General features: G+C 53.3%; 50 protein-coding genes and 1 tRNA gene (2 of these 51 only partly in view). 29 read left to right on the forward strand and 22 right to left on the reverse strand.

Annotated elements, in window-relative coordinates; translation table 11 throughout:
- The 14 genes from CSC3H3_RS09310 to CSC3H3_RS09375 all read left to right on the forward strand — a co-directional run.
- A protein-coding gene (locus tag CSC3H3_RS09310) for a carbohydrate ABC transporter permease (protein ID WP_101265765.1) crosses the window boundary here: on the forward strand, positions 1-937 show its 3' portion. It extends 2 nt beyond the left edge of the window; only the last 937 of its 939 coding nucleotides appear in the window; the start codon is cut by the window's left edge — 1 of its three bases falls inside, at position 1; the stop codon is at positions 935-937.
- 13 nt (positions 938-950) lie between these two features.
- Positions 951-1,796, forward strand: a complete 846-nt coding sequence (locus CSC3H3_RS09315) for a carbohydrate ABC transporter permease (protein WP_101265763.1) — start codon at positions 951-953, stop codon at positions 1,794-1,796.
- A 25-nt stretch (positions 1,797-1,821) separates the two neighbouring features.
- Entirely contained in the window at positions 1,822-2,940 is a 1,119-nt protein-coding gene (locus CSC3H3_RS09320; protein WP_101284659.1) for an ABC transporter ATP-binding protein, read from the forward strand.
- A 302-nt stretch (positions 2,941-3,242) separates the two neighbouring features.
- Positions 3,243-4,328: an extracellular solute-binding protein gene (locus tag CSC3H3_RS09325; RefSeq protein ID WP_172963410.1), complete on the forward strand. Its 1,086-nt coding sequence runs from the start codon at positions 3,243-3,245 to the stop codon at positions 4,326-4,328.
- A gap of 121 nt (positions 4,329-4,449) precedes the next feature.
- On the forward strand, positions 4,450-5,616 hold the full coding sequence (locus CSC3H3_RS09330; protein ID WP_101265759.1) for an ABC transporter ATP-binding protein: 1,167 nt from the start codon (positions 4,450-4,452) through the stop codon (positions 5,614-5,616).
- Positions 5,613-6,494 carry an ABC transporter permease gene (locus CSC3H3_RS09335; protein ID WP_101284660.1) on the forward strand — a complete coding sequence of 294 codons (882 nt, stop codon included), beginning with the start codon at positions 5,613-5,615 and terminating at the stop codon, positions 6,492-6,494. The genes CSC3H3_RS09330 and CSC3H3_RS09335 overlap by 4 nt, the downstream gene beginning before the upstream one ends.
- A 9-nt stretch (positions 6,495-6,503) precedes the next feature.
- A complete protein-coding gene (locus tag CSC3H3_RS09340) occupies positions 6,504-7,367 on the forward strand; it encodes an ABC transporter permease (RefSeq protein WP_101265755.1) in 864 nt (287 codons plus the stop codon).
- Between the two features lie 443 nt (positions 7,368-7,810).
- Positions 7,811-9,112: a sn-glycerol-3-phosphate ABC transporter substrate-binding protein UgpB gene (ugpB, locus tag CSC3H3_RS09345; protein ID WP_101265753.1), complete on the forward strand. Its 1,302-nt coding sequence runs from the start codon at positions 7,811-7,813 to the stop codon at positions 9,110-9,112.
- Between the two features lie 79 nt (positions 9,113-9,191).
- Positions 9,192-10,070, forward strand: a complete 879-nt coding sequence (locus tag CSC3H3_RS09350; protein WP_101265751.1) for an ABC transporter permease subunit — start codon at positions 9,192-9,194, stop codon at positions 10,068-10,070.
- 14 nt (positions 10,071-10,084) lie between these two features.
- Positions 10,085-10,939, forward strand: coding sequence for a sn-glycerol-3-phosphate ABC transporter permease UgpE (ugpE, locus tag CSC3H3_RS09355; protein ID WP_101265749.1), 855 nt, complete (start codon positions 10,085-10,087; stop codon positions 10,937-10,939).
- 68 nt (positions 10,940-11,007) lie between these two features.
- Positions 11,008-12,078, forward strand: a complete 1,071-nt coding sequence (locus tag CSC3H3_RS09360; RefSeq protein WP_101284661.1) for a sn-glycerol-3-phosphate import ATP-binding protein UgpC — start codon at positions 11,008-11,010, stop codon at positions 12,076-12,078.
- 169 nt (positions 12,079-12,247) lie between these two features.
- Positions 12,248-12,721 carry a GAF domain-containing protein gene (locus CSC3H3_RS09365; protein WP_215907572.1) on the forward strand — a complete coding sequence of 158 codons (474 nt, stop codon included), beginning with the start codon at positions 12,248-12,250 and terminating at the stop codon, positions 12,719-12,721.
- Positions 12,722-12,789: 68 nt separating this feature from the next.
- Positions 12,790-13,323 carry a single-stranded DNA-binding protein gene (ssb, locus tag CSC3H3_RS09370; RefSeq protein ID WP_101284662.1) on the forward strand — a complete coding sequence of 178 codons (534 nt, stop codon included), beginning with the start codon at positions 12,790-12,792 and terminating at the stop codon, positions 13,321-13,323.
- Positions 13,324-13,527: 204 nt separating this feature from the next.
- Positions 13,528-13,974 carry an NUDIX domain-containing protein gene (locus CSC3H3_RS09375; RefSeq protein WP_101284663.1) on the forward strand — a complete coding sequence of 149 codons (447 nt, stop codon included), beginning with the start codon at positions 13,528-13,530 and terminating at the stop codon, positions 13,972-13,974.
- Positions 13,975-14,003: 29 nt separating this feature from the next.
- On the opposite strand, the gene CSC3H3_RS09380 is transcribed toward CSC3H3_RS09375, so the two are convergent.
- Positions 14,004-14,999, reverse strand: a complete 996-nt coding sequence (locus CSC3H3_RS09380) for a histidine phosphatase family protein (RefSeq protein ID WP_172963411.1) — start codon at positions 14,997-14,999, stop codon at positions 14,004-14,006.
- Positions 15,000-15,358: 359 nt separating this feature from the next.
- Positions 15,359-15,781 (reverse strand): YchJ family protein, encoded by a 423-nt coding sequence (locus CSC3H3_RS09385; RefSeq protein ID WP_101284665.1) that lies wholly within the window; start codon positions 15,779-15,781, stop codon positions 15,359-15,361.
- 571 nt (positions 15,782-16,352) lie between these two features.
- On the opposite strand from CSC3H3_RS09385, the gene rpoH reads away from it, so the two are divergent.
- Positions 16,353-17,222, forward strand: a complete 870-nt coding sequence (gene rpoH / locus CSC3H3_RS09390; protein WP_101265736.1) for an RNA polymerase sigma factor RpoH — start codon at positions 16,353-16,355, stop codon at positions 17,220-17,222.
- 109 nt (positions 17,223-17,331) lie between these two features.
- Here the strand turns inward: rpoH and CSC3H3_RS09395 are convergent, their stop codons facing one another.
- On the reverse strand, positions 17,332-17,784 hold the full coding sequence (locus CSC3H3_RS09395) for an NUDIX hydrolase (protein ID WP_101284666.1): 453 nt from the start codon (positions 17,782-17,784) through the stop codon (positions 17,332-17,334).
- A complete protein-coding gene (locus CSC3H3_RS09400) occupies positions 17,785-18,048 on the reverse strand; it encodes a hypothetical protein (protein ID WP_101265732.1) in 264 nt (87 codons plus the stop codon).
- 196 nt (positions 18,049-18,244) lie between these two features.
- On the opposite strand from CSC3H3_RS09400, the gene CSC3H3_RS09405 reads away from it, so the two are divergent.
- On the forward strand, positions 18,245-19,087 hold the full coding sequence (locus tag CSC3H3_RS09405) for a DUF502 domain-containing protein (RefSeq protein ID WP_101284667.1): 843 nt from the start codon (positions 18,245-18,247) through the stop codon (positions 19,085-19,087).
- 100 nt (positions 19,088-19,187) lie between these two features.
- Here CSC3H3_RS09405 and recG read toward each other — a convergent pair whose 3' ends face one another.
- Positions 19,188-21,275 carry an ATP-dependent DNA helicase RecG gene (recG, locus tag CSC3H3_RS09410; protein WP_101265728.1) on the reverse strand — a complete coding sequence of 696 codons (2,088 nt, stop codon included), beginning with the start codon at positions 21,273-21,275 and terminating at the stop codon, positions 19,188-19,190.
- Between the two features lie 234 nt (positions 21,276-21,509).
- On the opposite strand from recG, the gene CSC3H3_RS09415 reads away from it, so the two are divergent.
- A complete protein-coding gene (locus CSC3H3_RS09415; RefSeq protein ID WP_101265726.1) occupies positions 21,510-21,782 on the forward strand; it encodes an FAD assembly factor SdhE in 273 nt (90 codons plus the stop codon).
- A 7-nt stretch (positions 21,783-21,789) separates the two neighbouring features.
- Complete coding sequence (gene mfd, locus CSC3H3_RS09420) at positions 21,790-25,287, forward strand: transcription-repair coupling factor (RefSeq protein WP_101284668.1); 3,498 nt, start codon at positions 21,790-21,792, stop codon at positions 25,285-25,287.
- Between the two features lie 157 nt (positions 25,288-25,444).
- Here mfd and CSC3H3_RS09425 read toward each other — a convergent pair whose 3' ends face one another.
- From CSC3H3_RS09425 to CSC3H3_RS09470, 10 genes are all read right to left on the reverse strand, one after another.
- A complete protein-coding gene (locus CSC3H3_RS09425) occupies positions 25,445-26,110 on the reverse strand; it encodes a DsbA family oxidoreductase (protein WP_101284669.1) in 666 nt (221 codons plus the stop codon).
- 40 nt (positions 26,111-26,150) lie between these two features.
- On the reverse strand, positions 26,151-27,500 hold the full coding sequence (locus tag CSC3H3_RS09430; protein WP_245881354.1) for a phosphopentomutase: 1,350 nt from the start codon (positions 27,498-27,500) through the stop codon (positions 26,151-26,153).
- Positions 27,460-28,293 carry a deoxyribose-phosphate aldolase gene (deoC, locus tag CSC3H3_RS09435; protein ID WP_101284671.1) on the reverse strand — a complete coding sequence of 278 codons (834 nt, stop codon included), beginning with the start codon at positions 28,291-28,293 and terminating at the stop codon, positions 27,460-27,462. Before deoC ends, CSC3H3_RS09430 begins: the two co-directional genes overlap by 41 nt.
- Positions 28,294-28,568: 275 nt before the next feature.
- A complete protein-coding gene (locus tag CSC3H3_RS09440) occupies positions 28,569-29,708 on the reverse strand; it encodes a succinylglutamate desuccinylase/aspartoacylase family protein (RefSeq protein ID WP_101284672.1) in 1,140 nt (379 codons plus the stop codon).
- 68 nt (positions 29,709-29,776) lie between these two features.
- Positions 29,777-31,969 carry a methyl-accepting chemotaxis protein gene (locus CSC3H3_RS09445; RefSeq protein WP_101284673.1) on the reverse strand — a complete coding sequence of 731 codons (2,193 nt, stop codon included), beginning with the start codon at positions 31,967-31,969 and terminating at the stop codon, positions 29,777-29,779.
- A 72-nt stretch (positions 31,970-32,041) separates the two neighbouring features.
- A complete protein-coding gene (locus CSC3H3_RS09450; RefSeq protein WP_101284674.1) occupies positions 32,042-32,788 on the reverse strand; it encodes an ABC transporter permease in 747 nt (248 codons plus the stop codon).
- Between the two features lie 2 nt (positions 32,789-32,790).
- Positions 32,791-33,483 (reverse strand): ABC transporter permease, encoded by a 693-nt coding sequence (locus tag CSC3H3_RS09455; protein ID WP_101265712.1) that lies wholly within the window; start codon positions 33,481-33,483, stop codon positions 32,791-32,793.
- A 90-nt stretch (positions 33,484-33,573) separates the two neighbouring features.
- The gene (locus CSC3H3_RS09460; protein WP_101265711.1) at positions 33,574-34,371 is read right to left on the reverse strand and encodes a transporter substrate-binding domain-containing protein; all 798 of its coding nucleotides are present in this window, start codon (positions 34,369-34,371) and stop codon (positions 33,574-33,576) included.
- 85 nt (positions 34,372-34,456) lie between these two features.
- Positions 34,457-35,230: an ABC transporter ATP-binding protein gene (locus CSC3H3_RS09465; protein WP_101265709.1), complete on the reverse strand. Its 774-nt coding sequence runs from the start codon at positions 35,228-35,230 to the stop codon at positions 34,457-34,459.
- Between the two features lie 695 nt (positions 35,231-35,925).
- Positions 35,926-36,015, reverse strand: a tRNA-Ser gene (locus CSC3H3_RS09470).
- Positions 36,016-36,187: 172 nt separating this feature from the next.
- Here CSC3H3_RS09470 and CSC3H3_RS09475 point away from each other — a divergent pair.
- From CSC3H3_RS09475 to CSC3H3_RS09515, 9 genes are all read left to right on the forward strand, one after another.
- Positions 36,188-37,000 (forward strand): YdcF family protein, encoded by an 813-nt coding sequence (locus CSC3H3_RS09475; protein ID WP_101284675.1) that lies wholly within the window; start codon positions 36,188-36,190, stop codon positions 36,998-37,000.
- Between the two features lie 55 nt (positions 37,001-37,055).
- Complete coding sequence (locus tag CSC3H3_RS09480; protein WP_101284676.1) at positions 37,056-38,063, forward strand: lytic murein transglycosylase; 1,008 nt, start codon at positions 37,056-37,058, stop codon at positions 38,061-38,063.
- A 115-nt stretch (positions 38,064-38,178) separates the two neighbouring features.
- Positions 38,179-39,165 (forward strand): septal ring lytic transglycosylase RlpA family protein, encoded by a 987-nt coding sequence (locus CSC3H3_RS09485; RefSeq protein ID WP_245881355.1) that lies wholly within the window; start codon positions 38,179-38,181, stop codon positions 39,163-39,165.
- A 125-nt stretch (positions 39,166-39,290) separates the two neighbouring features.
- Positions 39,291-40,466, forward strand: coding sequence for a D-alanyl-D-alanine carboxypeptidase family protein (locus tag CSC3H3_RS09490; RefSeq protein ID WP_101284677.1), 1,176 nt, complete (start codon positions 39,291-39,293; stop codon positions 40,464-40,466).
- Positions 40,463-41,119, forward strand: a complete 657-nt coding sequence (gene tmk, locus CSC3H3_RS09495) for a dTMP kinase (protein ID WP_101269832.1) — start codon at positions 40,463-40,465, stop codon at positions 41,117-41,119. Before CSC3H3_RS09490 ends, tmk begins: the two co-directional genes overlap by 4 nt.
- Positions 41,116-42,219, forward strand: coding sequence for a DNA polymerase III subunit delta' (locus CSC3H3_RS09500; RefSeq protein ID WP_101284678.1), 1,104 nt, complete (start codon positions 41,116-41,118; stop codon positions 42,217-42,219). The genes tmk and CSC3H3_RS09500 overlap by 4 nt, the downstream gene beginning before the upstream one ends.
- Before the next feature lie 85 nt (positions 42,220-42,304).
- Positions 42,305-43,870: a methionine--tRNA ligase gene (gene metG, locus CSC3H3_RS09505; protein ID WP_101284679.1), complete on the forward strand. Its 1,566-nt coding sequence runs from the start codon at positions 42,305-42,307 to the stop codon at positions 43,868-43,870.
- Complete coding sequence (locus tag CSC3H3_RS09510) at positions 43,867-44,685, forward strand: TatD family hydrolase (protein WP_101284680.1); 819 nt, start codon at positions 43,867-43,869, stop codon at positions 44,683-44,685. The genes metG and CSC3H3_RS09510 overlap by 4 nt, the downstream gene beginning before the upstream one ends.
- Positions 44,682-45,452 (forward strand): MBL fold metallo-hydrolase, encoded by a 771-nt coding sequence (locus tag CSC3H3_RS09515; RefSeq protein WP_101284681.1) that lies wholly within the window; start codon positions 44,682-44,684, stop codon positions 45,450-45,452. Before CSC3H3_RS09510 ends, CSC3H3_RS09515 begins: the two co-directional genes overlap by 4 nt.
- A gap of 31 nt (positions 45,453-45,483) precedes the next feature.
- On the opposite strand, the gene CSC3H3_RS09520 is transcribed toward CSC3H3_RS09515, so the two are convergent.
- The 4 genes from CSC3H3_RS09520 to CSC3H3_RS09535 all read right to left on the reverse strand — a co-directional run bounded on the left by CSC3H3_RS09520 (position 45,484) and on the right by CSC3H3_RS09535 (position 52,448).
- Positions 45,484-46,452: an ABC transporter ATP-binding protein gene (locus CSC3H3_RS09520; protein ID WP_101269924.1), complete on the reverse strand. Its 969-nt coding sequence runs from the start codon at positions 46,450-46,452 to the stop codon at positions 45,484-45,486.
- Positions 46,453-46,575: 123 nt separating this feature from the next.
- The gene (locus CSC3H3_RS09525; RefSeq protein WP_101269823.1) at positions 46,576-49,770 is read right to left on the reverse strand and encodes an efflux RND transporter permease subunit; all 3,195 of its coding nucleotides are present in this window, start codon (positions 49,768-49,770) and stop codon (positions 46,576-46,578) included.
- 24 nt (positions 49,771-49,794) lie between these two features.
- Positions 49,795-51,024: an efflux RND transporter periplasmic adaptor subunit gene (locus tag CSC3H3_RS09530; protein ID WP_101284682.1), complete on the reverse strand. Its 1,230-nt coding sequence runs from the start codon at positions 51,022-51,024 to the stop codon at positions 49,795-49,797.
- Between the two features lie 554 nt (positions 51,025-51,578).
- On the reverse strand, positions 51,579-52,448 hold the full coding sequence (locus tag CSC3H3_RS09535) for an SDR family oxidoreductase (RefSeq protein WP_101284683.1): 870 nt from the start codon (positions 52,446-52,448) through the stop codon (positions 51,579-51,581).
- 104 nt (positions 52,449-52,552) lie between these two features.
- Here CSC3H3_RS09535 and CSC3H3_RS09540 point away from each other — a divergent pair, with 104 nt between their 5' ends.
- Positions 52,553-53,470 carry a LysR family transcriptional regulator gene (locus CSC3H3_RS09540; protein WP_101284684.1) on the forward strand — a complete coding sequence of 306 codons (918 nt, stop codon included), beginning with the start codon at positions 52,553-52,555 and terminating at the stop codon, positions 53,468-53,470.
- Positions 53,471-53,649: 179 nt separating this feature from the next.
- On the opposite strand, the gene CSC3H3_RS09545 is transcribed toward CSC3H3_RS09540, so the two are convergent.
- Positions 53,650-54,585: a GlxA family transcriptional regulator gene (locus CSC3H3_RS09545; RefSeq protein ID WP_157831874.1), complete on the reverse strand. Its 936-nt coding sequence runs from the start codon at positions 54,583-54,585 to the stop codon at positions 53,650-53,652.
- 55 nt (positions 54,586-54,640) lie between these two features.
- Here CSC3H3_RS09545 and CSC3H3_RS09550 point away from each other — a divergent pair, with 55 nt between their 5' ends.
- The gene (locus CSC3H3_RS09550; protein WP_245881356.1) at positions 54,641-55,690 is read left to right on the forward strand and encodes an alpha/beta hydrolase; all 1,050 of its coding nucleotides are present in this window, start codon (positions 54,641-54,643) and stop codon (positions 55,688-55,690) included.
- Positions 55,691-55,817: 127 nt separating this feature from the next.
- Here the strand turns inward: CSC3H3_RS09550 and CSC3H3_RS09555 are convergent, their stop codons facing one another.
- Positions 55,818-56,456, reverse strand: coding sequence for a hypothetical protein (locus tag CSC3H3_RS09555; RefSeq protein ID WP_101284686.1), 639 nt, complete (start codon positions 56,454-56,456; stop codon positions 55,818-55,820).
- Positions 56,457-56,582: 126 nt separating this feature from the next.
- A protein-coding gene (locus CSC3H3_RS09560; protein WP_101284687.1) for a methyl-accepting chemotaxis protein crosses the window boundary here: on the reverse strand, positions 56,583-57,671 show its 3' portion. The gene runs 981 nt beyond the window's last position; 1,089 of the gene's 2,070 nt are visible here — the last part of the coding sequence; the start codon falls outside the window, past its right edge — the gene reads right to left on this strand; its stop codon occupies positions 56,583-56,585.

Consider the following 57,671-nt stretch of genomic DNA (forward strand, 5'->3'; position numbering starts at 1 on the left):
GGCGCATTCAGGGCCCATGACCGATTGGCGCAAGGCAAAGCTGCCTGTGTTTGCCTTTCTGGCACCCGCAACAATCCTTTATACGCTGTTTATGATTTACCCGTTGATTGATTCAATCCGGTTAAGTTTCTTCAGCGCAACCAATGGCGGCGATCTGGCCTTTGTCGGGCTGGATAATTATCGCACGGTGTTAAGTGACCCCGACTGGTCGCACACATTCTGGAACAGCTTCTGGAACAATATGAAGTTCTTTGCTGTTCACATGCTGGTGCAAAACCCGATCGGTATTGCCCTTGCAGCGGTGCTAAGCCTGCCGCGCCTTAAATTGCGCAATACCTATCGCACGCTGATCTTTATGCCGACCATGCTTTCTGTCGTGATTGTCGGTTTCATCTGGCAATTGATCCTGAGCCCCGTCTGGGGTGTTGGCGCCGATATTCTTGATATTGTCGGGCTGAAATCGCTGTTTGGGCCCTGGCTGGGCAAGGAAGGCAGTGCGCTGATCACTATGGCGTTTATTTCCGTCTGGCAGTGGGTTGGCATTCCGATGATGCTGATTTACGCAGCCTTGCTGGCGATCCCCGAAGATCTGGTTGATGCCGCCATTGTTGATGGCGCCACCCATTTCGAGGTGTTCTGGCACATTAAACTGCCGCTGGTTTTACCAACAGTTGCAATGGTTTCGATCCTGACCTTCGTTGGTAACTTCAATGCGTTCGATTTGATTTACGCTGTTAAGGGTGCGCTCGCCGGGCCGAACTTTTCGACCGATATTATGGGGACGCTGTTTTACCGAACCTTCTTTGGTTACCAGTTGCAGCTTGGCAGCCCGACGCTGGGCGCTACCGTCGCATCGCTGATGTTCCTGATTATCCTTGCCGGTGTGCTGTTCTATCTCTTTGTCGTGCAGCGCCGCCTGTCGCGCTATCAACTCTGAAGGGGGCTGCATCATGGCTTTAAATATCCGCAAGGATCACGCATCCCGCGCCGTAATCGTGCATGCCGTTTTGCTTAGCTACACATTGATCGCGCTTTATCCGGTGTTTCTGATCCTGATAAACGCCTTCAAATCGCGCAAAGGCATTTTCCGCGAACCCATGGCACTGCCTGACAGCAAAACCTTCAGCCTTGATGGGTTCAGCAAGGTTTTGGCCAAGGCCGATTTTGGCACCTACTTTTTCAACAGCATTTCGGTAACGGTGGTTACCATCGCTGTTGTGCTGCTGCTTGCGGCTATGGCTGCATGGGCGCTGTCGGAATATAAATTCCCCGGCAATACCGCGCTTGCCATCTATCTTGCGATTGGCATCATGGTGCCAATTCGCCTGGGTACGGTGTCGATCCTCAGCCTGGTTGTTGATCTGGGGCTGGTCAATACCCTGAGCGCACTGGTGCTGGTTTATGTGGCGCAGGGGCTGCCGCTGGCGATTTTCATTCTGACGGAATTCATGCATCAAATTCCCAAGGACCTGAAAGAAGCCGCACGCTGTGACGGGGTAGGTGAATTCAAGATCTTTTTTGCCATCATCCTGCCGCTGGTGCGCCCGGCTGTGGCAACGGTTGCCGTCTTCACCATGATCCCGATCTGGAATGATCTCTGGTTCCCGCTGATCCTCGCACCGGGCGATGGCAAGCAGACCATCACCCTTGGTGTGCAGCAATTCATCGGGCAATACGTGACTGACTGGAACGCTGTTCTGGCATCACTCAGCCTCGCAATCATTCCCATCCTGATCCTTTATCTGATTTTCTCCCGCCAACTGATCCGCGGCCTGACATCTGGCGCAGTGAAGTGATTTACGGGTTACAGGAGCAATTTAAATGGCCGATTTGAAACTGGACCAGATCCGTAAAAGCTATGGCGCGGTTGATGTGCTGCATGGCATTGATCTGGATGTAAAAGACGGGGAGTTTGTGGTTTTCGTAGGCCCGTCGGGCTGCGGTAAATCCACCCTGTTGCGAATTATTGCCGGGCTGGAGGATATCTCTGGCGGTGACCTTATGATCGGTGGTGATGTTGTAAACAACAAAACCCCCAAGGATCGCGGTATCGCCATGGTGTTTCAGTCCTATGCGCTTTATCCGCATATGACGGTTTATAAAAACATGGCTTTTGGCCTGAAACTGGCAAAAACCGACAAAGCCGCCCTTGATGAACGGGTGCGCGCCGCCGCATCGATCCTGCAGCTTGATAAACTTCTGGATCGTCGCCCGTCCGAACTTTCTGGCGGGCAGCGTCAGCGTGTTGCGATTGGCCGGGCGATTGTACGCCAGCCCAAGGTCTTTTTGTTTGACGAACCGCTTTCAAACCTTGATGCCGCGTTGCGCGTTCAAACACGTATCGAAATTGCCAAGCTGCATCAAAAACTGAAATCTACCATCATCTACGTCACCCACGACCAGATCGAAGCCATGACGCTGGCGGATAAGATCGTGGTGATGAATGCCGGGCAGGTAGAGCAGGTGGGTTCACCGATGACACTTTATCATCATCCGAAAACCCGCTTTGTTGCCGGGTTCATTGGTTCGCCATCAATGAACTTTACCCGTGTCAAAATCACCGCATCAGCCGGCGAAACCGTTACCGTGGCAATGCCTGGCGGTGCAACGGCAACGCTGCCATTTTCCGTGCCAGTAGGGGATGTTGGCAAGGAAGTCGAACTGGGCATTCGCCCCGAACATCTGGAACTGGACCGCGCGGGTGACCTTCCGGTTAATGGCGAGGTTGAAGTTGTCGAGAAACTGGGCGACTCCACCTATCTTTATGTGCGCCTTGAAAACGGTGACCGCGTAACGTTACGCGCACCGGGCCATAGTCGTGTGAAGATTGGCGAAGTTGTATCGGCCGCGGCCGATGGTGGTGCAGCCCACCTGTTTGATGAAAACGGCAAGGCCTATCACAAGGTGAATTGCCCGGCGGAATACAGCGCCGAAGAATAGGCACTTTACGACACAGAGCAAACGCAAAAGGGTGGTTTAACAGGCCACCCTTTTTTCGTTTGCGTACCCAATCGGCCCATTCGCGCGAGCAAGAGTTTTGTTGCAGAACTTTAACTTGCGATTTGACCTGAAACGTGGCGAAACTTGTAACGAAAAGTTCAATAGAAAACGAAATTGGTCTTTTTGGTTTCGTTTCAACATAAAATTTGCTGATAATATCATTCAGCGGTGCCTTGCGGGCGGGTCGCAGGGGCCATGACTGGTGGCAGATTTTGAATTCGTCAACATAGGGGTTCGACACAATGTCTAAAAATACCGGTTCGCTGCGCGCAACCATGCTTGGTGTTTCTGCGCTTGCAGGTGTTGTCATGCTGGCTGGCGGTGCCCAGGCCGAAGAACTGCGTTTGCTGACCTGGGGTGGTTATGCACCGGACGAAGTTGTTCAGATGTTTGAAAAGGAAACCGGCATTGATGTCGAAGTTACCCTGTCAAACAACGAAGACATGATTTCGAAACTGCGCGCCACGGGCGGCGGCGGTTTTGATCTGGCCCAGCCGTCGCAGGACCGTATTGCTGGCGCCCAGATGGAATATGGCATCTATAAACCGATGGACCTGTCCAAGGTTGATGCAGCAAAATTCATTCCGTCAATGCTTGCAGCCACCAAATCGAACACCACGGTGGATGGCGAAGTTTACGGCCTGCCGCATGTTTGGGGCACCAGCGGCCTTGTCGTGAACACCAAAGCGGCACCGGACGTCAAAGATTATACCGATCTTTGCAATGCTTCTGTTTCGGGCAAGGTTTCCTACCGTCTGAAACGTCCGACCCTGATCGGTTTTGCCTTTGCAATGGGCATGGATCCGTTTGCGGCTTATGGCGACGAAGCCAAATATCAGGAAATCCTTGATAAAGTTCAGGAAAAGCTGATCGAATGCAAACCGAACGTCAAAACCTACTGGGAAGGCGGCGATGCGCTGTTGAACCTGGTGCGTTCGGGCGAAGTTGTCGCAGCCATGGCATGGGATACCGGCGGCTGGAAGCTTAATAACGATAATGCCGACATTACCTTTGTTGCGCCCAAATCTGGTGCCCTTGGCTGGGTTGATACCTTTGCCCTGCCGCGCAAATCGGCCAACGAAGATGCCGCATACAAATGGATCAACTTTGTCATGCAGCCTGAAATTGCCGCCAAAATCACCGCAAGTGCTGGCAACTTCACCGCATCCAAGGGTGCAGACGAATTTGCCGAAGGCAAGCTGAAAGCCCAGTTCCAGAACAGCTTCCCGCAGGAAGCCCTTGATAACATCAAATGGTATCCGCCGGTTCCTGCCGGTCTGGAAACCCTTGAAGGCAAGGTTCTGGACCGCGTTAAAGCTGCCCAGTAATAAAGCCTGAAATGGCATCCCCGGACAACGCGCCGGGGATGCCATATTTATTTATGCCAATCGCTTATGGGCGATTTTTCACATTAAAAATTAAAATAATTCAGGTTAGTTCGGGGTAATCATGGCCGACCAGTTTGATTTGGAATGCCGCGACGTTATCAAAACTTTTGGCCAGTTCACGGCTGTTGATCAGGTATCATTGGCGATCCCGAAAGGATCGTTTTTTTCCATTCTGGGGCCAAGTGGCTGCGGCAAAACAACCCTGTTGCGCATGCTTGCCGGCTTCATTGAACCAACGGCTGGCGATATCCTGATCAAGGGAAAATCGGTTCTGGGTGTTGCGCCCAACCGCCGCCCGGTGAATATGGTGTTTCAGCACCTGGCATTATTCCCAATGATGAATGTGGCCGAAAACGTTGCCTATGGTTTGCGCCGCCGCGGCGTGGACCGTGCAACCTGCGACCGCAAAGTCAGCGAAACACTGGCTCGTGTTGGCTTGCCTGATGCCGGGCCAAAGCAGGTCAGCCAGCTTTCTGGCGGGCAAAAGCAGCGTATCGCCATTGCGCGCTGCCTGGTGCTTGAACCAGCAGTGCTGCTGCTTGACGAACCTTTGGGCGCGCTTGACCTTAAATTGCGCGAACATATGAAGGTCGAACTCAAGCAACTGCAGCATGAAATCGGCACAACCTTCGTTTACATCACCCATGACCAGTCCGAAGCTCTGGTAATGTCTGATCAGGTTGCCGTTATGAATGCCGGCCGGTTTGAACAGGTTGGCACGCCACAGGAACTTTATTATCAGCCGCAAACGCCATTTGTTGCTGGCTTTGTCGGCGAAAGCAACCGATGGCAGGGTTCAATTGAAACCATTGTCGATGGACAGGCGGTGATCCGCCTTCAAAGCGGCGGTGTTATTTATGCTGTCATTGACGCAGCAGGCGCATCCGCATTGCCAACCGGCAAGCTGGTTGATGTATTTGTCCGTCCCGAAGCCATCAGCATTGAACGCGAGGGGCAGGGACAGATGCAGGGAAGTACGCAGGAGCCGGGCACCAATACCATGCAGGGCCGGGTTGAAAACCTGCTGTTTAACGGTGCCGCCAGCAGCGTGCAGCTTAAGGAAGTAACCACGGGTCATGAAATGAATGTGGCACTACCGCAAACCGGCGCCTTTGCCGATTTGCGGCCCGGTGACATTCTTGAACTTGGCTGGAAAGCCAGCCAGACCAAATGTTTCCCGGCTGCAGGCAATGCGCAACCGGCCAAATCGGGCGAGGCCGCCGCATGAGCAACCCGTCAGGCTCCCTTACCGGAAATGGCCTGAAGCTTGGTGTATTGCTGATGGCAACACCCTTGCTGCTATGGCTGATCCTTCTTGTGTTGCTGCCGCATCTTGACCTGTTGATGGTCTCGCTGCGCGAACGCATTTCCTATGGCAAATATGAATTCAGCTTTGCCAATTACATCGAATTTTTTACCGAACCCCTTTACTGGAACACCTATGTTCGAACCGCCACAATGTCGATTTTGGCAACGGCGCTGACATTGGTGATCGGCTTTCCTGTGTCCTATTACATCGCCAAGGTGATGCGGGGCAGGGCAAAGAATGTGCTGTTCTTGCTGTGTCTTATTCCGTTTTGGGTCAGCGAGCTGGTGCGCACCTTTGGTTGGATGATCCTGCTGCGGGAAAGCGGCGTCATCAGCCATTTCCTGCAATGGTCGGGGCTGGTCGATGGGCCGGTCGAACTGCTTTATAACGATGTCACCATTATGGTCGGGCTGGTTTATACGTCCATGCTGTTCATGGTGGTGCCACTGGTTTCCGTACTGGACAGCCTTGATGACAGCCTTATCGAGGCCGGATACGACCTTGGCGGCAATGCCTTTACCGTCACACGCGATATTGTCATTCCCCATGCGATGCCGGGCATTGCATCGGGCTGTATCGTTGTTTTCATGCTGACCCTAGGAAACTATCTGACGCCAACTCTTTTGGGCGGCAAAAGCAGCCTGTGGTTCACCGAACAGATCTATACCCAGTTCATTACCCGCTTTAACTGGGAATCAGGTTCGGCTTTCGGGTTCCTGTTGCTGGTGTTGTCCTCGTTGATTGTCTGGCTGGGCTTGAAGCTTAGCCGTCAGACATTGTCAGATACCGTGGGTTAAGGGGGCATCATGATACCATCCATTCCCCAGCCGCGTTTCGCCAAGGGCCTTTATGGGGCCTATGTGACGCTGTTTTTCATCTATCTTGCCGCCCCACTGGTCGTTGTTGGTGTGTTTGCCTTTAACGACAGCCTGTTTCCCTCCATGCCATGGGAAGGGGGCACGCTTGCCTGGTTCTTTGGCGACAAAGATCCCTATATCGGCATTTTCCACGATGGTACGCTTTTGCGCAGTGTGGGCACATCGGCCTTTGTTGCCTTTTGGGTAACGTTGCTGTCGGTAACGGTTGGCACCTGCAACGCGTTTTTGTTTGAACGCGGCAAGTTCCCCGGCAAAAACCTGCTTTATATGGTCGCAATTTCGCCGCTGGTGATCCCCGGTGTTATTCTGGGTATCTCGATCCTGGTGTTTTCAAATGCCATTGCCAACGGCATCGAAGAGGCATTGGGCTGGGACTGGGATTTTCTGCGTCCCGGTTTGTTTTTGGTGATTTTGGGCCAGTTTGCCTTCGTCACCACCATCACCACGCTGATCATTTCGGCACGGTTGCGCAAATTTGACCTGACCCTGGAAGAAGCCGCCCTTAATTTGGGGGCAACACGGGCTGATGCCATTCGCACCATCACGATCCCGTTTTTAAAACCCGCCCTGATCGGGGCGGCCATCGTGTCGTTTCTGATGTCGTTTGAAAACTTCAATACGACATTGATGCTGGTGGGTTCGGATGCGCCGCTGACCATTGCGATGTTTGACCGGCTCAAACAGGGGTCAACACCAGTGCTAAATGCGCTGTCGCTGCTGTTGATGGTGGTTTCAGGGGGGCTGGCACTTCTGTCCGTGTTTGCCCAGCGCGACAAGCAGATAAAAGACTGATCACACAAGTCTAAAACCATTTCAAAATGAACATCGCAAGGAAAGGCGGCCAGTTGGCTGCCTTTTCTTTTGGTGATTCGATGTTGATATGAAAATGTATGAAATGCATTCCTGTCATTCAACTATAAAGTGATTTTGCGGTTTTGAGTACGGTTTCGACCCATATTTCCCCAGTGTTTCAATAGTGTGACATCTTTAAATAGTGATGTTTTTGATGTTGACTGAACCAAAAATACGCTCGCGAAAATTCACTTTCCGATCAAATGAAAATTAATGTTCATTTTATGTATTAAAATGAACGTGAAATCTGTTTCAAACATAAGTTTCCGAAAACTGTCACTTGAGTGAATGGCCACTGCATTGGAAAAAACATGCGTGTTGCTTGGTCTGGCAGAGGGCAGGCCAAAGCAGGCGATTTATTTCATTTGGGAGTTCACAGAATCATGTTTCGCAAAACGCTGATGGCGGCAGCAGCGCTGTTTGCAATGGCAAATACGGCCAGTGCAGCAACTGAAATCACCTGGTGGCATGCCATGGACGGCGCCCTTGGTGATGTCGTTAATCATATTGCTGATGATTTCAACAACAGCCAGTCCGAATACAAGGTCGTTCCGATCAACAAGGGTGGCTATGAAGACACGATGACTGCCGGCATCGCAGCGTTCCGCGCGAAAAACCAGCCGAACATCATCCAGATCTTTGACGCCGGTGCAGCAACCATCATCAACGCCAAAGGCGCTGTTTATCCGGTTCAGGACCTGCTCGAAAAATACGGCTCGAAATTCGACATCAACGACTACATCCCGGGTGTTCGTTATTTCTATGCTGACTCCGCTGGCAAAATGATCGGCATGCCGTTCAACAGCTCGACCCCGCTTCTGTATTTCAACAAGGATGCCCTGGCAAAAGCCGGTATTCAGAACCCGCCGAAAACCTGGCAGGAATTTGAAGAAATGGCACCGAAGCTGAAAGAAGCCGGTTACGAAGGTCTGGCTGAATCGCACAGCCCCTGGATCTTCTTTGAAAACTTCATGTCGCGTCACAACCTGCAGATGGCAACCGCCAATAACGGTTATGACAGCACCGATGTCGAACTTCTTTACAACAATGAAGACCTGAAAAATCATTGGAAGAAGATGAAGGAATGGAAGGACGCAGGCTATTTCGGTTATTATGGCCGCGCCTGGGGTGCTAACCAGGATGCCTTCCTGCAGCAGAAAGCAGCTATGTGGCTGGGTTCGTCAGGTTCGTTTGGTGGCCTGCGCAAAAGTGCGACCTTTGATTTCGGCACCTCGACCCTTCCTTACTGGAAAGGCGTTGGCGATGCACCGAAAAGCACCTTTATCGGTGGCGCTTCGCTGTTTGCATTCTCCGGTCATTCTGACGAAGAAAACAAAGGCGTTGCCGCATTCTTCGAATTCCTGACCAAACCGGAAACCCAGTATTACTGGCACAAGGAAACCGGTTACGTTCCGATCACCACCGCGGCCTATGATCTGGCCAAAAAAGACGGCTACTACAAAGAAAGCCCGGATGCAGAAGTTGGCATCCAGCAGCTTTCCGAAGAAGGTGGCAAATGGACCAAAGGCTATCGTCTTGGTTTCTATGTCCAGATCCGTGAAGTGATCTACAGCGAAGTCGACAAAATGATGAACGGCGAAGAAACCGTTGATCAGGCTTTCGACGTAATCGAAACCGAAGGCAACAAGCTGCTGAAGCGTTTCCACGACACCTACAGCAACTAATCATTCTTGCGGGGCAGGGCGGCGCTTATCGTCGCCCTGCCTTTTTGGTTTTCCAGTTTCCTTCAGGCCGATATCCGTCATGAAACGCGTTCAGTTCGGGCATAGCCCGGTGCCTTATCTTTTTGTGGCACCTCAAATCATTATTATTGCCATCTTTTTTCTATGGCCGGCCGCGCAGGCGGTCCATCAGTCGTTTTTGCTTGAAGATGCGTTTGGCATGTCTTCGCAATTCGTCTGGTTTCGCAATTTCGAAGATGTGCTTTCAAGCCCCAGCTGGCTGAAATCTGCCGGGTTTACGGTGGTGTTTTCGGTTCTGGTGGCGGTTCTTTCAATTGCCATATCGCTGTTTTTGGCGGTGCGTGCCGATGAAATCATTCGCGGTGCCAAAGTTTATAAAACCCTGCTGATGTGGGGTTATGCCGTGGCACCACCTGTGGCGGGCCTTTTGGGCATCATGATGTTCAATCCGCTGATGGGCGACCTTTACATTCTGCTTAACCGCATCGGCCTTGATTTCAACCATATCCAGAATGGCAATGATGCCACCTTTGTTGTGGTGCTGATCGCGGTCTGGAAACAGGTCAGTGTGAATTTCATTTTCTTTCTTTCCGGCCTGCAGGGCATTCCCAAATCGGTTACCGAGGCGGCAACGCTGGACTGCAAAAGTGCCGAACGCCGGTTCTGGACCATTACATTCCCGCTTTTGGCCCCGACGACTTTTTTCCTCATGGTCATCAACCTGACTTACGCGTTCTTTGAAACCTTTGGCATCATCGATGTGTCCACCAAAGGTGCGCCGGGCGGTGCCACGGCAACGCTGGTTTATAAGGTCTATGTCGATGGCTTCCTGGGGGCTGATATGGGCGGCAGTTCGGCGCAGTCGGTGCTGCTGATGATCATGGTCAGCATTTTGACCGTGTTCCAGTTCCGCTTCATTGAACGCAAAGTCCATTACTAGGAAAGGGCATCGTTATGTATCAGTCAAAATGGCGGTCCCTGACCAACCATATCATTCTTATTCTCGGCTCGCTTTTCATGATCCTGCCGGTCTGGATTGCTTTTGCATCCTCGACTCATACCCGTGAATTTCTGTTCCAGCATGGTCTGCAATTTCTGCCTGGCGGCCATTTCTTTGAAAATTACGGCAATATCCTGTTTGATGAAAGCGCCACCAAGGGTCGGGTAACCGCGCTTCAGATGCTGTTTAACAGCATGGTGCTGGGGCTGGGTTTTGCCATTGGCAAGGTCATCATTTCCATGATGGCGGCCTATGCCATTGTCTATTTCCGTTTTCGTCTTGCTGTGCCGCTGTTCTGGGTGGTGTTTTCAACCCTGTTGCTGCCGCTTGAAGTGCGTATCGTTCCCTCCTACGAGGTCGTTGCCCAGCTTGGCCTGTTAAACAGCTATACCGGCCTGATCCTGCCTTTGATCGCATCGGCAACCGGCACATTTTTCTTCCGTCAGTTTTTCCGTTCGGTGCCTGATGAATTACTGGAAGCCGCCCGTCTGGACGGGGCAGGGCCGTGGCGCTTCTTTATCGATATTCTGGTGCCGCTGTCGGTAACCATGATCGCGGCGATCTTTATCATCATGTTTGTGGTGGGCTGGAACCAGTATCTGTGGCCGCTTCTTATGACCACCGATGACAAGCTCTATACCATCGTGATCGGCATCAAGCAGGTCTATAACTCGCTTTATGAAGGCGGTCAGATCCCGCAATTCCCCAAGGCCTTTGCCCTGACCATCATGGCATCCATTCCGCCAGTTCTGGTGGTGGTGATCTTCCAGCGCATGTTCATCCGGGGGCTTGTTGAAACAGAAAAGTAAACAGTTTCAACACCCTGATATTTTCTTCTGAACAAAAACATCAGTCCCCGTGACGACAGGATAATAGAATGGCTACGTTAAGTTTGAAACAGGTCGAAAAAACCTACGCCAATGGTTACAAGGCAATCCATGGTGTTGATATTGAAATTGCCGATGGCGAATTCGCTGTGCTGGTCGGCCCGTCAGGCTGTGGCAAATCAACCCTGCTGCGCATGATCGCCGGTCTTGAAACCATCACTGGCGGTGACATTTCCATTGATGGCCGGATCGTCAACAATGTTGCTCCGGCGGATCGTGATATCGCCATGGTCTTTCAGAACTATGCGCTTTATCCGCATATGTCGAATTATGCCAATATGGCCTATGGCCTTAAAAACCGGGGTTACAGCAAGGATGAAATCGACCGTCGCGTGCGCGAAGCGGCCGGTATCCTGCAACTGACCGAACTTCTGGAACGCAAACCCCGCCAGCTTTCAGGCGGGCAGCGCCAGCGCGTTGCCATGGGCCGCGCAATCGTGCGTGAACCCAAGGCATTCCTGTTTGATGAACCGCTGTCAAACCTTGATGCCAAACTGCGTGTGGATATGCGCCTTGAAATCAAGAACCTGCAGCAACGCCTTGGAACCACATCAGTTTATGTGACCCATGACCAGGTTGAAGCCATGACATTGGCTGATCGTCTGATTGTGATGAATGGCGGTATTGCCGAACAGGTTGGCACCCCGATCGACCTTTATGAAAAACCAGCGACCCGTTTTGTTGCCGGTTTTATCGGTTCGCCTTCCATGAATTTCCTTGATGGTACGGTATCGTCTGACCGTGGGCATGTCACCCTGGCTGACGGCACGCAATTGCATCTTGACCATGATGTTGCCGCCAACCGCCCGGTTGTTGTGGGCATTCGCCCCGAACATCTTTCCATTACCACGCCAACCAACAGCAAAATCACCGCGCGCGTGCGCATGATCGAGGCATTGGGCGCAGAAACCCTGGTTTACCTGAGATTTGGCAGCAATAACGAAGGCATCACCCTGCGTATGCAGGGCACGCACCAGTTTGCTGCTGGCGATGAACTGGCGCTGTATTCCAACCCGGCGCAAATCCACCTGTTTGACCGCGAAACAGGCCACCGGATTTAACGTCAGCCCGGATAGTGATTGTGACGACAAACCACCCGTGAATTTTTGCGGGTGGTTTTTCTTTGGCCAGGTGTGCATTGGGGGCCGGTTTTGGTATTCGACGATTTTGTCCTTGTTTCCGGGCAAACGAGACGTTAGTTCCATGCCTAAGCAAGACAGGAGCACGATCGTGAATAGCGACCAGAAAAATGCGCTTTATGCGGATGCAATGAAAGAACTGGCAAGCATCACCGAAGGCGAAACCAATGTCACCGCATTGATGGCCACGGTAAGCTGTGTGCTGGCCGAAAAGTTCGACTATTATTTCTGGACGGGCTTCTATATCGTTGATCCGGTCAAAGAAAATGAATTGGTGGTTGGCCCGTATCAGGGCACACTTGGATGTCTGCGTATTCCGTTTGGTCGCGGGGTTTGTGGCACGGTGGCGTCTTCACTGAAAAGCTGCGTTGTCGAGGATGTGCATGCCTTTCCCGGGCATATTGCCTGCGACAGCCGTTCAAATTCGGAAATCGTCGTGCCGGTTCTTGACCGGCAGGGGGCCTTGATTGCCGTATTTGATGTCGACAGTGTGCAAACCGGGTCATTTGACGAAACGGATCAAAAGGCGCTGGAAACCATCATGGCGCAGGTATTTGCGCGCTGATCGCCAATAGTCATTCGCCGGTTCTGACACGGAATCGCAAGCTAACAACGAACTCTGGAAGATAACCCATGGCAGGCAGTGTCAATAAAGTCATTCTCGTTGGTAATCTGGGTCGCGACCCGGAAATCCGTTTCACGCAGGCAGGCAAGAAGATTGCCAATTTCAGCATTGCGACATCTGAACAGTGGCGTGACCGCCAGAGCGGCGAACGCCGCGAGCGGACCGAGTGGCACCGGATCGTTGTTTTCAACGAAGGCCTGGCCGATGTTGTCGAACGGTTTGTGAAAAAAGGCAGCAAGCTTTACATCGAAGGCGCGCTTCGGACCCGCAAATGGCAGGGCCAGGACGGCAAGGACAACTACACCACCGAAATCGTCCTTGAAGGTTTCAACAGCACGCTGACCATGCTTGACGGTCGCGGCGAAGGTGGTGGCGGCGGTTCATCGTCGGGTGGTGGCAGCTATGGCAATGATGGCGGCGGCTATGGTGGCGGTTACGACAATGGCGGCGATGCTGGCTGGGGTAATTCCTCCCCGCGCAGTGGCGGCGGCAATTCCGGCCCCAGCGGTGCGCCCGATCTGGACGACGATATTCCGTTCTGATTTTTTCGCATCAATACAGGGGCACAATGTGACCTTGTATCGATAGGTGCGATGCACAATTTTAAAGGCAGCAACCGTCATGGTGCTGCCTTTATTTTTTATCATTCCAGAGTGAATGTGTGTTGACATGAAAATTCAATCGGTTCACTTCGTGATCCTGTATCGAGATTTCAATGCCTGCTGACTTCAGATGGAGAAACCTGTTTGATCGGCCCCATTTTTGGCAGCCCGGAACCGGGCAAGTTTTATGATGTTCAGGATTGCGCCTATGCCGTTATTCCCGATGGGAACGGCAGGCTTGGTGTTGTGCGCACGCCAAAGGGCATCATGCTGATCGGGGGTGGGATTGAACGCAGTGAAACTGCAAAGGATGCCCTGACCCGCGAAGCCGTCGAGGAAACGGGCCGTTCCATTCGCATCGTTTCGCAGCTGGGCCTTGCGACCCAATATGTCAATAACCGCGCCAAGGGCAAATACCGCCTTAAACGCGGGGTATTCTTCATTGCCGAAATTTTGCAAAAAACCACCCAGCCGATCGACCTTGACCACGAATTTATGTGGTTACCCGCCATCGAGGTTGAACAGCAGTTAGTGCGTTCTTTTCACAAATGGGCCGTGCAGCAGCATGTGCGCGTCACCGCGGAGCCATAAGGCCCGGCTGCCCATTTTTGGGGCAGACGTTAGGACGCTTGGTCCTGAAGGGCGTTTTCCCGAAAGGTCTTTAAAATTTTGCGAAGGCCTTCTTCCTTGACCATTTCAATCGCGCGCGACAGATCAATCCATTCCCGGCCACGATGGGATTCCTCCCATTCGGCATCGGGCAGCAAATCCTCGACCTTCATGGCAAAAACCTCGACATCGCAGCGCGACCCCCATTTCTGATAATGGTAGCTGCCAATGGCTGGTTCTGTTGCCGATCCCATGCAACCTGCTTCTTCGCGGGCTTCTTTTATTGCGCTTTCAACAGCGCTTAAACCAGGGTCGATGGCGCCTTTGGGAATGACAAAATGCTTGCCGCCACTTGAAAGCGTCATCAGGATTTCAATGTCATCCCCGGTTTGCTCGTTCTTGCGATTACGGTACGGGATCACCGATGATTGCCGGTAAAAATAGGCCGGGCGCTTGCGCCGCTCCGTGCCGTTTTTATCGGGCCAGGGAAAATCCTGTGCGACATTGGCCGCATCAACCTGCTGCAGGATATGGCCCGATGAAGGGCTCAGATCCGACCAGCTATCGGTCGTTTCAATCATGATCATGGATGCCGGCTTTAGCGACGGAAACATCCGCTTTTTACGCAGATCAGCCCCTGCGATCAGTGCGGGCAGGGCGCTGACGCCGGGATTATGCCCCACTAGCACGACATGCTGGATGTCCTCATCAAGCCCTTGCAGGGCACTTAAAAGAGCATGTGCATCGGCATTATAAAGGGTCCGATCCTGGGTGATGGCGGGCTTGATGCCCGGAAACAGAATTTTATGGAGCTTTTCAGCCGAATGCAGCGTGCGCTGTGCTGGCGATGCCATGATCAGGTCAGGGTAAAGGCCCTGTTTTTCAAGAAACGCGCCGATACGCTGCACATTCAGTTTGCCGTCTTCCGTCAATGGCCGATGAAAATCGCCCCGGGCATCGTAGGTGACTGTTTCACCGTGCCGCAAAAGGGTGATCAAACGTTTCATGCCATTGTCCTTGAATAATGAATTATATCTGGTCCGGTTTGCGGGAAACCGGTTATCTGATGCTTCAAATTTATATGGGAAGATGCAAAACCGATAAAAGGCAGACCATTTGCCGCACAGGGCCATTTCCACAAACAATCCGCCGTGGCGCCGTATTGCACATAACGCTTACGGAATCCATGAAATTTTTATGACGTTAGGTGGTGCCACAACATGTCACTATGTTTCAGCCATTTAACGGCAGATTGTTGGTTAAAGGCGTGCTTTTCCCTATTCTATGCAAGGGGAATAATGTGCCTGTCTGGCGCGGCGTGAATGGGCCTAAAAAAGTAGCACGCTTGCACAGTTATTTGGGGGCGTTAGCCTGGAAATTCACCGTCAACATAAAGCCATTTGCCATTCTGGCGAATGAAACGCGATTTTTCGTGATGGGCGCCATCGCGGCCTTTTTCACGAAACCGGGCAATAAATTCGACATATCCAGTCTGATCAAAAAGTCCACCGGCCTCGGTGCTGACAATCTCAAGGCCGGTCCATTGCGTTTTTTGCCGGGTAATGCTTTTGGCGTCATAGTTCCCGGCATTTTCCGCTGGCACCGTATCGGCCAGATAGGCGGCATTGCCAAAAACAAAGGCGCAATAGCGCGACCGCATCAATTGCTCCGCCGTGGCCGGGCGTTTGGCCCCTGCATGAAACGGCCCACAACAGGTGCCATAGGTCTTGTTGCTGCCACACGGGCAGGGCACAAATGGATCGGCCTTTGGGAACGGGACAAGCGACATATCAGGGCATCCGGTGTTGGTGGCAGGGGGCGGAAAATCATGGAACCTGCAGGGCCTCACAGCGTTGTGAACATAGAGTGATTGCATAGGAAAGCAAATTGCCTTTTTTTCGCCTTATATCGTTTCTACCGTGACTTTGCGGGAAACGTTTATATCCGAGTGTATCAGTCGGATATGTTCGATAAAGGGCTGATATTCGGTCCGAATATGACGTCAGGATTTACGTTTTTATCTTGACGAATTTAGTCGGATTTAGATATATTGGCTTTAAAGCGGGTGGGGGCCCATTAGGCACCGCCGGATTTTAGTCCGGCCAGGTTTGGCGGACGTAATGTCGATTTGCTTCAGAGTAAGGATGAGACGCACCATGAGTATGACTTTTTGCCTTAGGCGTCCTCTAGCATAGGCGTTTTAACGAAATGGCACTTTTCGCGCTCCATCGCATGACAGCCATTTCTGCCTATGACGTGTTTTATTTGCACATTTCCGAGGTTGCGTAGTTTTTCCGGTAGTAAGACGTCCGACATGCGACGGTTCCGGTACGCGTTGACCTCTCAGGAGGACAAAAGCCATGAGCACCCTTAAATTGCCTGCCGTACCCCAGGATGACGGCTTTTCAGGATATCTTCGCCAGGTATGGAAATTCCCGATGCTGACCGCAGACGAGGAATATATGCTGGCACGTCGTTATGTCGAACATGAAGACACCGACGCCGCGCATAAGATGGTTACCAGTCATTTGCGCCTAGTTGCGAAAATCGCATTTGGTTATCGTGGTTACGGCTTGCCGCTGCCCGATCTGGTTGCCGAAGGCAATACCGGCCTGATGCGCGCGGTCCAGAAATTTGATCCGGAAAAAGGTTTCCGTCTTTCGACCTACGCCATGTGGTGGATCCGCGCTGCTGTGACGGAATACATCCTTCATAGCTGGTCGATGGTGAAACTGGGCACGATGGCAGCACAGAAGAAACTGTTCTTCAGCCTGCGCAAAGCCAAAAAGCAGCTTAACATTTATGATAATGGCGAGCTGACCCCGGAACAGGCCGGCGAGGTTGCCCAGCGTCTTGGTGTGACCGATCAGGAAGCACTGGATATGAATCGTCGTCTGGCGGCCCGTGACTTCTCGCTCAATACGCCGATGCCCAAAGACGAAGGTATGGAGTATCTCGATACTCTGGCATCTGATGCACCGTCGCCCGAAGCTTTGGTTGCAGATTCCGAAGAACGGACCCTGCATAACGGCATGTTGAAAAATGCCTTGGGCGAATTGCCTGACCGTGAACGTGAAATCATCATGGCCCGTTTTCTTAGCGATGATCCGATCACGCTGGAAAAACTGGGTGAACGCTTTGGTGTCAGCCGTGAACGTGTCCGTCAGCTTGAAGCCCGTGCTTTCAAGAAGTTACAGGAATCTGTTCTGACACAACATCAGGCAGCATAACCGGAAATTTACGGTTATCGCACAAGAATCAAGGGTGGCAGTTTTGCCACCCTTTTTCTTTTGCCCACTGTTTGGGGCTGCATTTATCGCAGCGGATCGGACTGTGTGGTTAATGTCCACGCAGCTTGCGGGATTTTTCTATCACCTGCCGTGTAACCGGCCACAGGTTGTAATCGCCCAGTGTATCGGGATCAGCCCAAATCGCTTCACTGGCATCATCACCTGGTATCGGTATCGTGGTTTCGCTGTTTGCATCAGCACTGAAATCAAGCAACGTATAGTGATAGCGCGGCTTGCCATTGGCACCACCCGGCATGATCAGGTCCACAATTTCCAGAAATTCAATATTGGTAATGCGAATGCCGGTTTCCTCCAGCACCTCGCGCTGCACTGTCTGCTGCACGGTTTCGCCCAGTTCCTGCGCGCCGCCTGGCAGGCTCCATTCCCCCGCGCGGGGCGGTTTCCCCCGGCGGATCAATAAAACCCTGCCATCATGCCACACAACCGCCCCAACACCGATCATCGGGTGTTTGGGGTTCTCCCGTTCTGCTGAACCTGTCATTTACTGGTCGCTATCTTCGTCTTCGCTATCGGGATCAGGAAGGTCGCTTACGATTTTGCCCGTCATTTCATGGGCCTGAATAACCGTTCGGCCCAAAAACTGTTCTTCGGACTGCGGGCGCAGCGACATGACAAAATCGGGCGCGGGCGCGCTTGCAGCGGCAAAAGACCGGGCTGTTTCGTAATCTTCGGCGCGCACATTGGCCGTGCTGACGCGAACGGCACCATTGTCATCGTAAATATATTCAACAATCCAGACCTGCAAAACGGATCCTTTTCTTCGGCGGCTTTTTGTTTGGTTGCGCTGCAAAAGCGCTTACTGCTATCACTGTTCTAAAGAGGGATGCTGTGACGTTGATCAAATCGGGGAATGGCTGTCGCAGCAATGCCATATTTTTTCGGGCAGACTTAAAGACATATTTGCAGTGTGTTACCGCACTACAACCTATCAAAGGTGATAAATGAACGCCAAGCGTGATGATGCTCCCGACCACAATAATGGTGCGCCAACGCCGCCTTTGCCCTCGCTAGGCATTTTGGGGCGGTTGCGGACCTATTTTTTAACGGGCATTCTCGTCAGTGCGCCGCTGGCAATAACCTTTGGTCTCGCCTGGTGGTTTATCGAATTTGTCGATGGATCGGTCATGCCACTGATCCCGGCCAAATATAACCCCGAAATTTACCTGCCCGACGCCTATCAAAGTTATGGCATTCCCGGTTTCGGGGTGCTGGTCGTTGTGATCGTGATCACCCTGGTGGGCTGGCTGACAACCAACTTTGCCGGTCGCGCGCTGATCAAGGTTTACGAACGTATTCTTGGCCGTATTCCGGCCGTACGCAGCGTTTATGGGGCGATCAAGCAAATCCTGGAAACAGTGCTTGCCAACCAGTCAAATGCCTTTCGACAGGCTGTGTTGCTGGAATATCCGCGCCGTGGCATGTGGGCGATTGGCTTTATCACCGGTGAAACCAAAGGCGAGGTGCAAAACCTTACCGAAGATCGCGTGATCAATGTCTTTTTGCCGACAACACCAAATCCGACATCGGGCTTTTTGCTGTTTGTGCCCAAACGCGATGTCATTGTGCTCGATATGACGGTCGAGGAAGCCATTAAAATGGTCATGTCGGGTGGTATCGTCACCCCGGCGGACCGCCGCCCGAAAGACGTGCAGGAAAAGCCGGTTGTGTCGGCAAAAACCTACGAGGATGTTGATGTCCTGCGCGAAAAGGAAAACGTGCCTGTCCTGGTATCACGCCATGAACCTGGCACCGCACCGCAGGAAGCGGAAAAACAGGATTCCTGATTGCGGCAAAACGGCCGTTCAGCAAAATTCGTATTCGAAAAGGCAAAGGGCAGGGGAAATTCCTGCCCTTTTTCATGATTACTGCATGGCATTAATTGCATCAGCCAGAGCGGAAATAACGCACGGCTTCATCACGTTCGAACAAATACAATAACAATCGCAATGACTGGCCGCGCTCTGTTTGTAAGTCGGGGTCGCGCTCTACAATCAGGCGGGCATCGTCGCGTGCAATGGCCAAAAGGTCACCATGCAAATCAAGGCTCGCCAGGCGATAGGCCTGCAATCCGCTTTGCCGGGTCCCCAAAACTTCACCCGCACCACGCAGGCGCAAATCTTCCTCGGCGATGACAAAGCCATCTTCGGTTTCGCGCATGATTTTAAGCCGTGCCTTGGAAATCTCACCAAGGGGCGATCCATAAAGCAGCAGGCAGGTTGATGCACCGCTGCCGCGCCCAATGCGCCCGCGTAACTGGTGCAACTGTGCCAGGCCAAAACGTTCGGCATGTTCAATCACCATAACCGTGGCTTCGGGCACATTCACCCCAACCTCGATCACGGTGGTTGCCACCAGAATGGACAAATCGCCATGGGCAAACCTGTCCATGACCTCGTCCTTTTCCTTGCCCTTCATCTTGCCATGAACCAAGCCAACACGCCCTTCGCCAAACTGGTCCACAAGGATCCGGTGGCGTTCTTCGGCTGCCTGCAGGTCGATGATTTCAGAATCCTCAACCAATGGGCAAACCCAGTAAATTTTCGCCCCCTGGCGCATTGCCCGACCAATGCCTGCGGCAACATCTTCAACCTTGTCGATGGGCAAAACACGGGTATCAACTGGCTGGCGCCCCGGTGGCTTTTCATCCAGCCGTGAAACTTCCATATCGCCAAAGGCGGTCAGGGTCAGGGTGCGGGGAATGGGTGTTGCCGTCATCACCAGCACATCAACCGCGGTGCCCTTGGCAGCCAGCATCAGGCGCTGATGCACACCAAAGCGGTGCTGTTCATCAACCACGGCAAAGGCCAGGTCATGAAAGGCAACACTTTCCTGAAACAGGGCATGGGTGCCAACGGCAACGGCAAATTCACCATTTGCCAACCCATCAAGAATTTTCTGTTTGGCTTTGCCCTTGTCTCGCCCGGTTAAAAGGGTACAGGTGATGCCGATTTTTTCCAGCATCGGGGCGATGGTTTCATAATGCTGGCGGGCCAAAATTTCGGTTGGGGCCATCAGGGCCGCCTGTCGGCCTGTTTCAACGGCATTAAGCATCGCCATCAGGGCGACAACCGTTTTACCCGACCCAACATCGCCCTGGAGCAGGCGTAACATGCGCCCGGTACTGGCCATATCATCGTTAATATCATCAAGGGCGCGCCTTTGCGCCCCGGTCAGGGCAAATGGCAACTGCCGGCCCAGCATATTGCGCAGGCGACCATCCCCCTGAATGGATCGTCCGCCCAGCTTTTTCATCTTCGCCCGGATCAGGGTCAAGGCCAGCTGGTTTGCCAGTAATTCGTCATAGGCCAGTCTGGCCCGTGCAGTATGGTCCGGCAACAGGTCGCTTTCATTTTCAGGCTTGTGAACCTGAAAAAGTGCAGTTTTGAAATCCGGCCAGTTATGGCGTTTCTGAAGGGCGCTATCATGCCATTCCGGCAGGTCCGGCACATGGCCCAATGCCGCCTGTATGGCCTTGGTCAGGGTTTTGCCGGTAACACCGGCGGCCATCGGGTAAACCGGTTCGACGGTTTGGATGCTTTCGCGTTCCGCCTCGGTGCCGATGCGGTCGGGATGGGTGATCTGGTATTCGCCGCGATAATGGTCGATCTTGCCCGAAATGATGCGCTTTTCACCTTCGGGCAGCATGTCATTAAGGTACTTTGCCCTGGCGTTGAAAAACACCAGGGTTACAAACCCGTCTTCGGTGCGGCACACAACCCGATAGGGGCGCCGGCGATCCGGGGCGGGTTCGTGGCGTTCCACTAACACATCCAGGGTTACAATGGTTCCATCAATGGTTTCCGCCAGCGGCGGGGAAAACCGCCGGTCAATCAGCCCGGAAGGCAAATGCCACAGCAAATCCACCAGATGTTCGCCACCAATCAGCCGTTCCACCAGCGGTTTTAACCGCGGGCCAATGCCGGGCAGGCTGTTGATTTCGGCAAAAAGCGGAAACAGGATTTCGGGACGCATCGGCTTTTGACTTGCAACTCAAAAATGGAACATTATAAGAACAAAGGCTTGTTTCTGTTCGGTATACAGCATATTTTCACGCTCGCAACCATCGAGTTGTCATCTGTGGGCAAATCCGTTGCTGCGCAGCATGGACCAAATTTTGATTTTGCCGTACAACGCTTGCCATTGCCGGACAGCGCCATAGTGCCATATGTGGGCAGGCGCGCAAACAGTGACAGGAGAACAGGGCCCATGACCGACCACGACAACGAACTGGAATTGCGGCGCAAGAAATTGCAGTTCCGTGGCGCCCATCGCGGAACCAAGGAAAACGATATTCTGATTGGCCGTTTCATGGATGCCCATCTGGCGACCCTGAATGCCCGTCAGCTTGACGAATTCGAAGCCCTGATTGTCGAAGTTCCCGATGCCGATTTTTTCAAATGGGCCACCGGCAAGGAAAAGGCACCGCCAGCCTATGATACCGAGGTACTGGCCATGATCAACGCCCTTAGCAACGCCTGATAAAGCATTGAATAAAATCAACGATATTGTCGCGCGCCTTGATCGCGTCCGCCTTGGTGGCGTCCCGGAAGGATACGACGCGCTGTTGCTGCGTGAAATTTTGGATGCGGCCAAAGGCAGCCGCACCATTTTGCATGTCGCACGCGATGACAAGCGCATGGCCCAGATGGCCGAAGGGCTGCAGTTTTTTGCCGGCGAGGTAGAGGTTCTGACATTCCCCGCGTGGGACTGCCTGCCTTATGACCGCGTATCGCCCATTGCCGATGTGACGGCAAAGCGCGTTGAAACGCTGACTGTCCTTGCCGATAAAACCCACAAGGTTGGCGAGTTTGGCCGCATCGTGCTGACAACGGCTGCCGCTGTCATGCAACGCGTGCCTATGGTCGATGTGATGGAAAAGGGCAAACTGACCCTGACCACCGACCAGGAATATCCCCGCACCGAGCTGACCGCCTATTTCGAGCGTATGGGTTATGGCCGCGCCGAACAGGTGATGGAACCGGGTGATTATGCGGTACGCGGCGATATCGTTGATATTTTTGCACCGGGGATGAAAGAACCGGTACGTCTGGACTTTTTTGGCGACGAAATTGAAAGCATCCGCCGCTTCGACGTTGAAAGCCAGCGCACGGTGGGGCGGGTCAATTCGGTGTCATTGTTGCCTGTTGGCGAAATCTATCTTGATGCCGATACCATTTCCCTGTTTCGCAGCAAATATCGCGAACTGTTTGGCAATGTATCGCAATCTGATCCGCTGTATGAATCCATCAGTGCCGGCCTGAAATATGGTGGGATGGAACACTGGCTACCGTTGTTCCATGACGGGCTTGATACCCTGTTTACCTATATGCCCGATACGATTGTCAGCCTGGATCACCAGGTGGACGAAGCCGTTGATAATCGCCTTGAAATGATCGACGATTATTATCAGGCGCGCCAGAACATCAAGGGTGGCGGCCTTTCGGGCGATAGCGTTTATAAACCTGTACCGCCCGAACGCCTGTATCTGGACCGCGCGGAGCTTGCCCGCAATCTAGCCGGGCGGCTGGTGCTGGATTTGTCGCCCTATGTCGAAGAAGAAAACGCCGAACGCGGCATTTTTGACATGGGAGCGCGCAAAGGCCGGGATTTTGGCGATATTCGCGCCCGGGCCGATGTAAACCTTTATGACGAATTACGCGATTTCATTTCGGCCCAGCGCGGAAAGGATCACAAGGTCGTCATTGCATCCTATTCCGATGGTTCGCGCGACCGCATGGTATCGCTTTTGCGCGAACATGGCGTTGGCAAGGTTGTTAATGCCGAATGTTGGGAAGATATCACCAATGATCTTGGTAGCGAACATTGCGCTGTTGTGATCCTGGATATCGAACATGGCTTTCGCCGCGAAGGCCTGTGGTTTTTAACCGAACAGGATATTCTGGGCGACCGTATGAGCCGCCCCGGCGGACGCCGCCGCAAGGCCGAAAATTTCCTGCGTGAAGCATCGGAAATTGCAGAAGGCGACCTGGTTGTTCATATCGAACACGGGATTGGCCGCTACCTTGGCCTGATGACGGTGACTGCCGGGGGCGCCCCGCATGACTGTTTGCAGCTTGAGTATGATGGCGGCGACAAGCTTTTTGTTCCGGTCGAAAATATCGAAGTACTTTCTCGTTATGGTTCGGACGAGGGGCTTTCGATCCTTGACCGGTTAGGTGGTGCTGCCTGGCAGGCCAGAAAGGCCAAGCTGCGCGAACGTATTCGCGATATGGCCGATAAGCTGATCAAGGTTGCAGCTGCCCGCCATTTGCGCAAGGGCGAGGCAATGACCGTGCCCGAAGGCGCCTATGATGAATTCTGTGCCCGGTTCCCCTTTACCGAGACCGAGGACCAGGCCCGCGCCATTCACGATACCCTTGGCGATCTGACGGCGGGCAAGCCGATGGATCGTCTGGTATGTGGCGATGTGGGTTTTGGCAAAACCGAAGTTGCCCTGCGGGCGGCCTTTGCCGCAGTCATGTCGGGCAAGCAGGTTGCCGTTGTTGCGCCAACAACCCTTTTGTGCCGCCAGCATTACCTTAACTTCAAGGAACGCTTTAACGACCTGCCGGTACGCGTTGAACAGCTTTCACGTTTGGTTACTGGCAAGAATGCAAAACTGGTCAAGGACAACCTTGAAAGCGGGCATGTCGATATTGTGTGTGGCACGCATGCGCTTTTGGGGCAGGGCGTTAAATTCAACGACCTTGGCCTTCTGATTGTCGATGAAGAGCAGCATTTTGGCGTCAAACATAAGGAACGGCTGAAAGAGCTTAAAACCGATGTGCATGTGTTAACGCTGACGGCAACGCCGATCCCGCGTACGCTGCAACTGGCCTTGACCGGGGTCAAGGAACTGTCGATCATTGCAACGCCACCCGTCGACCGGCTGGCTGTTCGCACCTATATCACGCCCTATGACCCGGTCGTTATCCGTGAAGCGATTTTGCGCGAACGTCATCGTGGCGGCCAGATTTTCTATGTCTGCCCGCGGGTTTCCGATATCAGCCGGGTTGCCAAGGAACTTGAAACGTTAGTACCCGAAATCAAGTTTGATGTGGCGCACGGGCAAATGGGCGCGCGTGACCTTGAACAGGTCATGACCGATTTTGTCGAACGTAAATTTGATTTGCTGCTGGCAACCAACATTATTGAATCGGGCATTGATGTGCCCAACGCCAATACCATGATCCTGCATCGTGCCGATATGTTTGGTCTGGCGCAGCTTTATCAGTTGCGCGGGCGTATTGGCCGGTCCAAACAGCGGGCTTATGCCTATCTGACGCTGCCAAATGGTAAAAAGCTGACGGCCACGGCAATGAAACGCCTGGAAGTCATGCAAACCCTTGATAGCCTGGGCGCTGGCTTTAACCTGGCATCCCACGACCTGGATATTCGCGGGGCAGGGAACCTGCTGGGTGAAGAACAGTCCGGCCATATCAAGGAAGTCGGGATCGAGCTTTATCAGCAAATGATCGAAGAAGCCGTGGCCGAAGCCAAAGGCGAGATCGAGGATGCCGCCGATAGCGGATTTGTCCCGCAAATCAATATCGGTATGCCGGTCCTGATCCCTGATCGCTACGTGCCCGATCTTGGTGTGCGTCTTGGTCTTTATCGCCGTCTTTCGGAATTGCGCACGCGCGAGGAAGTTGACCAGTTTGGCGCGGAAATGATCGACCGGTTCGGCAAACTGCCCAAAGAGGTTGAAAACCTTCTTGATGTGGTCACGATCAAGCTGTGGTGCCGGGCATCGAATATTGAAAAACTGGATGCCGGGCCGAAAGGCGCATTGATCACGCTGCATAACAATGAATTCCCCAATCCGGCTGGCTTGATTGGCTTTATCCAGCAGCAGGTTGGTGTGGCCCGCCTGCGCCCGGATCATAAAATTGTCTATACCGCCAGCTGGGATGGACCAACCGACCGGTTGGAAGGTGTCAAACGCCTGATGCGGCGCCTGTCAGACATCGCATCGAAAACGTGATTTTTTGAATGATCCGGGGGATTGCGAAGGCATTATTGCTTTTGCAATCCTCCATATCGGGGTTATCCAAATTTGTCTCGGAATATACAAAAATGGCGGCACCACAGGGTGTCGCCGTTTTCGTTTTTGCAGTCATGCTAAACGCCAATGAAGGTGCCTATTGCGGCATCAGGCTGTCTTCCTGCCGGGCAAGGCGGATCATACGCTGTAAAATGCCCGGTTCCTGTGCGCCCGAAAGGGCGTGACGGCCATTAAACAGGAAACAGGGCACACCGCTGACACCCAGTTGATGGGCAAGGCGACTTTCCTGAATGACAAATTCATGATCCATGTCGCCATGCAGGTAATCAATGATTTCGCTGCGATCTGCGCCGTGAGAAACGGCAATTTCTACCAGAATGTCCCGGTCGCCAATATCCTGCCCATCCAGAAAATAGGCCGCAAAGATATCTTCGATCAGGTCGCTGCCAATATCGGGGTTTTCCGCACACATTTTGTAAATCAGGCGATGTGACTGGGTGGAATCCGGTGTAACGCGGATGGCATCAAAATTGAAATTGATGCCCACACTGGCCCCAGCCGCGGCGATGGATTTGTAAACACGGTTGGCACTGTCCATGCCGCCAAATTTGGTCGACAAATACCATTGCCGGTCAACCCCGCCTTCGGGAATATCGGGGTTCAGTAAAAAGGGCCGCCATTGAATGGCAAAGCCAGAAAGCGCCTCGCTTTTCAGTGCTTTTTCCAGCCGTTTTTTGCCGATATAGCACCACGGACATACAGTATCGACAATCACTTCGATGCGCATGGCGGAAAGCTGCATGACCGTGATCCTTTATTCAGATGTTGATTAACGTCCAGCCTTAACCGTGCAGGAATGACGTGCCGTGATCAAGGCTGATGCCCAAATGATCGGCAACTGTCTGGCCGATATCGGCAAAGGTATCGCGCCCGCCAATGGGGCCGGGCGCAATGGCCGGACCAAATGCCAGAATGGGCACGACTTCGCGGGTGTGGTCATTGCCCCGCCAGGTCGGGTCACAGCCATGATCGGCGGTGATAATCACCAGATCGCCGGGTTTCAGGGCCGCGCGCAATTCAGGCAGGCGGGCGTCAAATTCTTCAAGGGCGTTGGCATAACCCTGCACATCGCGGCGATGGCCAAATTCCATGTCAAAATCGACCAGGTTGGTGAAAACCAGGCTGTTGTCGGGGGCCTGTTCTATTTCCCCCATCATGGCATCAAACAGGGCCATGTTGCCTGCGGCCTTGACCTTTTTGCTGATACCGCGCTGGGCATAGATATCGGCGATTTTACCCACCGAGATTACCTTGCCGCCGGCCTTGGTGAAAATATCAAGCAGGGTCGGGTGGGGCGGCGGCACGGCAAGGTCACGGCGATTGGCCGTGCGTTTGAAATCAGCCGGAGAAGAGCCAACAAAGGGCCGGGCAATGACGCGGCCGATATTATACGGCTCGACCAGAGTGAAAGCGGTTTCACAAACTTCCATCAACCGGTCCAGACCAAAATGGTCTTCGTGGGCGGCAATCTGAAACACGCTATCGGCCGAAGTATAACAAATCGGCTTGCCGCTACGGATATGTTCTTCGCCAAGACGGGCAATGATTTCGGTGCCCGATGCATGGCAATTACCCAGAATACCGGGAATGCCGGTACGCTTGATAAGCTCGTCAGTCAGTTCCGCCGGAAAGGTCGGGACTTCGGCGGGGAAATAGCCCCAGTCAAAATCGACCGGTACGCCAGCAATTTCCCAATGGCCGCTGGGGGTGTCCTTGCCACGGGAAACTTCGCGGGCAAAGCCATAGGCCCCGATGATTGCGCCACCGTGTTCCAGCCCCGGAGGGATATGCCCGCTAACGTCACGTGCTGCCTCGCCAAGGCCAAGTGCCGTCATATTGGGCACATTAAGCGGGCCTTTGCGAAAATCGGTATCGGCCTGGCCTTTGGCACATAATTCGGCAATGTGGCCCAGTGTATCGGAACCGGCATCACCAAACTTTGCGGCATCCGGGGCGGCACCGATCCCAAAGCTGTCGGCAACAATCAAAATGGCGCGTGCCATGGAAAATCCTTTCGTGGTCGTCACACGGGCAGGGAAGAATAACAGCACATTATGGCCGCCTGCCATTGCCCAAAGATAGGCATTAAATTCAGTAGTTGCCAGCGCCAGACGGGGTGTTGCTGTCGCCAAAACCACATGTTTTCAATAGGTCGGTCAAAACGCTGCTGGCGCCAAAGCGGAATGTGGCCGGTGTGGCCCAGTCAGCCCCCATCATATGATCGGCAATGGCCAGATAAAGGGCGGCATCCTGCGTGTTGCGAACCCCGCCCGATGCCTTGAAACCGCAATCCAGGTTTTGTTCGGCCTTGGCATCGCGAATGGCAGCAATCATGGCGATGGCTGCCTCGGGTGTTGCGCCGGTCGCAACTTTTCCGGTCGAAGTTTTGACGAAATTGGCACCATTGGAAATGGCAAGACGCGCGGCATCATAAATCGCCTTTGCGTCAGGATATTCACCGGTTTCAAGAATAACCTTCAAGGTCATGAACGGGCCGCACGCCTGCCGGGTGGCGGCAATGACCTCGGCGCTACCATCATGGTCACCGGCGAGAAAGGCCTGATAGGGCATGACAAGGTCAACTTCATCGGCGCCGGCGGCAACAGCATCGGCGGTTTCATCGGCAACACGCTGGGCGGCTTTATCGCCCTTGGGGAAGTTCACGACGGTCGCGGTTTTGATGCCGCTTTTGCCCAGTGTTTTCCACGATGTTTCAATAAAGGGAGCGTAAACACAAATCGCTGCCGTATTGCCTGCCGGGGTTTGCGCCCGCTGGCACAGGGCTTCGATCTTTTCGATGGTATTATCATCATTCAGGCTGGTTAGGTCGAGAACAGAGATCGCGCGCTTGGCGGATGCTTCGTTCGCGATGGCAAGTTTAGTTGCCGTTTCAATGATTTCCGGAATGGTGTTGATGTCGAACATTATCGCTGCCCTGTATTGTGCTTTATCCTGACAGGGCAGCGTGCCTGTGTGCCCTGCAAATCATTTGTTGGTGCTATCGCGCGAAAACGCATGGGTTAATAGACGGTGCTTTCGTGCGATTCCCTTCACCTTATACCGGATACTGCGTAAGGTTTCATAACCGTAATTTCATGGCACCACACAGACCTGAAGACAGCTTCTGGCACCCTATAGAAAGGCCCGGGATCAGTGATGATGCCCGGGCCAATGACTATTCAGATCGTGGTTAGCGCAGCTTAGCGTGCGGTAAGCAGATTGCCGGTTTTGCCCGGCAAAACATTTGCCCCTGCGACCGAGCATAAAAGCCCGCCTGGCACAACCAGACGCCCGCCAACCCGGGCATACATGAAGCCATCGGTACGGCTGCTAAACGGTGTTTTTTCACCTGTTTCGGTATCAAGGACATAACCCAGCTCCTGACCAGCCTTTACGTGGCTGCCGGGCTTGGCGGAAAAAACAATCATGCCGCCATGGGTCGCCGTGACACGGTCAACCCCGGCAAGCGGCGTTGCATCACATTTTGCCTCGGGGAGCGGGCCTGGATCACCGGCAATGACACCCCGGCGCTGCAAAAAGGCAAACAGATTGGCCGCATCTTCGGTGGCATAATGGTCGTATACGTCCTGTTCGCCGCGCAGTTCAACCGTGGTGGCAAGGGTCGCCATTGGAATGGGGAATTTATCGCCAAATTCGCGGCGCAACACCACCCACGGGCGGCTGAATGCCTCGTCAAACGGGTTGTCGCCAGACTCTTCGGCAATCAGGCAGGCGCCGGCACCCAGCTGTGCATTCAGATCGGCAGCATCAGGCCAGCTTGAATCACTGGTATAAAGGTGCATCGCCGCTTCCCAGTCACAATGAAGGTCCAGGACCAGATCGGCATCAATGGCAAGTTCTGCCAGGGAAAAACGCAGATCCTGCAAATCCGTCATCGGGCCGGAGGCTGCACGGCGTTCCTTGATCAGGCGGCGTAGTTCGGTGCGGATCAGTGCGACGTTTTCATCGGCATTCTGGCCCAGCTTGCCATCAAGTGCGGTGATCAGTTCATCACACAGATCGGGATAATGGCGATTGAAGTTCTGTCCGGTGCGCATTTCAAAGCGGCCCAGCGGCTTCATGTCGACATATTGAGTAAAGCCGATGGGGTTGGCGAAGGGCACAACAACCACTTCACCAATGATATCACCTTTCGCTTCGGCCTCGGCCAGTAGCTTTTCCAGATGATGAAGAACCAGAACACCGGGCAGTTCATCTGCGTGCAGGGCAGCCTGGAAATAGGCCTTGGGGCCTTTGCCAGGCGTGCCATAGGTGCGAACGGTCAGGGCACGCTGGGTGCCCATCTGGGGGCGAAGAAGTTCAATGCGCTTTTGCTGCATTTCATACCTTTGGGTTTCAGGGCATCTGTCGGTGGCGCCGACGGATTTGCTAATGGTTAAAAGGGGCGTTAGTCGCGCCGCACACCCGAGAGGAAGCCATCAACAGCAGATTTAAGAGAATTTCCCTGCTGGCTGAGTTCGTCGGACACACGGGTAACTTCGCGTGATGCAAGGTCTGATTCCTGCGATGCCTTGGCAACGCCGTCAATCGAAGAAATAACCGACTGTGTCCCGCGTGCAGCCGAACTTGCACTTTGCGAGATTTCGGCCGTTGCACTGCCTTGTTGCTCGATCGCAGTCGAAATACTGGCCGTCAACACACTGAGTTCGCCAATCGTGCGGGTGATGGTTTCAATCGCTTTCACAGCCTCGGCTGTTTCACCCTGGACTTCGGCAATCTGGCGGCTGATTTCTTCGGTTGCCTTGGCGGTTTGTGATGACAGGTTTTTCACTTCACCTGCCACAACGGCAAAACCTTTGCCCGCATCGCCTGCACGGGCAGCCTCGATGGTGGCATTCAGTGCCAGCAAATTGGTCTGTTCGGCAATACCGCTGATCATGGCAACGATTTCACCAATTTTACTGACGGACTGATCAAGGTCCAAAATCTTGTTATTGGCGGCTTCGGCCTCGTTTACGGCCTCTTCGGATTTGTTAAGTGCCGTGGCAGAACTACGGCCAATTTCATCAATCGAGGATGAAAGTTCGGTCGTGGCCGTTGAAACGGTTGTCACATCATCCGATGCACTTTGTGAATGCCCAAGGGCATCACTACCTAGGGTGCGGGTTTTCTCAGCCGCCGTTTTCATCGATTGCCCGGCATGGTCAAGATGCCCCATCGAGGCATTGAGTTTTGCCAGAATATCGGTGATTTCACTTTCAAATTTCTCGGTAAGGCTTTGAAGGCGCCGGCTATGCTCTAGCTGCTCGGCTTTCTTTTCCTCTTCCTTGCGGCGCATGTTGCGCCGTTCCTGGATGTTGCGTTTGAAGATGGCCAGGGCCCGGGCGAATTCGCCAATTTCGTCGGTACGCTCGGTCGAGGGGATTTCGGCAGACAAGTCATCATCGGCCAGGCGCACCATGGTCGCACGCACATCGTCAAGCTGGCGGATAACACGACGGACAATAAACTGGCCGACAAGCCCGATCACCACCAGAATGGCGATGGCGCGCATAATCATGGAATTTCGCAAATTCGCGACAGGTGCCATGATTTCGCTGACGCGGGCTTCGGCGATCATTGCCCAGGTATTGTTGCCATATTGAATGGGCTGATAGGCGGCAACCTTTTCAATATTTTCGCCGTCACGATAGGTCATAACGCCACTTTCGCCTGCCAGGGCGGCGGTAACCGGTGCTGTTTTGTGAAGGACAGTAAGAACGGCCTGTGCATTATCGCCAGCGCCATTCATCTGCCGGTCAACCGTGCGCAAAAGCTGATCGGGGCCAACAAGATAGATCGATCCGGTATCGCCCAGACCCGCCGGGTCGGCGGTGACTTCGTTAATTTCGGTAACCGGTTCTTCGACCACCAGATAACCGCGAATGTCTGATTTATCCGCAACAATTGGCGCAACAACAAAACGCGAAATCAGGTTGGGCACGTTACGAACAAAATCGCCAAAGGCAACCGGGGTGCCAGCGGGGTCGGCCATCACCTGTTTCATCAGGCTTGAAAGTGCCGGATAGGGAAAATCCCCATCATTGATGTTTTTGGCAAATTCATCACGTTTATTCACGGAATAGATGACATCTCCCGTCAGTGAAACCAGCATCAACGAACGATACTGGCGTTCGGTTGCAATACCGCGCAAATCAACATGAAAACGGTTGTGATAGCGGGTATAGGGCGTGCGTTCTTCGGGTTTGGTCAGCTCGGCGCGCTGATCGGCCGGGTTCGGATTTTCATCAATGAACAAACGGCGCAGGTTTTTGGCACCGCCATCGCCCTCCAATGCCCAGCCAGATGCGAAGCTGTCATTTGCTTCCTTGATCTGCAGGCTGTTGGCAAGGCGCTCTACCGACTGGTTTTCAACATTTAACAGGCGGTTTAGCGTGGATGTGCGGGCATCAAGCAGGGCAGTCAGCTTATCGGCCGAAAGATTCCGGATATCGTTGGAGGCCAGCCAGTAATCGGCGGCACCAAGAACCAAAATGGAAATCAGGGAACTGATGGCAACAAGCAAAGGCAGCTTGACGGCCAGACGCATGTTTTTTTTAGGCGAACGCGCGGCAGTGCCAGCGGCGGATGAACGCGGCATGATCGTCGAAAACCTTTAAAGTTGCGACCGGTGGGTAGGACACCGGTCGCAATAGATGTGGAACAGATAGGGTCAGGCCTGGGCGCCGATTTTAACGGATGGCTTTTTGTTAGCCTGACGTACTTCGTTGCGGCGCAGATATTTTTCAACGCCTTTAAAGCCGAAGGTCAGCACATATACGATGATGAGGTATATGATCCCGGCCGAAATGAATGCCTCGTAAGGCAGGGCGGTGCGGGCAACAATTTTGCGTGCTGCACCGGTCAGTTCCATCATGGTCACAGTCGAAGCAAGCGATGTTGCCTTAAGCGTGAAAATGACGTCGTTGGTATAGGCCGGCCAGATGATTTGCCACATACGCGGGAATATGATGCGGCGATAGGTGGTCGCCGGTGTCATGCCGCAGGCCCGGGCGGCTTCAATTTCACCGCTGGGGACGTTGTTGATACCGCCGCGCATGATTTCTGCAACATAGGCCGCCGTATTCAGCACAAAGGTAAACAGGCAATACCAGTAAGGATCACGCAGATAGGACCACATCCAGCTATCCTGAATGCCATCGATATTGGCGATCAACTGCCCAACGCCGTAATACATCATGAAAAGCTGGGCGATTAACGGCGTGCCACGAAAGACATAGATAAAACTGAAGGGCACGGCCTGAACCCAGACCTTTTTGGATGTTCGGCAGATTGCCAGTGGGATGGCAAGCGCACTTCCAAAAATTACCGAAATCAACAGAAGCTGCAATGTCAGGCCAAGGCCCTGAATCAGCCAGCTATGGTATTTGCCAAGAACATATATCAGATCTTCAAACATGATTATGCCCTCGCAATCCCGCGGTTGGCCCGCTTTTCAAGACGGTTGAACGCAAAAAGCGAAACCGTGGTGAAGGCCAGGAACATCAGCATTGCCACCAGATAGAAGGTGAACGGGGCTTTTTCCGTTCCCGCACCAACCGCTGCCTTGCGCAGGATTTCTTCAACGCCAACCACTGAAATCAGCGCGGTATCCTTGATCAATACCTGAAACAGGTTATTGAGGCCGGGCAGGGCAAACCGCCAGAGTTGCGGCAATTTGATACGATAGAAAATCTGCACGGGTGTCATGCCGGTGGCAACGGCAGCTTCGATCTGGCCTTTGGGAATGGCCAGCATGGCAGCACGAAATACCTCGGATGCAAAGGCCCCTTGAACCAGGGCAAGGGCGGCAACACCGGACCAGAAAGCCGGGATATCAACACGGGCGGCTTCGCCGCTGATCATTTCAGCGATTTTCTGAACCGCAATCGTGCCGCCAAAATAGATAAGCAAAATCACCAGAAGTTCGGGAATGCCACGAATAATAACCGTATAGCTTTCGCCGATAACGCGCAGGGCTTTATAACGCGACAGTTTTGCCGATGCCCCTAACAGGCCGATAACAATCATAAAAGGCAGAACAGTCAGGCACAGTTGAATGGTGACCAGACCACCATACAACATCTGATCGCTACGCCCATATAAATCAAACATGTTCTCTCCCGCATGCCTTGATGTCGGTTAAAACGGTCCGACAATAAGGGAAGGGCGACACCATGGTGTCGCCCTCTGTTTCCTAGCCGATCACCGCGGATGCAGGTTGATGGTTTCGAAATATTTCTTGTTCAGCTTTTCGTAAGAACCGTTAGCCAGCATTTCTGCCAGGGCTTTGTTGAACAGTTCTTTCAGGTCCTGGTCTTCCTTGCGGATACCAATGCCTGCGCCTTCGCCAAACCATTCAACCGGTGCGAAAGTGTCGGAAACGAAGCTATAGCCTTTGCCTGCATCAGAATTAACCCATTCCAGCAGCACGCCGGAATCAGCCAGCGTTGCGTCAATGCGGCCAGCCGTCAGGTCGAGCAGGGCATTGTCCTGGGTGTCATACATGCGGATTTCGGCATTCGGGAAGTTGTCTTCCAGGAAGTTTGCGTGCGTGGTTGAACGCTGCACACCGATGACCATGCCATCAAGTGCGTCTTCCATGACTTTACCGTCTTTGTAGGCTTCGATTTTCATGCCGTCTTTACCAACGAAGACTGCCGGTGTGGTGCAGTAATAGTTGGTGAAGTCGATGGAGCGCTTGCGCTCTTCAGTGATCGACATCTGAGCGATGATCGCGTCAAATTTCTTTGCCAGAAGGCCCGGAATGATGCCGTCCCAGTCCTGGGCGACGATTTCACATTCAACGCCTGCGGTTTTGCAGAGTTCTTTGGTGAAATCGACATCAAAACCCTGCAGGTTGCCGTCTTTGTCGACGAAGTTGAACGGAGGATATGCACCTTCCGTGGCAACGACGACCTTGTCCCAGGCGGCACTTGCTGCAGATGCGCTAAGTGCAATACCGACAGCTGCAGCCGCAGCAGCCTTGATCCAGTTCTTCATTCATAGTCTCCCTTGTTGTAACGGGAAGGCAGCTTATGCCACATCTTCCCTGTCCGGTCCGCCACCGCTGACCGGAACGTCCTGATCAGAAATCGCGCTGAAGGAATTGTTTCATGCGTTCCGATTTTGGATTCTCGAAAACCTCTTTCGGGTCCCCGGATTCTTCGACAAGCCCCTGATGGAGGAACATGACCTTGTTAGACACACCCTTGGCAAAACCCATTTCATGGGTCACCACCAGCATGGTCCGGCCTTCTTCGGCCAGATCGGTCATAACCTTGAGCACTTCACCCACCAGTTCCGGGTCAAGTGCCGAGGTCGGTTCGTCAAACAGCATCACCTCTGGCTCGATGGCGAGCGCGCGGGCAATGGCTGCACGCTGCTGCTGACCACCGGAAATATGACCGGGGTAATAATCGCGACGTTCATACATGCCGACCTTTTGCAAAAGGGCGTCTGCGCGTTCGATAGCCTGTTTGCGGGGAACACCCAGAACATGGACCGGTGCTTCGATCACGTTCTCAAGGATGGTAAGGTGGCTCCAGAGATTGAAGCTCTGGAAAACCATGGCAAGCTTCGTGCGGATGCGCTGAAGCTGTTTTTTGTCTGCGGCTTCCTGGCTGCCATCGGCCAGCGCACGCATTTTGATCAGCTCGCCATGAACATAGACATGGCCGGAATTGGGCGTTTCAAGAAGATTAATGCACCGCAGGAAGGTACTTTTACCAGAACCGGAAGACCCAATAATGGAAATGACGTCCCCGGTATTGGCGGTCAGATCAATGCCTTTGAGCACTTCGTGATCACCAAAACTCTTATGCATCCCCTCAACTTTAAGGGCGGGTGTTGCTGTGCTCATAACGATAAAAAGAGCCCCCTGTTTGTATTTTTCGTCTTGATATGACGTTTGAAAAAGGGGAGTCCGGCAGCCCGACTGCCATTTGATGATTCCCCCGAATATCATTTTGCCCGCCAATAATGGCGCGTGATGCGCCCGTATTTCTACTGATTTTTTACATATCTATGAAGAAAATGCTCTAACCCGCACGATATGCCGCCCTGCTTTGCCGGTTTTGGCAAAGATTCTGCCGCTATACGTGTTTTTGCGCAATAAAGTGTCTGCCTAGATTGAGGGCAGCGCGAATCACTGGTTAAAACGTAACCAAAATCGCCTTTGGAAAGATTCGCATTCAGGCTGCCTGAATATGCTTGCCCCGGCTTAGGGAGGGAGGGGCATATACGTATGCCAGTTGTGCGGATAAGCCCAAGTGAACCAGGCATGAGGTTTTGAACTGCGGATACTATTATAGTCGTCAGACAGCGCGAAGTGTGGTGCCATCAGGCCCAGACTGATAGGTAATGCGCAGATATGGAGAAAGGCATTCGTCGCAGGATGATTCTGAGAAGAGGAATTGCCGTGTTATGTGCGAAAATTTGCCTGCATGTATCCCAATTTTAGGAAATACAGACGGTTCAAACAGGAAATTCCGTTAAGAAAGACCACCTAAGCAATTGAAATTGCATTTTTTTATTTGCGGATTGCTTTTGGGGAAGTGGCGGAGAGACAGGGATTCGAACCCTGGGTACCCGTAAAGGCACGCCGGTTTTCAAGACCGGTGCATTCAACCACTCTGCCATCTCTCCGCAATGTGGTCGTCTTTGGTGCGGCCATTCAATAAGGGCAGGGAGGCGTGCTGTCAATATATGTTATTGGGTTGGCAGCCGATAAAATTTCACGTCTTTTTCCCGGCTTGATTAGACAGTACCGCGATGAACCCTGTAAGCAATAAGAAGAATATAGGGGGAGTTCGGGGACGTGTTTTTCATTTTATCAAAGGTCGCAACATTTCTGATCCAGCCGGGAAACCTGGTGACGCTGGGGTTTGCCCTGGGTCTGATATTGGTGATGGTACGCAAATGGCGCAGTGCCGGTTTTGGGTTGCTGGCGGCGGTTGCTGCCTGCTGCCTTCTTATCACCGTCATCCCGGTTGGGGAAATAGGTGTGCAGATACTTGAAGACCGTTTCCCAAAGCCGACGCTGGAAGATATTCAAAAGCGAGATATCGCGGGGGTTATTGTGCTGGCTGGGGCCATTGACGGGGACCAGTATGTTGCGCGCCAGCAAATTGAATATAACGCAGCAGCGGACCGGGTCGTCAGCATGCTGTCGCTTGCGCGGCTATTGCCCGATGTGCCGGTGATTTTTACGGGTGGCGATAACGTCATTTTAGATCGCAAATTCAGTGAAGCCGATGCGTTGCGAGATGATCTGTCGCGAAACGGGCTTGGCGCGGCCAACATCTTTTATGAAGGGGCTTCGCGCAATACGGCGGAAAATGCCGAATATGCCCACCAGATGATTGCAGAAAAATGGCCAGAAAAGGTGAGGGGAACCTGGCTTGTGGTGACCTCGGCGCGGCATATGCCCCGATCCATGGGGGTGTTTCGCCGATATGACTGGTCAGTTATTGCCTGGCCGGTGGATTATATCGCAACACCGCAGCGCCATTTAACAGATATTAACGTCTCACACTCTATCAAGATGCTGGAAGATGCGTTGAAAGAGTTTGCCGGGCTGACAGCCTATAACTGGACCGGGCGAACAACAGCGTGGTTTCCGGCGCCTTAACGGCCTGCCACATTCGAAAACGGATCAATTCTGAGACAAGGACAGGGCAATCACCATGAAAATTCGGACACTCGGAACTGCTGCCACAATTCTTGGAGCGCTTTTGGTTGCGACCCCGGTATTGGCTGCCCCCGCAGATGCCCCATTGCCCGCATTCACGACCGAAGGGTTTGATACCTGGCTGGCTGATTTTAAAAATGATGCCCTGAAAAACGGCATTTCGCAAAAGACGCTGGATGCCGCCTTTGCCAAGACCCAGCCCATTCCGCGCGTGATCGAACTGGATCGCAGCCAGCCGGAATTCAAGCTGACCTTCGAGCAGTATTTGCAGCGCGTTGTACCGCAATCCCGTATTGACGAAGGCCGCAAGAAATTTGCCGAAAACCGTGACATTCTGGAAGCTGCTGCCAAGAAATACGGTGTGCCGGCCCATTACCTGACGGCTTTTTGGGGTATTGAAACCGGATATGGTAAACATACCGGTGGTTTTTCAGTTGTCGATTCCCTCGCAACCCTGGCTTTTGAAGGCCGCCGGGCGGAATATTTCCGTGGCGAACTGATGAAGGCCCTTAAGATTATTGATGCCGGCCATATTTCGGCTGATGCAATGGAAGGCTCCTGGGCCGGTGCGATGGGGCAGGCACAGTTTATGCCGTCAACCTTTATGGCCTATGCGACCGACGGTAACGGCGATGGCAAAATCAACCTTTGGACCCAGAAGGAAGACGTTTTTGCATCCGCAGCCAATTACCTGTCATCGGTTGGCTGGAAAGAAGATCAACGCTGGGGCCGCAAGGTAAGCCTGCCCAACGGATTTGATGCCAGCAAGGCTGGCCGTGATGTGCGCAAACCGATTGCCGAATGGCAGAAAATGGGTGTACGCATGCCCAATGGTGCAGATTTGCCCAGTGCCGACATGCAAGCAGCCATTGTTCTGGTAAATGACGGTGCCGGACCGGCCTATATGGTCTATAACAATTTCAACACCATCATGCACTGGAACCGCTCGACCTATTTCGCCATTGCTGTTGGTACGCTTGCCGATGCAATTGCCGGTCGCTGACCCGCATTTGAACGATCCCAGAGTGACGAGGAAAAACTGGATGCCAAAATCAGCTCTTAGACCGGCTCGCCCGTTGTGGCGCCTTGGCTGTCAGGTGACAGGAATCGCGACCATAATGGTGATGCTGGCGGGCTGTGCGGAAACCCAGCTTGCTGTTCACAGTGTCAAGCGCATCGGATCGCAAAACCAGACAAGCGCACCGGCACAGACCGGCGCCTATAAAATTGGCAAACCCTATGAGATTGCCGGGCAATGGTATTACCCGGCAGTCGATTATGAATATCGTGAGACGGGTATTGCTTCCTGGTATGGACCGAAATTTCACGGCAAATATACCGCCAATGGTGAAATTTTTGACCAGAACGAAGTTTCGGCCGCCCACCGGACCCTGCCGTTGCCCAGTATCGTGCGGGTTACCAACCTTGAAAATGGCCGTTCGTTAAAGGTACGCGTCAATGATCGCGGGCCGTTTGCGCGCAGCCGCATTATCGATATGTCGCGCAAGGCTGCCCAGTTGCTGGGGTTTGAGCAGCAGGGAACCGCCAAGGTGATGGTCGAGGTGCTGGAGGCTGAAAGCCAGCAGGCCGCCCTGATTTCACAGGGGAAATCGGCGGCACCGACTGTGACCGCAGCAGAAAAAAACACCGTGACGGCTGCCCCGCGGGCTTCGGTTGAAACCGTTTCGCTTGATGCGCCGCAAAGCAATAAAACGCCCAACGATTTTGACGATAGCGCCCAGCAGCCCAAACGGCAGAAATACCAGCCGGCAACACCGGCCAATGATGTGGCCGTAACCGCGCAGGCAAACCCGGAAGTCAATGTTGCGCCGGTGCCACCCAGCGCCATTTATGTGCAGGCCGGGGCGTTTTCTGTTTATGACAATGCGTTGAACCTGCGCAACCGGCTCTATAATCTTGCGCCAACGAAAATAGAACCCATCGATGTCAAGGGAACGACATTTTACCGTGTCCGCCTTGGCCCGATGGCAACGGTGCCTGAAGCCGATGTTTTACTTGACCGGGTTTTGGCAACCGGGCAAACCGGGGCCAGGGTGATTGTGGAATGTGCAGGGGCAGGGGAAAAGTCGCCTGCCGGGTGCTAATCTGACCGGGAAAAAGGTGCAAAAGCGGTGTTTGCACATTTTTGCCCAATTTGCGACATAGGACAGCCCTGTTGGCCATCGGCCAATCCTTCGGGGACGAAATAAATCAACAGGACAAGGACGTTATGAATTTACTTCCGTCAATTCCGTGCAAAGCCACATTCAACCGGCTTCTGGCCGGGGCGGCGCTTCTGGGGACAGCGATGGCTGCGACCGTCGGCCATGCTCAGTCGATCGAAACGATCGCGCGCGAGGCCTATCTTGTTGATTATGACACCGGTGCCGTTCTTCTGAACAAGAATGGTGACGATCTCGCCGAACCGGCGTCGCTGACCAAGATGATGACGATCTATATGCTGTTTGATCGCATCAAAAATGGTAGCCTCAAGCTCGAAGATACCTTCCATGTCAGTGAAGACGCATGGAAGAAGGGCGGCTCGAAGATGTTTGTCGAGGTCAATTCCGATGTTTCCATCTATGATTTGATTCACGGTATTATCGTTCAGTCGGGCAATGACGCGGCAATTGTGGTTGCCGAAGGCATTGCCGGCACCGAAGATGCCTTTGCCCAGGAAATGACCGACAAGGCCCGTGAAATTGGCATGACCAAATCGGTCTTTAAAAATGCCACCGGCTGGCCGGCAGATGGCCACCTTGTGACGGCGCATGACCTGTCTGTTCTGGCGCATCGCACGATCCACGATTTCCCGGAACTTTATAAATTCTATAGCGAACCGGTCTTTACCTATAACGGCATTCGCCAGCATAACCGTAACCCGCTTTTGGGCACCAGCGCGGGCGTTGATGGCATGAAAACCGGCCATACCGAAGCCGCTGGCTTTGGTTTGACGGCAACGGCAAAGCGCGATGGTCGCCGCCTGATCCTGGTTGTGATGGGCCTTAATTCGATGCGCGAACGCCGTACCGAAGGCCAGAAGCTGCTGGATTGGGGGTTCCGCGAATTTGACAATTACAATCTTTTCAAAAAAGACGAAGTTGTCAGCTCAGCCGATATCTGGCTGGGGGATACCGGCAAGGTTGACCTGGTTACCGATCAGGACATTACGCTGACCATTCCGCGCAAAGATCGCAAAGACATGAAGGTATCGGTCGTTTACGAAGGCCCGATCCCCGCACCGATCAGTGCAGGCCAGCAGGTTGCAACTCTGAAGGTCGAAATTCCGAACCAGGACCCGCAATCCTTCCCGCTTTATGCGAAATCCGGTGTTGAACGCCTTGGCCTGGTTGGCCGCATCGGCGCTGCGATCAAGTATCTGGTGTGGGGAGGCAGCAACGGGTGAGCCTCCCGGATGGAATTTTCATAAGCTTTGAAGGCGGTGAAGGCAGTGGTAAATCCACCCAGATCCGCCTTCTGGAGCAATGGTTTCGCCATCGTGGCCGTGACGTTATCGTTACACGCGAACCAGGCGGGTCACCGGGTGCGGAGGAAATCCGCGCCCTTTTGCTTACTGGCGATCCCGGAAGGTGGGATGCGGTGACCGAAGCCCTGTTGATGTTTGCATCGCGGCGTGACCATGTTGAACGCACCATTCGCCCGGCACTTGCCCAAGGGCAGGTGGTGCTGTGTGACCGTTTTGCCGATTCATCGGTGGCCTATCAGGGATATGGCCATGGCCTGGGGCCGGATTTTATTCGCCAGTTATGGAAACTGGCGATTGGCGATTTCAAACCCGATTTGACCCTGATGATGGATTTGCCCATTGAAACGGGCCTGGCCCGCGCCGGGGCGCGATTTGCCAATGTCAGCGCCGCGGAAGACCGGTTTGAAAAAATGGAACTGGCCTTTCACCGCCGCCTGCAACAGGGTTTTCGCGAAATCACCGCGATGGAACCCAAACGTTGCCGCGTTATTGACGCCGATGGTGATGTTGAAACGGTATCATCGCGTATTAACACCGTTATGGAAGAATTCCTGGCAGGCAAGCCGGCATGAGCAGCGACGACACCAGCGAAAACGGATATCCCGAACCACGCCAGAACCACCAGCTTTTGGGGCATGACGCGGTTGAAAAGGTGATCATTGATGCCTGGAACAGCGGGCGTATGCACCATGCCTGGTTGCTGTGCGGACCGCGCGGGGTAGGGAAGGCGACCCTTGCCTACCGGATGGCGCGGTTTGTACTGTCGCAAGGTGGTGGTAATGCCGGCGGGGGCCTGTTTAATGACAAACCGACCAGTTTGTATGTGTCGCCGGAAGACCCGGTTTTTCGCAGAATTGCAGGGGGCGGGCATGGCGACCTGAAGGTTGTTGAACGCCTTTACGATGAAAAGAAAAAACGCCTGCAGGGCGAGATTGTAGTGGATAATGTGCGCGCCGTTGGCGGGTTCATGTCCAAAACATCGGCCGAGGGTGGCTGGCGGGTTGTGATTGTTGATTCGGCAGACGAGCTGAACCGTAACGCCGCCAACGCGATCCTGAAGGTTCTGGAAGAACCGCCAGCAAACGCCATGATGATCCTGATTGCCCATCAGCCAGGCAAACTGTTGCCAACCATCCGGTCACGCTGCCGGCGGCTGAACCTTGGGACGCTTGAAGATCAGACGGTAACATCGCTTCTGGCGCAATATTGCCCGGATATGGAAACCGATGACTTATATGCGCTTGCCGGCCTTGCCGATGGCAGCATCGGGCGGGCATTGCAGTTACATGATGTTGGCGGGCTTGAGCTTTATACCGAACTTGTGAACCTTATTTCCGGCCTGCCGGAGATCGATGTTGCAGCCTTGCACAAATTTGCCGAACGGTTTTCACCGGCAGATCGCGACGAAGCATTCGTGACGGTAACGGCACTTTTGAACTGGTGGCTGGCACGCATGATCCGCTTTGCGGCAACCGGAAGTGCGCCGCGCGAAGTTATTGATGGTGAATTACCGGCAATGCAGCGCATGGCTGCTGCGCAACCGCTTGATCAATGGCTGGAGGTATGGGAAAAGATCACCGACCTGATGTCAGCGACGCGCGGGCTTCATCTGGATCGCAAGCAGGCGATTTTGAATGCGTTTTTCCTGCTTGAAGAAACGATTAGAAGCTAGTGCTGCCGGGCTGATTTAAATATAAATGACATGACGGCCCGCAAGGGCCGTTTTGCGTCATGCTTTAATACGAAGGATTGCGATCATGACCGGGCAAAAACCGCCCTTTTACATCACCACGCCGATCTATTACGTCAATGACAAGCCGCATATCGGCCATGCCTATACCACGCTGGCTGTGGACGTGATGGCACGTTTCAAACGGCTGGACGGCTTTGATGTGATGTTCCTGACCGGAACGGACGAGCACGGTCAGAAGGTTGATGCGTCGGCCGCGGCCAAGGGCATTGATCCGCAGACCTTTACCGATCAGGTTTCGCAGAATTTCCGCGACCTGGCCGTGCATATGAACTATTCCAACGACGATTTTATTCGCACCACCGAAGAACGCCACAAGAAAGCCTGTCAGGCCCTGTGGAATACGCTGGTCGAGAAGGGCGAGATTTATCTGGGGTCGTATGACGGCTGGTATTCGGTTCGTGACGAGGCGTTTTACGCCGAAAAGGAACTGATTGAAAAAGACGGTCAGAAGCTGGCCCCGACCGGTGCACCGGTTGAATGGGTGTCGGAACCCAGCTATTTCTTCAAGCTGTCGGAATGGGGTGATCGCCTGATCCAGTTTTATGAAGACAACCCCGATTTCATTGCACCGAATTCACGCCGTAACGAAGTCATGAGCTTTGTTAAGGGCGGCATGCATGACCTGTCGGTTTCGCGCACCAGCTTTAAGTGGGGCGTGCCGGTACCGGGTGATGAAAAGCACGTCATGTATGTTTGGGTCGACGCATTGACCAACTATCTGACCGCAGTTGGTTACCCGGATGCGAACCCGGAAATGCTTGAAAAATACTGGCCCGCAGATTTGCACATGGTAGGCAAGGATATTGCCCGTTTCCATGCGGTTTACTGGCCGGCACTGTTGATGGCAGCCGGGATCAAGCCGCCGAAACGTGTTTTTGCCCATGGCTGGTGGACCAATGAAGGTCAGAAGATTTCAAAATCGATTGGCAATGTCATTGATCCGTATGATCTGACTGCGAAATACGGCCTGGATCAGACCCGTTATTTCCTGCTGCGCGAAGTGCCGTTTGGCAATGATGGTGATTTTTCCCATCAGGCCATGGTTAACCGCATGAATAGCGAACTGGCAAATGACCTTGGCAATCTGTGCCAGCGCGTATTGTCGATGATTGGCAAGAATTGCAATGCCAAGGTGCCGACCGCCGGTGAGTTTACCGACGCTGACAATGCCATTCTTGGCAAGGCGCACGGCATGCTTGATACAGTTCGTGGTCATATCGACAGCCAGGCCTTTAATAAAATGATCGATGCGATCTGGTCGCTGGTGGGTGATGCCAACCGCTATGTCGATGAAATGGCGCCCTGGGGCCTGAAAAAGACCGATCCGGCACGGATGGAAACCGTCCTTTATGTGCTGGCAGAAGTCATTCGCCATGTGGGCATTCTGGTTCAGCCGCTGATGCCGGAATCGGCCTCGAAAATTCTGGATCAGCTTGCACTTGATGAAAATTCACGTGGGTTTGACAACCTTGGTACGGAAAACGCGCTGGTGGCTGGCAATGACCTGCCGAAACCGGCAGGCGTTTTCCCGCGTTATGTTGAACCGGAAACCGAAGGAGAGAAGGCATGAATGTCGCCCTGGTCGACAGCCATTGCCATCTGGACTATCCCCAGTTTTCTGAAGACTTTGCGGGCACCATGGCGCGTGCCCGCAATGCCGGCGTTGGCATGATGGTCAGCATTGGTGTGCGGATTTCATCCTTTGACCAAGTGCGCGCAATGGCCGAACGCGCAGATAATATTTACTGCACCGTTGGCGTTCACCCGCATGAAGCAGGCGAGGAAGGGCTTTCAAACCCCGATATCCTGGTTGAAAAAGCCAAAGACCCAAAGGTGATTGGCATTGGTGAAAGCGGGCTGGATTATTTCTATGACAATGCCCCGCGCGACGCCCAGCAGGAAAGCTTCCGTGCTCATATCGCGGCATGCCGCGAAACGCAATTGCCGCTGATTGTGCATACCCGCGATGCCGATGACGACACCATGGATATTCTGGAAGAAGAATATGCCAAGGGCGCGTTTCCCGGCGTGATCCACTGTTTCAGCTCGTCGGCCGAGCTGGCACAGCGCGCGCTTAAGATCGGTTTTTATATCTCGTGTTCGGGCATTATCACGTTTAATTCGGCCAAGGCCATTCGTGATGCGATTGTCGATGTGCCGCTGGACCGGTTGCTGGTGGAAACGGATTCACCGTATCTGGCCCCGGTTCCCAAACGTGGTAAATCGAACGAGCCAAGCTATGTTGCCCACACGGCGGCCAAGCTTGCCGAAATCAAAAATGTCAGTGTCGAGGAAATTGCCCGCATCACCACGGATAATTTTTTCACCCTGTTTTCCAAGGCTGACCGTTCGCTTCTGGCAAAAACAGGAGCAAGCGCGCAGTGACGAAAATAACCATCCTTGGCTGCGGATCCTCAAACGGGGTGCCTTCCGTTGGTTTGGGGTGGGGGGCATGCAACCCGGATAATCCGAAAAACCGGCGACTTCGCAGTTCAATTCTGATCGAAGAAGCTGGAAAGAAGATTTTGGTGGATGTTGGCCCCGATTTTCGTGAACAGGCACTGGCGGCTGATATCCGGCATATTGATGCCATTTTGTTTACGCATTCACATGCCGATCATGTGCATGGCATTGATGATCTTCGCTGGATCAACGTTGCCATGCACAGCCCGATTGATATTTATGCATCGGCTGAAACAATCCAGACCCTGGAACAGCGGTTTGACTATGTGTTGCAGCCGCTGGCCGACGGGGTGGATTTTTACTATAAACCCGTTCTCGTCCCCCATCAGATTAACGGGCATCTGGACATCGGTGGCGTGCCGGTAAAGGTATTTCCGCAGGACCACGGTTTTTGCGAAAGCCTGGGTTTTCGCGTTGGCAACTTTGCCTATTCAACAGATGTGGTGAATCTGCCGGAATATTCGCACCAGTTTTTATATGACCTGGATGTGTGGGTGGTGGATTGCATGCGCTTAACCCCGCATTCCACCCATGCCCATCTTGAAAAAGTGATGGAATGGGTGGAGGAATTTAAGCCCCGCCAGGTCTATTTTACGCATATGAGCATCCAGGTCGATTATGACCAGCTAAATGAGATGACGCCGGACCATGTCAGCCCGGCCCATGACGGATTGATTATCGAAATCTGATTTTATGTGATTATTCAAATCACTAAATCAGTCATTTCATCCAGCGCGCGATCATTTTGTGTTGCACATTTGCCTGTGCAGCCACCCGGTAATAGGACAGCATTTCACGCATCGGGTCTGACAGGCGGTCAAAGCCGGAAATGAAGGCAACGACGATGCCGATTGTCGTACGGCCTTCGATTACCAGATAGCCCCCGACAATCAAAACGATCAGCGGTGTTGCACCGTTCAGGAAGTTAATGATCGCTTTCATGCCGAATTTCAGCACGAAGGTCATCATCCGATTGCGATAAAGCAAATCAATGCGATCAGGCAGGTCGGTTTCTTTGAGGTCGATATCGTTATGGGGCAGGCGGGTTAGGTCATCACCCACGCGGCGCATGGTATTAACCCGGCGGGCAATCAGGATATTGATGCGTTTTTGCACAACCGGCACCAGCAGAACCTGTGGGATCAGCGCGGCAAGGCCAATAGCGGCAACAAGCGGTGCCTTGGTCAACATATAGCCAAGGCCGAAAACCAGCATTGCGGTATTGACCACCGGCTGGGACAGGCATTCACCCACAAAGCCCCCCAGTTTATCGATTTCAGAACCGATAATGGAAACAACCTTGCCATCTTCCTCGTGGGCTTTTTCACCTTCATGTTCTTCGTGTAACTGGCTGAGATGCAGACGGTTATAGCGAATGGAACTTTCGCTCAGCCAACCCTGATAAAGCCGCAGGGCATATTTGCACAGGCCATGCAGTATCAGCACCGCCGCGTAGGCCCCGGCCAACTTTAACAGCAGGTCAAGTTTGCCGTCCGAAATCGCATCATCAACCAGGCGACGCTGCAATTCGATGGGCAGCATGCTTAGTGCTGCTACCACAACAGCCAGAAGCGAAACCCAAATCTGGTGACAGCCGCTCATCCGCCAGACATATCGCCACAGCGAGGAGGCCGGTTTGGGATCGCCGGTTTTTTCGGGTTTGCGCGGTCTGATCATTTTGATGGGCATGAATGGCACCATGTTGAAAAATGAATAAAGACGATCAATTAGATCATTGAGGTTAAACGAAAAAAGCCCCCGAATGATCCGGGGGCTTTTCGATGTTTTTGTCACATTTACGTGACGCCGTTCTTATTCCGCAGGATGGGAGGAAACGACAGGGATATGTTCGCTGTCATGCCCATGCTGGGTAAGCGGGCGGTTACCGGTCAGTCGACGCATCAAAACGTAGAAGACCGGGGTCAGGAACAGGCCAAAAGCCGTTACACCAATCATGCCCGAGAATACCGCGATCCCCATGGCCTGGCGCATTTCGGCACCAGCACCGGAAGACAGAACCAGCGGCACAACCCCCATGATGAACGCCATTGACGTCATCAGGATCGGGCGCAGACGCAGGCGGCTGGCCTCGATGGCGGCCTGAATGGGTGTTTTGCCGCCAAATTCAAGCTCGCGGGCAAATTCGACGATCAGGATCGCGTTCTTGGCTGATAGCCCCACCAAAACCATTAGACCGATCTGGGTAAAGACGTTGTTGTCACCCCCGGAAAGGTAAAGGCCGGTGAAAGCAGATAACAGACCCATTGGCACGATCAGAATAATCGCAATTGGCAGCGTCAGGCTTTCATACTGGGCAGCAAGCACCAGGAAGACCAGCAGCAGGGCAATCGGGAAGACGATGATGCCTGTGTTACCTGCAAGAATTTCCTGATAGGTCAGTTCCGTCCATTCATATGAAATGCCGGGCGGCAAGGTTTCTTCGGCGATACGTTGCAGGGCATCCTGCGCCTGACCCGACGAATAACCTGGGGCAGGGTTGCCGTTAATATCGGCCGACAGGAAACCATTATAGTGCATGGCACGTTCCGGACCAAAAGTCTGGGAGACATTCAGCACTGCTGAAAGCGGAACCATGTCACCATTGGCACTGCGAACTTCAAGATCGCCGATATTGTCTTCGTGGGCACGATAGGGCGCATCGGCCTGCACACGCACACTGTAGGTCCGGCCAAAGATCGTGAAATCGTTGACATACATGCTACCCAGATAGATCTGCATGGTTTGCAGAACATCACTTACCGACACACCAAGCTGGCGTGCCTTCGTACGGTCAATGTCGGCATAAAGCTGCGGAACACTGACCTGATAGGTCGAATACATGCCAGCAAGTTCAGGTGTCTGGTAGGCCTTGGCAAGCAACGCCTTGCGGGCATCATCAAGTGCCTTGTAACCCAGCGATGCACGGTCTTCGAGCTGCATTTTAAAGCCGCCCGTGGTGCCAAGCCCCTGAACCGGGGGCGGCGGGAAGATGACCGTGAAAGCCTGCGGGATCGAGGCAAACTGCTGGTTAAGCTGACCGGCGATTGCGCCTGCGCTCAGGCTTGGGTCGGTACGTTGGTCAAACGGTTTGAGGGTGGCAAAGACAATGCCGGAGTTCGAGCTGTTGGTGAAACCGTTGATCGACAGGCCCGGGAACGAAACCGCGTGTTCCACACCCGGATGGGCCAGGGCGATATCACCCATTTTACGAATGACTTCGTCGGTACGGTCCAGGGTTGCGCCATCGGGCAACTGCGCAAAACCGATCAGGTATTGTTTGTCCTGGGTCGGAACAAACCCGCGGGGAATTTCGCGGAACAGGCCGAATGTAGCGGCAACCAGTGCCAGATACATGCCCATCATGATGGTTTTGCGCGTTACAATACCGCCAACGCCTTTGCTGTAACCGTTAGAGCCCTTGGTGAACACCTTGTTAAAGCCACGGAAGAACCAGCCGAACATACCATCAAGGATGCGGGTTGGCAGATCGCGTGGGGCGTCATGGCCTTTAAGCAACAAGGCAGACAGGGCCGGTGAAAGCGTCAGCGAGTTGATAGCGGAAATAACGGTCGAGATCGCAATAGTCAGGGCGAACTGGCGATAGAACTGCCCGGTCAGGCCGCTGATGAAAGCCAGCGGAACGAACACGGCAACCAGCACCAATGCAATGGCCACGATTGGCCCGGAAACCTCGCGCATGGCACGATAGGTGGCCTGGCGTGGCGAATAGCCCAGTTCAATATTACGTTCAACGTTTTCAACAACAACGATGGCATCGTCCACGACAATCCCGATGGCTAGCACCAGACCAAACAGGCTAAGCGCGTTGACCGAGAAGCCAAACAGATACATCACCGCAAAGGTACCGACCACGGAAACAGGCACTGCCAGAACCGGGATCAGGGAAGCACGCCATGTTTGCAGGAAGACGATCACAACCAGCACCACCAGAACAATGGCTTCAAGCAGGGTGTGAATAACCGCATCGATGGAGGCACGGACGAATTCGGTGGTGTCATAGACGATCTGGTAATCAACGCCTTCAGGCATGTAGGCTTTGATTTCCTTCATCGTTTCGCGAACGTTATCGGCGATATCGATGGCATTGGAGCCGGGGGATGCGAAAATACCCAGACCAACCGCGTCCTTGTTATCAAGCAAAGCGCGCAGGGAATAATCGGCAGCACCGATTTCAATACGGGCAACGTCACGCAGCCGGGTTACCGAGCCATCGGGATCAGACCGGACAATGATATTGCCAAATTCTTCCGGGTCTTCCAGACGGCCCTGGGCATTAACCGACAATTGCAGGTCAAGATCAGGGGCGGAGGGGGAAGAACCGATCACACCGGCAGCAGCCTGCACGTTCTGGGCGCGGATTTCAGCGACAATATCGCTGGCAGAAAGGCCCTGTTCGGCCACTTTCTGCGGGTCCAGCCAGATACGCATGGAATATTCGCCGCCACCAAATGCGTTAACTTCGCCAACACCCTGAATACGCGCAAGACGGTCCTTGATGTTCAGAATGGCGTAGTTTCGCAGATAGTTCATGTCATAACGCCCGTTGGGCGAAACAAGGTGAACCACCATTGTCAGGTCCGGCGAGCTTTTGACCGTGGTCACACCCAGGGTGCGTACTTCCTCGGGCAGGCGCGGTTCGGCCTGTGATACGCGGTTTTGCACCAACTGCTGGGCTTTGTCCGGGTCAGTACCCAGCGCAAAGGTTACGGTCAGGGTCATCAAACCATCGGTCGTCGCCTGGCTGCTCATATAGAGCATGTCTTCAACACCGTTGATGGATTCTTCAAGCGGCGTTGCGACGCTTTCGGCGATCACCTTCGGGTTGGCACCCGGATATTGGGCACGCACCACCACTGAAGGCGGAACGACCTCTGGATATTCTGACACTGGCAGCAGCGGGATCGAAATAATCCCTGCAAGCAGGATGAGCAGTGACAGCACCGCCGCGAAGATCGGGCGATCGATAAAAAACTTCGATATGTTCATATGTCTGGTGTCCCGGAACCCTGATTAAGAGCGGGAATCTCCCTTGGCTTCGTCACCGGCATCGACCATGGAACGACGGTCCATGGAAACGACTTCCGGCGCGACGGTCATACCGGGGCGAATATGCTGCAGGCCTTCGACAACAATACGTTCGCCTTCTTCAAGGCCGCTGGTCACGATGCGCAGGCCATCCTGCTCGCCACCAACACGGATTTCGCGATATTCGACAACGTTTTGCGGGTTCACCACCAGAACGAATTTCTTGTCCTGGTCGGTGCCAACGGCGCGTTCGGCAACCATGATTGCCTTGCCTGCACTGGCCTGTCCCAACTCAAGACGGGCAAACTGGCCCGGAACAAGACGGCCCCTGGTATTGTCGAACACGGCCTGAACACGGATGGTGCCACTGCGCGGGTTGAATTCGTTGTCGATCATTTGAACGTGACCCTTGATCACGTCCGGGCCGATGAAATCGCTGCTCAGCTGAACCGGGATCTGCTGCACGGCATCGACAGACGGTTCGCCATTCTGATGCATGGCAAGCAACAATGCCTGTTCGTTGACATCGAAGGTCGCATAAATCGGGTCAACCGAAACAAGCGTGGTCAGGATTTCGGAATTGGCACCAGCCGCAACCAGGTTGCCCGGCGTCAGGCGAATGTCACCAACGCGGCCCGAAATCGGTGCGCGGATTTCGGTGTAGCCCAGGTTCAGCTTGGCCGAACGCAACTGTGCCTGTGCGGAACGCAGGTCAGCTTCTGCGTTCTGTTTGGTTTCCTGGCGCTGATCAAGAACCGTGCGGGTAATAACGCGCGTTTTCCAAAGCTCGTTCCCGCGATCAAGTTCCGTGGTCGCCAGTTTCAAACGCGACTGGGCAGAAAAAACAGCGGCTTCGGCGCGGGCAACTTCGGTTTCAAACGGGGCAGGGTCCAGCGTGAACAGCAGATCACCCTGTTGGACCAGATCACCTTCGCGGAAATGGACCGATTCAATTGCCCCGGCAACGCGCGGGCGGATTTCTACACGGTCGATGGCTTCCAGCCGGCCAGAAAAACTCGACCAGCGGGTGATGTTCTGATTATGAATTTCAGCAACAGTTGCCGGGACCGGCTTGGGTGCCTGTGCAGGGGCAGGGGCTTCCTGCTGTTCTTCGGCGTGAATGAACGGTACTGGAACCACTCCGGCCACACCTGCGGCCACCAGCGCAATTGCGACGGCGCCAACCGCATATCTTAATTTGGATTTCGATGACATCTCGTCTCTCCAGATTTCGTTGGGCATATGACATGCAACTTTGTTGCGACCATATGCGCACATGGCAGATTGCAATAGCCGGTGATTCCAACACTTAGCGTTCCAGAATAAGAACGAACCTAAATTGCAACGTCGGATCAACTGATCGGGCCGCCGTTAAATCCGGCCGGAAAATGACGCACTGCAATGTAAATGAAGGATTTTCCCGTACAAACAATCTGGGATATTGGCTGGAAAGATAAGTGATATCAGCGACAAGGCGTTAGACTGATCGTCGCGGGTTTTTGCACAATCGCGCAAATTTTTACGGCGTCTGCGAAAAACCGGGCATGTTCCAAGGCAACAATCGTTCCACTTTTGACCGCATCTGGCCTGAAAACAAGCCGATAGGCATCACCTTTGATTTAACGCGAAACACATTTCTGTCAGGAGAGATGCATAAAACTCCATGCGGTATTGTGCCTGGATAAGAAATTAGCGCCCTTGATAGCAGACAACCCAATATAAGTCGTTTGCGGGATGATGCTACCAAGGGAACGCAAAAATCTGAAATATCAATCTACCTGCAGGATGCCAGCGGCAAAATCGCGGTAGGTATGAAGCGGCCGACCCAACAGGCTGATCATGCGTTCCACATCACCGGCTTGCGGGATCATGCCGTCGCTGACATAGCGTTCTGCCATCAGACGCATTTCATAGGCCGTCCATTTAGGCAGGACGCTTGCCATCTGCTGTTCAAATCCGCTGGGATCATCACCGCCATAAATAATGGTCCGGCCCAGAAGGTTTGACCAGATTTCAGCAAGGGCAGGGCCAGTTAATATATCGGGCCCGACAAGGTTGATGGTGGTCAGGGGCAGTTTTTCGGGGGAGGATTCACGGCGGATCAGCTCGATTGCGGCAATTTCAGCAATGTCTCGGGCATCAACCATGGCAATACCTTTGCTGCCAATCGGCATCGGGTAAACACTATGTGTCAGGATCGTATCCTTGATCATGACTTCGTTATCAATGAAATAGCTGGGCCGCAGGATGGTGGCACCAAACCCCATATCCGCCAGCATTCGTTCTGCGCCATATTTAACAGCAAAGTGCGGAACATTCACCGCCCGGTCGGCTTCAAAAACCGACAGATAAACGATCCGCTCAATACTAGCTTCGCGGGCAAGGTTCAACGTGATCAATGCCTGGGTGAATTCATCACCGGTAACGGCATTTAACAGGAACAATGTACGTATGCCCGCAAGGGCGGTACGAACGGCATCGATATCAAGCAGGTCACCCTTTGCGATTTCAACATTGTCGGGAAACACGGCTTTCGACGGATCGCGGGTAAGAACCCGAACCGCAGCACCGCGTTTAACAAGTTGCTTAACAACCAGCGATCCAACGCGGCCAGTGGCGCCTGTAACAAGAATGGTCATGGAAGTTACTCCGTTTGTGGTTTGTTTGACTTCCTCCAATCTACTGATCCATATTAATGCAAATAGACACGTAATCTGGACACATAGTCTCATTGGTGGAACACATGGATCTTCTTGCACTGGCTGATTTCAACCTGGTCGCCCGGTTTGGCGGCTTTGGCAAAGCCGCACGTGCCACCGGGCGGCCCAAAGCGACATTGTCGCGCCGCGTGGCCGAGCTGGAGGCTGATCTGAACCTCCGCCTGTTTGAGCGCGGCGCCAGAACACTGAAACTGACCGAGGAGGGCCGGGCGCTTCACACCCGAACCAGCGCCTTGCTGACCGAAATTGATGAAACCACCAAAGCCATTGCCTCAATGGGCCATAACCCGCGCGGGACATTGCGGATCAGTGCACCATTATTGTTTTCGCAAACCGCACTGGGCCGCCTTGCAGCCGGGTTTGTCGCACAATATCCCGATGTTCAGCTTGAAATTACGACCGAAGATCGCCCCGTTGATATGGTCGAGGAAGCCTATGATCTGGTCATTCGGGTAAATCCGCAACCCGATGAAAGCCTTGTCGGACGTGTGTTTCTGCGGGATCGGCAGGTCGTTGTTGCCAGCCCGGACATACAGTGGCCAACCGGAAATGGAGCCGTGCCGGCGATTAACCGGGTATCTGCTGGCAGAAACGATATTTGGAACGTTAACACCGTCAACGGACAGGTGAAATTATCAACACAGCCGGTCCTGAGCCTGTCGTCCTTTCTGATGGTTCGCGATGCGGTGCGCGCCGGGGCCGGTATTGCATGCCTGCCTTTATCACTAGCCATTCCAGACCTGCTAGCAGGTACGCTTGTTCATTGGGGTGATGTTGACGGACAGGAAACTGCGCTGTGGGCGCTTTATCCATCACGGCGATTGCTAAGCGCGCGCGTTTCAGCGTTTCTTGATTATCTGAAAGCAACATTTCCCAATGGAACGCCCGAGGAGCTCGCGCACTATATTGACCAGAAAGACGACCTGGGCATCATGCGTTGATGGAAGCGGCGTTATGGGTAACAGCGCAGGAACGCCATTATAGTCACACGCCGATACCGATGCGGATGCTGATGAGAACGCAGCAAGTGAGGACAATTTACCGCCATTTCGCACCACACCAATAAGCGTTATAATATATATTATGACAAATATTGGTATATCGAGAGGATCAAGGCAAGCTACCAGCGCGCCTTACGCAGGTTTTGTGGTGTTGTTCGTAGGCAGCGCAAAAAAGCTTTGCGCATAATGGCACTATCTGGAAAACCGGCTTCGCTGGCAATGATTGCCATGCTTTGATTGCTGTTTTCCAAACGAGAGCGCGCAAATTCCACCCGTAAACGTTCGACCGCGCGTGCCGGTGTCAGGCCTGTTTCTGCGGTGAATTCGCGCGAGAACTGCCGTGGCGATAAATGCGCCTGTTCTGCCAGAATTGGCACTGAGAGATCGCACCGTAAATTCTGGCCGATGAAAGCCAGCACGCGTTGCACGCGTGGCGACGGCGGATTGATTTCCTGTAGGCGCATGAAGCGCAATTGCCCATCCGTACGCCGATGCGGAATTAACAGATCGCGCGCAATAATTCGTGCTATATCACCGCCATGCTCGGCTTCGATCAAGGCAAGCCCGATATCCATTCCTGCTGTTGCACCTGCCGATGTCCAGGTATCGCCATCCTTCACAACAATATTGTCAGCCTGCAGGATAATATCAGGAAACCGGTGTTTTAATTGCGTGGCAACCCGCCAATGGGTTGTGGCCGCCTTACCCGCCAAAAGCCCCGCTGACGCCAGGATAAAAGCCCCCGTGCAGACGGACACAAGGCGCTTTGCAATACCGGTTTTCAATAAATTCAGTAAATCGTCGTCACGGCTGGCCTGCTCGACCCCGCGGCCGCCCACAATGACCAGCGTATCAAATTGATGGGCTGATGCGCAGGAAGCCTCCATCCACACAGCAGAAGAACTTTCATACATGCCCGGTCGGACTGCGCAAATCGTCAGGCGGTAATGGTCATCAACATCAAGGTGATGATTGGCTGTTTCAAACACACTCAGCGGACCGCTGAGGTCCAGCATGTTAAAACCCGGAAAGACCAGAAAACCGATATGTCGCATGATGTCCGAAAAAACTCTTTTTATGTCATTTGAGATATGCGGTCTTTCGGAAAGAATGGCAATAACAACCCATTCAAACCGGAGAACAAAATTGGTTTTCACCCTTAATCCCGAATTGGCGCAATGCCTTCAACAGCTTACACCCGCCTTTGAAACCTTCCCGCAAAGCCAGCTTGGCGATGTCCAAAGTTTGAAAAAACGGCTCGATGCCTTTTACACCCTGGTCAATAGCCACCTGCCCCGGATTGATGGCATTGCAACACAGGATTATGCCGTTCCATTCGCCGATAAAAAGCTTTTGGCGCGCTGGTTTTACAAAGCCGATCATGCTGCGGAAAACACCGAAAATAGCCCAATACAGGGCGCTGTTTTGTTTGTTCATGGCGGCGGCGGCGTTGCTGCGGATGCGCAGGCCTATGACACGATCATTAAAAACTATGTCGCTAAAACCGGCGTCGGATTTCTTGCCATTGATTACCAATTGGCACCAGACGTAAGCGGTGATATTCAAACGCAGCAAGCCCTCGCCGCCCTGATTTGGCTGCACGAAAACAGCAACCAATTTAACATCGATCCGAACCGTATCGTTCTGATGGGTGACAGTGGTGGTGCAGGCATCGCTGCGGCAAGTGCTGCACTTGCCCGTGACCGAGGCATTCCCGTTGCCGGGCAAGTCCTTATTTACCCAATGCTTGATCATCGCGTGCCGGATGTTCCTGTCGGAATTATCCCGTTTTTAAGCATCGTCGCGCCCGAAATCACAACGGCGTGGCAAGCACGCATTCCCAAGGACACAACCGAAAAAGACATGGCCATCATCAGCCCGGCCCGGCTGGAAAATTATGCCCAACTTCCGCCAACCTATATCGAAGTCGGCGAGCTGGACCTGTTTTGCATTGAAAGCCTGAATTACGCCGCCAACCTTTACGCCGCTGGCGTTTCAACAGAATTTCACCTGATCCCCGGCCTCAATCATGGCTATGACCTGCTTGCCCCTGCAAGCCAGATTACCCAGCAGGCAATGACCTTACGGAGAAATGCCATTCTGCGTATGACCGCACCATCAGATAATCTTGCGAATGACAACCAGGCAACTAACCCGTGATTAATGGGGCATCACGCCACTATGATAAAACACAAAAAGGCGGCGCATCGGGCCGCCTTTTTCCTGTTGTCGCTGGGCTGCGTGTGCCTGGTCGTGCGCCCTGACAATGCCTTGGAACCATATAAGATCACAGATAACGACGATGGAGTTCCTGCATGCGACGGCGCTCGTTACGGGAACGGCATTGACCGGTTTCGGCATCGCGTGGATGGACATGGCCATATTTGTCGATATCAAATGTGCGGCTGGCGCCAATAACACCTTTTTCGGAACTATAGACGCCCACAACCATGATCTCGAACGCGCTGCATGCAATGCCATCTTTCGTGACGATGCTGGCATTTGACGTGTGGTTTTCCTGATCGCGTTCTTCGGCATGGCGCTGTGAAATCAGACCTTTGATATCGCCGATATCAAGTGAACTACCGGCCGCCAATGGCCCCTGAAACGTGCCGTAATCATTTGTGTCAGCACAGTTATCATCGCGTGTTGGTTCCCAGTCGCTCACCAGATACCAGGTTTCGTCATCGTCGTTATGAAGCCCGACCAGAATGACTTCGATATGAACGCTTTCCAGGCTCATATTGCTGACGAGAAAACGTGAGTGCAGCGAACGACCGCGTGTCTGATTGATCAGGATTTTCGGGCGTCGGGTTCGCCTGTGTTGCGCCAGGAGGATCTGGGCATAGAAAATCCAGATCCCCAAGGTGGCAAAGCTGATCAGAATTTGCAGGATTGTATGGTAGTTTTTAATCCATTCGAGCATATCACCCCGTTGAACAAGCGTTTGAGAAACCAATGCCTGTGACCTTCATGGCAAGGCTACGTTAACGCTGGTTCAACGTTGGGTGATGTTTGCTGTTCCATAGCAACGATATGGAACAGCAAACACTTACTGTCGGATCTCCTTTAAAAAGCGCCCGCTTTCATTTTTAAGGCCGGTCGCATCGGATGCCACGATATCGGCGGATGCCGAAAGGTTCGTAACCAGCTTGCCTGTGCTTGTCGCAAGTTCTGACATTTGTTCGACAATTGATTTCAGTTCTTTCATGCGATGTGACGTGCCATTCATCGCCGCCGAAATTTCATTGGCGACCGAGCTTTGTTCTTCCGTCGCAACAGCAATGGATTGCACCGTATCCTGAACCGTGACGACCTCGGTCACGATGCCGCGTACGGCCTCGGCTGATTCTGAAATTTCTTCAAGCATCGCATTAATACGCTGGCTTATATCACTGGTTGCTTTTTGAGTTTGATTTGCCAGAACCTTGACCTCGTTTGCCACAACGGCAAAACCTTTGCCTGCTTCACCGGCACGTGCGGCCTCGATTGTGGCATTAAGGGCCAGAAGGTTTGTCTGTTCGGCAATGTCAGAAATAAGCCGCACAACATCGCGAATGGCCGCAGATGTCGTATTAAGCTGTTCAACCTTGTTGGCGGCTTCATTGGCACTGCTGGCGGCAGATGTGGATTTTTCGGCAACTGCGCCGACTTTATCGGCGACTTCGGCAATAGCATGGTCAAGCCGGCTGGCATTTTCGGCGGCCACCCGCACATCCTCGTCGGTTGACCCTACCCCGCTGCTAACCGTCAAGCCCTGCTGGGCGGCGTTTTCCGATGTCTGGATAACGCTTTTGGCCTGGGAAGCAAGCTGCTCAGCAGTGCGGTTAAGCTTTTCACTTAATGCACCAACTTCGGTTTCAAACTGGTCAGCAACCTTTAGCAATATCTGGCGTTGCTGGCGTTCAACATCACGTTTGAAAGCTTCCTGTTCGGCCTTATAACGTTCATTTTCAACAGCGTAGCCGCAAAACTTGGCAACACAGCGAGACAATCGGGCGATTTCATCGCTGCCAGTGCGCGCCTTGACCTTCACATTAACCTGACCCATGGCAAGATGATCAAGGGCTTCGACCATTTCCTCAAACGGTTTGGCAAGACGAAATGTGGTAAACCACCAGCCAATGGTCAGCGCAATAAC

The sequence above is a fragment of the Thalassospira marina genome (assembly GCF_002844375.1).
Taxonomy (GTDB): Bacteria; Pseudomonadota; Alphaproteobacteria; order Rhodospirillales; family Thalassospiraceae; genus Thalassospira; species Thalassospira marina.

What these genes read in the sequence shown, in the direction of transcription:
- CSC3H3_RS09315 (WP_101265763.1), top strand. Translation starts at nt 951, where the DNA reads ATGGCTTTAAATATCCGCAAGGATCACGCATCCCGCGCCGTAATCGTG.
- CSC3H3_RS09320 (WP_101284659.1), top strand. Translation starts at nt 1,822, where the DNA reads ATGGCCGATTTGAAACTGGACCAGATCCGTAAAAGCTATGGCGCGGTT.
- CSC3H3_RS09325 (WP_172963410.1), top strand. Translation starts at nt 3,243, where the DNA reads ATGTCTAAAAATACCGGTTCGCTGCGCGCAACCATGCTTGGTGTTTCT.
- CSC3H3_RS09330 (WP_101265759.1), top strand. Translation starts at nt 4,450, where the DNA reads ATGGCCGACCAGTTTGATTTGGAATGCCGCGACGTTATCAAAACTTTT.
- CSC3H3_RS09335 (WP_101284660.1), top strand. Translation starts at nt 5,613, where the DNA reads ATGAGCAACCCGTCAGGCTCCCTTACCGGAAATGGCCTGAAGCTTGGT.
- CSC3H3_RS09340 (WP_101265755.1), top strand. Translation starts at nt 6,504, where the DNA reads ATGATACCATCCATTCCCCAGCCGCGTTTCGCCAAGGGCCTTTATGGG.
- ugpB (WP_101265753.1), top strand. Translation starts at nt 7,811, where the DNA reads ATGTTTCGCAAAACGCTGATGGCGGCAGCAGCGCTGTTTGCAATGGCA.
- CSC3H3_RS09350 (WP_101265751.1), top strand. Translation starts at nt 9,192, where the DNA reads ATGAAACGCGTTCAGTTCGGGCATAGCCCGGTGCCTTATCTTTTTGTG.
- ugpE (WP_101265749.1), top strand. Translation starts at nt 10,085, where the DNA reads ATGTATCAGTCAAAATGGCGGTCCCTGACCAACCATATCATTCTTATT.
- CSC3H3_RS09360 (WP_101284661.1), top strand. Translation starts at nt 11,008, where the DNA reads ATGGCTACGTTAAGTTTGAAACAGGTCGAAAAAACCTACGCCAATGGT.
- ssb (WP_101284662.1), top strand. Translation starts at nt 12,790, where the DNA reads ATGGCAGGCAGTGTCAATAAAGTCATTCTCGTTGGTAATCTGGGTCGC.
- CSC3H3_RS09380 (WP_172963411.1), bottom strand. Translation starts at nt 14,999, where the DNA reads ATGAAACGTTTGATCACCCTTTTGCGGCACGGTGAAACAGTCACCTAC.
- CSC3H3_RS09385 (WP_101284665.1), bottom strand. Translation starts at nt 15,781, where the DNA reads ATGTCGCTTGTCCCGTTCCCAAAGGCCGATCCATTTGTGCCCTGCCCG.
- rpoH (WP_101265736.1), top strand. Translation starts at nt 16,353, where the DNA reads ATGAGCACCCTTAAATTGCCTGCCGTACCCCAGGATGACGGCTTTTCA.
- CSC3H3_RS09395 (WP_101284666.1), bottom strand. Translation starts at nt 17,784, where the DNA reads ATGACAGGTTCAGCAGAACGGGAGAACCCCAAACACCCGATGATCGGT.
- CSC3H3_RS09405 (WP_101284667.1), top strand. Translation starts at nt 18,245, where the DNA reads ATGAACGCCAAGCGTGATGATGCTCCCGACCACAATAATGGTGCGCCA.
- recG (WP_101265728.1), bottom strand. Translation starts at nt 21,275, where the DNA reads ATGCGTCCCGAAATCCTGTTTCCGCTTTTTGCCGAAATCAACAGCCTG.
- CSC3H3_RS09415 (WP_101265726.1), top strand. Translation starts at nt 21,510, where the DNA reads ATGACCGACCACGACAACGAACTGGAATTGCGGCGCAAGAAATTGCAG.
- CSC3H3_RS09425 (WP_101284669.1), bottom strand. Translation starts at nt 26,110, where the DNA reads ATGCAGCTTTCCGCCATGCGCATCGAAGTGATTGTCGATACTGTATGT.
- deoC (WP_101284671.1), bottom strand. Translation starts at nt 28,293, where the DNA reads ATGTTCGACATCAACACCATTCCGGAAATCATTGAAACGGCAACTAAA.
- CSC3H3_RS09440 (WP_101284672.1), bottom strand. Translation starts at nt 29,708, where the DNA reads ATGCAGCAAAAGCGCATTGAACTTCTTCGCCCCCAGATGGGCACCCAG.
- CSC3H3_RS09445 (WP_101284673.1), bottom strand. Translation starts at nt 31,969, where the DNA reads ATGCCGCGTTCATCCGCCGCTGGCACTGCCGCGCGTTCGCCTAAAAAA.
- CSC3H3_RS09450 (WP_101284674.1), bottom strand. Translation starts at nt 32,788, where the DNA reads ATGTTTGAAGATCTGATATATGTTCTTGGCAAATACCATAGCTGGCTG.
- CSC3H3_RS09455 (WP_101265712.1), bottom strand. Translation starts at nt 33,483, where the DNA reads ATGTTTGATTTATATGGGCGTAGCGATCAGATGTTGTATGGTGGTCTG.
- CSC3H3_RS09460 (WP_101265711.1), bottom strand. Translation starts at nt 34,371, where the DNA reads ATGAAGAACTGGATCAAGGCTGCTGCGGCTGCAGCTGTCGGTATTGCA.
- CSC3H3_RS09465 (WP_101265709.1), bottom strand. Translation starts at nt 35,230, where the DNA reads ATGAGCACAGCAACACCCGCCCTTAAAGTTGAGGGGATGCATAAGAGT.
- CSC3H3_RS09480 (WP_101284676.1), top strand. Translation starts at nt 37,056, where the DNA reads ATGAAAATTCGGACACTCGGAACTGCTGCCACAATTCTTGGAGCGCTT.
- CSC3H3_RS09485 (WP_245881355.1), top strand. Translation starts at nt 38,179, where the DNA reads ATGGTGATGCTGGCGGGCTGTGCGGAAACCCAGCTTGCTGTTCACAGT.
- CSC3H3_RS09490 (WP_101284677.1), top strand. Translation starts at nt 39,291, where the DNA reads ATGAATTTACTTCCGTCAATTCCGTGCAAAGCCACATTCAACCGGCTT.
- CSC3H3_RS09500 (WP_101284678.1), top strand. Translation starts at nt 41,116, where the DNA reads ATGAGCAGCGACGACACCAGCGAAAACGGATATCCCGAACCACGCCAG.
- metG (WP_101284679.1), top strand. Translation starts at nt 42,305, where the DNA reads ATGACCGGGCAAAAACCGCCCTTTTACATCACCACGCCGATCTATTAC.
- CSC3H3_RS09510 (WP_101284680.1), top strand. Translation starts at nt 43,867, where the DNA reads ATGAATGTCGCCCTGGTCGACAGCCATTGCCATCTGGACTATCCCCAG.
- CSC3H3_RS09520 (WP_101269924.1), bottom strand. Translation starts at nt 46,452, where the DNA reads ATGCCCATCAAAATGATCAGACCGCGCAAACCCGAAAAAACCGGCGAT.
- CSC3H3_RS09525 (WP_101269823.1), bottom strand. Translation starts at nt 49,770, where the DNA reads ATGAACATATCGAAGTTTTTTATCGATCGCCCGATCTTCGCGGCGGTG.
- CSC3H3_RS09530 (WP_101284682.1), bottom strand. Translation starts at nt 51,024, where the DNA reads ATGTCATCGAAATCCAAATTAAGATATGCGGTTGGCGCCGTCGCAATT.
- CSC3H3_RS09535 (WP_101284683.1), bottom strand. Translation starts at nt 52,448, where the DNA reads ATGACCATTCTTGTTACAGGCGCCACTGGCCGCGTTGGATCGCTGGTT.
- CSC3H3_RS09540 (WP_101284684.1), top strand. Translation starts at nt 52,553, where the DNA reads ATGGATCTTCTTGCACTGGCTGATTTCAACCTGGTCGCCCGGTTTGGC.
- CSC3H3_RS09545 (WP_157831874.1), bottom strand. Translation starts at nt 54,585, where the DNA reads ATGCGACATATCGGTTTTCTGGTCTTTCCGGGTTTTAACATGCTGGAC.
- CSC3H3_RS09550 (WP_245881356.1), top strand. Translation starts at nt 54,641, where the DNA reads ATGGCAATAACAACCCATTCAAACCGGAGAACAAAATTGGTTTTCACC.
- CSC3H3_RS09555 (WP_101284686.1), bottom strand. Translation starts at nt 56,456, where the DNA reads ATGCTCGAATGGATTAAAAACTACCATACAATCCTGCAAATTCTGATC.